52 protein-coding genes and 1 riboswitch (1 of these 53 running past the window's edge) are annotated in these 57,671 nt (G+C 67.6%); of the genes, 23 read left to right on the forward strand and 29 right to left on the reverse strand.

What is annotated here, in order from left to right; translation table 11 throughout:
* Positions 1-77: 77 nt before the first annotated feature.
* Positions 78-1,277 (reverse strand): acyl-CoA dehydrogenase family protein, encoded by a 1,200-nt coding sequence (locus OK17_RS07025; RefSeq protein ID WP_461417025.1) that lies wholly within the window; start codon positions 1,275-1,277, stop codon positions 78-80.
* Positions 1,274-2,656: an LLM class flavin-dependent oxidoreductase gene (locus OK17_RS07030; RefSeq protein WP_461417026.1), complete on the reverse strand. Its 1,383-nt coding sequence runs from the start codon at positions 2,654-2,656 to the stop codon at positions 1,274-1,276. The genes OK17_RS07025 and OK17_RS07030 overlap by 4 nt, the downstream gene beginning before the upstream one ends.
* Positions 2,657-2,888: 232 nt before the next feature.
* On the opposite strand from OK17_RS07030, the gene OK17_RS07035 reads away from it, so the two are divergent.
* The 4 genes from OK17_RS07035 to OK17_RS07050 are packed head-to-tail and all read left to right on the forward strand — an operon-like array spanning position 2,889 to position 8,231.
* Positions 2,889-4,556, forward strand: coding sequence for an ABC transporter substrate-binding protein (locus OK17_RS07035; protein ID WP_461417027.1), 1,668 nt, complete (start codon positions 2,889-2,891; stop codon positions 4,554-4,556).
* A complete protein-coding gene (locus OK17_RS07040; RefSeq protein ID WP_461417028.1) occupies positions 4,553-5,575 on the forward strand; it encodes an ABC transporter permease in 1,023 nt (340 codons plus the stop codon). The genes OK17_RS07035 and OK17_RS07040 overlap by 4 nt, the downstream gene beginning before the upstream one ends.
* Entirely contained in the window at positions 5,572-6,513 is a 942-nt protein-coding gene (locus tag OK17_RS07045) for an ABC transporter permease (RefSeq protein WP_461417029.1), read from the forward strand. The genes OK17_RS07040 and OK17_RS07045 overlap by 4 nt, the downstream gene beginning before the upstream one ends.
* Positions 6,510-8,231 (forward strand): dipeptide ABC transporter ATP-binding protein, encoded by a 1,722-nt coding sequence (locus OK17_RS07050; RefSeq protein WP_461417030.1) that lies wholly within the window; start codon positions 6,510-6,512, stop codon positions 8,229-8,231. Before OK17_RS07045 ends, OK17_RS07050 begins: the two co-directional genes overlap by 4 nt.
* Positions 8,232-8,240: 9 nt before the next feature.
* Here the strand turns inward: OK17_RS07050 and OK17_RS07055 are convergent, their stop codons facing one another.
* From OK17_RS07055 to OK17_RS07065, 3 genes are all read right to left on the reverse strand, one after another.
* Complete coding sequence (locus OK17_RS07055; RefSeq protein WP_461417031.1) at positions 8,241-8,798, reverse strand: LppP/LprE family lipoprotein; 558 nt, start codon at positions 8,796-8,798, stop codon at positions 8,241-8,243.
* A gap of 73 nt (positions 8,799-8,871) precedes the next feature.
* Positions 8,872-9,396, reverse strand: a complete 525-nt coding sequence (locus OK17_RS07060; RefSeq protein WP_461417032.1) for a methylated-DNA--[protein]-cysteine S-methyltransferase — start codon at positions 9,394-9,396, stop codon at positions 8,872-8,874.
* 100 nt (positions 9,397-9,496) lie between these two features.
* Positions 9,497-10,534 carry an aldo/keto reductase gene (locus tag OK17_RS07065; protein WP_461417033.1) on the reverse strand — a complete coding sequence of 346 codons (1,038 nt, stop codon included), beginning with the start codon at positions 10,532-10,534 and terminating at the stop codon, positions 9,497-9,499.
* Between the two features lie 150 nt (positions 10,535-10,684).
* Between OK17_RS07065 and OK17_RS07070 the strand changes: the two genes are divergently transcribed.
* From OK17_RS07070 to OK17_RS07080, 3 genes are all read left to right on the forward strand, one after another.
* Positions 10,685-11,299, forward strand: a complete 615-nt coding sequence (locus OK17_RS07070) for a TetR/AcrR family transcriptional regulator (RefSeq protein ID WP_461417034.1) — start codon at positions 10,685-10,687, stop codon at positions 11,297-11,299.
* 28 nt (positions 11,300-11,327) lie between these two features.
* Positions 11,328-11,750, forward strand: a complete 423-nt coding sequence (locus OK17_RS07075) for a nitroreductase family deazaflavin-dependent oxidoreductase (protein ID WP_232716421.1) — start codon at positions 11,328-11,330, stop codon at positions 11,748-11,750.
* Between the two features lie 95 nt (positions 11,751-11,845).
* The gene (locus OK17_RS07080) at positions 11,846-12,310 is read left to right on the forward strand and encodes a phage tail protein (protein WP_461417035.1); all 465 of its coding nucleotides are present in this window, start codon (positions 11,846-11,848) and stop codon (positions 12,308-12,310) included.
* Between the two features lie 61 nt (positions 12,311-12,371).
* Here the strand turns inward: OK17_RS07080 and OK17_RS07085 are convergent, their stop codons facing one another.
* Both OK17_RS07085 and OK17_RS07090 read right to left on the reverse strand, forming a co-directional pair.
* Positions 12,372-13,424 carry a fused (3R)-hydroxyacyl-ACP dehydratase subunits HadA/HadB gene (locus tag OK17_RS07085; protein ID WP_461417036.1) on the reverse strand — a complete coding sequence of 351 codons (1,053 nt, stop codon included), beginning with the start codon at positions 13,422-13,424 and terminating at the stop codon, positions 12,372-12,374.
* Positions 13,425-13,506: 82 nt separating this feature from the next.
* Positions 13,507-14,778, reverse strand: coding sequence for an oxygenase MpaB family protein (locus tag OK17_RS07090; protein ID WP_461417037.1), 1,272 nt, complete (start codon positions 14,776-14,778; stop codon positions 13,507-13,509).
* Positions 14,779-14,919: 141 nt separating this feature from the next.
* Between OK17_RS07090 and OK17_RS07095 the strand changes: the two genes are divergently transcribed.
* Positions 14,920-15,564 carry an MBL fold metallo-hydrolase gene (locus tag OK17_RS07095; RefSeq protein ID WP_461417038.1) on the forward strand — a complete coding sequence of 215 codons (645 nt, stop codon included), beginning with the start codon at positions 14,920-14,922 and terminating at the stop codon, positions 15,562-15,564.
* 99 nt (positions 15,565-15,663) lie between these two features.
* Positions 15,664-17,262, forward strand: a complete 1,599-nt coding sequence (locus OK17_RS07100; protein WP_461417039.1) for an HNH endonuclease signature motif containing protein — start codon at positions 15,664-15,666, stop codon at positions 17,260-17,262.
* A gap of 13 nt (positions 17,263-17,275) precedes the next feature.
* On the opposite strand, the gene poxB is transcribed toward OK17_RS07100, so the two are convergent.
* Entirely contained in the window at positions 17,276-19,012 is a 1,737-nt protein-coding gene (gene poxB / locus OK17_RS07105) for a ubiquinone-dependent pyruvate dehydrogenase (protein WP_005199415.1), read from the reverse strand.
* Positions 19,013-19,142: 130 nt separating this feature from the next.
* Here poxB and OK17_RS07110 point away from each other — a divergent pair, with 130 nt between their 5' ends.
* Positions 19,143-20,165, forward strand: a complete 1,023-nt coding sequence (locus tag OK17_RS07110; RefSeq protein WP_461417040.1) for an LLM class flavin-dependent oxidoreductase — start codon at positions 19,143-19,145, stop codon at positions 20,163-20,165.
* Between the two features lie 85 nt (positions 20,166-20,250).
* Here the strand turns inward: OK17_RS07110 and OK17_RS07115 are convergent, their stop codons facing one another.
* Positions 20,251-21,105, reverse strand: coding sequence for an SDR family NAD(P)-dependent oxidoreductase (locus tag OK17_RS07115; protein ID WP_461417041.1), 855 nt, complete (start codon positions 21,103-21,105; stop codon positions 20,251-20,253).
* Positions 21,106-21,327: 222 nt separating this feature from the next.
* Between OK17_RS07115 and OK17_RS07120 the strand changes: the two genes are divergently transcribed.
* Positions 21,328-22,209: a helix-turn-helix transcriptional regulator gene (locus OK17_RS07120; protein WP_232716411.1), complete on the forward strand. Its 882-nt coding sequence runs from the start codon at positions 21,328-21,330 to the stop codon at positions 22,207-22,209.
* Here the strand turns inward: OK17_RS07120 and OK17_RS07125 are convergent.
* Entirely contained in the window at positions 22,167-22,790 is a 624-nt protein-coding gene (locus OK17_RS07125) for a maleylpyruvate isomerase family mycothiol-dependent enzyme (protein ID WP_461417042.1), read from the reverse strand. The two genes, OK17_RS07120 and OK17_RS07125, sit on opposite strands and share 43 nt — an antisense overlap.
* 71 nt (positions 22,791-22,861) lie before the next feature.
* Here OK17_RS07125 and OK17_RS07130 point away from each other — a divergent pair, with 71 nt between their 5' ends.
* Positions 22,862-23,299, forward strand: coding sequence for a MarR family winged helix-turn-helix transcriptional regulator (locus OK17_RS07130; protein ID WP_461417043.1), 438 nt, complete (start codon positions 22,862-22,864; stop codon positions 23,297-23,299).
* On the opposite strand, the gene OK17_RS07135 is transcribed toward OK17_RS07130, so the two are convergent.
* The 11 genes from OK17_RS07135 to OK17_RS07185 form a co-directional block, all read right to left on the reverse strand.
* Positions 23,290-23,916, reverse strand: coding sequence for a GyrI-like domain-containing protein (locus tag OK17_RS07135; RefSeq protein WP_461417044.1), 627 nt, complete (start codon positions 23,914-23,916; stop codon positions 23,290-23,292). The genes OK17_RS07130 and OK17_RS07135 overlap by 10 nt on opposite strands.
* A 22-nt stretch (positions 23,917-23,938) precedes the next feature.
* Positions 23,939-24,742 carry an ABC transporter permease gene (locus tag OK17_RS07140; RefSeq protein WP_154881824.1) on the reverse strand — a complete coding sequence of 268 codons (804 nt, stop codon included), beginning with the start codon at positions 24,740-24,742 and terminating at the stop codon, positions 23,939-23,941.
* A complete protein-coding gene (locus OK17_RS07145) occupies positions 24,742-25,725 on the reverse strand; it encodes an ATP-binding cassette domain-containing protein (RefSeq protein ID WP_461417045.1) in 984 nt (327 codons plus the stop codon). The genes OK17_RS07140 and OK17_RS07145 overlap by 1 nt, the downstream gene beginning before the upstream one ends.
* On the reverse strand, positions 25,722-26,234 hold the full coding sequence (locus OK17_RS07150; RefSeq protein WP_232716400.1) for a GbsR/MarR family transcriptional regulator: 513 nt from the start codon (positions 26,232-26,234) through the stop codon (positions 25,722-25,724). The genes OK17_RS07145 and OK17_RS07150 overlap by 4 nt, the downstream gene beginning before the upstream one ends.
* Positions 26,235-26,303: 69 nt before the next feature.
* Positions 26,304-26,789, reverse strand: a complete 486-nt coding sequence (locus OK17_RS07155) for a PPOX class F420-dependent oxidoreductase (RefSeq protein WP_232716398.1) — start codon at positions 26,787-26,789, stop codon at positions 26,304-26,306.
* A 25-nt stretch (positions 26,790-26,814) separates the two neighbouring features.
* Positions 26,815-27,990 carry a serine hydrolase domain-containing protein gene (locus OK17_RS07160; protein ID WP_232716396.1) on the reverse strand — a complete coding sequence of 392 codons (1,176 nt, stop codon included), beginning with the start codon at positions 27,988-27,990 and terminating at the stop codon, positions 26,815-26,817.
* A gap of 76 nt (positions 27,991-28,066) precedes the next feature.
* A complete protein-coding gene (locus OK17_RS07165) occupies positions 28,067-29,371 on the reverse strand; it encodes a polysaccharide pyruvyl transferase family protein (protein ID WP_461417046.1) in 1,305 nt (434 codons plus the stop codon).
* Positions 29,372-29,457: 86 nt separating this feature from the next.
* Complete coding sequence (locus tag OK17_RS07170) at positions 29,458-31,083, reverse strand: FAD-dependent monooxygenase (protein ID WP_461417047.1); 1,626 nt, start codon at positions 31,081-31,083, stop codon at positions 29,458-29,460.
* A gap of 110 nt (positions 31,084-31,193) precedes the next feature.
* Positions 31,194-31,589, reverse strand: coding sequence for a PIN domain-containing protein (locus tag OK17_RS07175; RefSeq protein WP_232716389.1), 396 nt, complete (start codon positions 31,587-31,589; stop codon positions 31,194-31,196).
* A 75-nt stretch (positions 31,590-31,664) separates the two neighbouring features.
* Positions 31,665-33,092 (reverse strand): FAD-binding oxidoreductase, encoded by a 1,428-nt coding sequence (locus OK17_RS07180; protein WP_461417048.1) that lies wholly within the window; start codon positions 33,090-33,092, stop codon positions 31,665-31,667.
* A gap of 119 nt (positions 33,093-33,211) precedes the next feature.
* Positions 33,212-36,424 (reverse strand): BTAD domain-containing putative transcriptional regulator, encoded by a 3,213-nt coding sequence (locus tag OK17_RS07185; protein ID WP_232716385.1) that lies wholly within the window; start codon positions 36,422-36,424, stop codon positions 33,212-33,214.
* A gap of 114 nt (positions 36,425-36,538) precedes the next feature.
* On the opposite strand from OK17_RS07185, the gene OK17_RS07190 reads away from it, so the two are divergent.
* Together OK17_RS07190 and OK17_RS07195 are read left to right on the forward strand one after the other, a co-directional pair.
* Complete coding sequence (locus OK17_RS07190) at positions 36,539-36,895, forward strand: VOC family protein (RefSeq protein ID WP_232716382.1); 357 nt, start codon at positions 36,539-36,541, stop codon at positions 36,893-36,895.
* A 30-nt stretch (positions 36,896-36,925) separates the two neighbouring features.
* Positions 36,926-37,489, forward strand: a complete 564-nt coding sequence (locus tag OK17_RS07195) for a mismatch-specific DNA-glycosylase (RefSeq protein ID WP_006865040.1) — start codon at positions 36,926-36,928, stop codon at positions 37,487-37,489.
* Between the two features lie 197 nt (positions 37,490-37,686).
* On the opposite strand, the gene OK17_RS07200 is transcribed toward OK17_RS07195, so the two are convergent.
* The 4 genes from OK17_RS07200 to OK17_RS07215 are packed head-to-tail and all read right to left on the reverse strand — an operon-like array spanning position 37,687 to position 40,320.
* Positions 37,687-37,983, reverse strand: coding sequence for a DUF503 domain-containing protein (locus tag OK17_RS07200; protein WP_232716380.1), 297 nt, complete (start codon positions 37,981-37,983; stop codon positions 37,687-37,689).
* A 10-nt stretch (positions 37,984-37,993) separates the two neighbouring features.
* Positions 37,994-38,824: a polyphosphate kinase 2 gene (gene ppk2, locus OK17_RS07205; protein WP_232716378.1), complete on the reverse strand. Its 831-nt coding sequence runs from the start codon at positions 38,822-38,824 to the stop codon at positions 37,994-37,996.
* Positions 38,825-38,851: 27 nt separating this feature from the next.
* Entirely contained in the window at positions 38,852-39,835 is a 984-nt protein-coding gene (locus OK17_RS07210) for a malate dehydrogenase (protein WP_232716377.1), read from the reverse strand.
* The gene (locus OK17_RS07215) at positions 39,832-40,320 is read right to left on the reverse strand and encodes an META domain-containing protein (protein ID WP_406566974.1); all 489 of its coding nucleotides are present in this window, start codon (positions 40,318-40,320) and stop codon (positions 39,832-39,834) included. Before OK17_RS07215 ends, OK17_RS07210 begins: the two co-directional genes overlap by 4 nt.
* A 56-nt stretch (positions 40,321-40,376) precedes the next feature.
* Here OK17_RS07215 and OK17_RS07220 point away from each other — a divergent pair, with 56 nt between their 5' ends.
* Positions 40,377-41,591: a hypothetical protein gene (locus tag OK17_RS07220; protein WP_461417049.1), complete on the forward strand. Its 1,215-nt coding sequence runs from the start codon at positions 40,377-40,379 to the stop codon at positions 41,589-41,591.
* Between the two features lie 3 nt (positions 41,592-41,594).
* Here OK17_RS07220 and OK17_RS07225 read toward each other — a convergent pair whose 3' ends face one another.
* Positions 41,595-43,136, reverse strand: a complete 1,542-nt coding sequence (locus OK17_RS07225) for a hypothetical protein (protein WP_232716375.1) — start codon at positions 43,134-43,136, stop codon at positions 41,595-41,597.
* 181 nt (positions 43,137-43,317) lie between these two features.
* On the opposite strand from OK17_RS07225, the gene secA2 reads away from it, so the two are divergent.
* The 8 genes from secA2 (at position 43,318) to gcvP (ending at position 53,073) form a co-directional block, all read left to right on the forward strand.
* Complete coding sequence (gene secA2, locus OK17_RS07230) at positions 43,318-45,690, forward strand: accessory Sec system translocase SecA2 (RefSeq protein ID WP_461417050.1); 2,373 nt, start codon at positions 43,318-43,320, stop codon at positions 45,688-45,690.
* Positions 45,687-46,313, forward strand: a complete 627-nt coding sequence (locus OK17_RS07235) for a CDP-alcohol phosphatidyltransferase family protein (RefSeq protein WP_232716373.1) — start codon at positions 45,687-45,689, stop codon at positions 46,311-46,313. Before secA2 ends, OK17_RS07235 begins: the two co-directional genes overlap by 4 nt.
* 20 nt (positions 46,314-46,333) lie before the next feature.
* Positions 46,334-46,738, forward strand: a complete 405-nt coding sequence (gcvH, locus tag OK17_RS07240; protein WP_232716372.1) for a glycine cleavage system protein GcvH — start codon at positions 46,334-46,336, stop codon at positions 46,736-46,738.
* Positions 46,739-47,087: 349 nt separating this feature from the next.
* A complete protein-coding gene (gene garA, locus OK17_RS07245; protein ID WP_005199386.1) occupies positions 47,088-47,540 on the forward strand; it encodes a glycogen accumulation regulator GarA in 453 nt (150 codons plus the stop codon).
* Between the two features lie 42 nt (positions 47,541-47,582).
* Entirely contained in the window at positions 47,583-48,269 is a 687-nt protein-coding gene (gene ftsR / locus OK17_RS07250; protein ID WP_006865029.1) for a transcriptional regulator FtsR, read from the forward strand.
* Between the two features lie 157 nt (positions 48,270-48,426).
* Positions 48,427-48,939, forward strand: coding sequence for a bifunctional nuclease family protein (locus tag OK17_RS07255; RefSeq protein ID WP_461417051.1), 513 nt, complete (start codon positions 48,427-48,429; stop codon positions 48,937-48,939).
* A 254-nt stretch (positions 48,940-49,193) separates the two neighbouring features.
* Positions 49,194-49,835 carry a MerR family transcriptional regulator gene (locus OK17_RS07260; protein WP_232716370.1) on the forward strand — a complete coding sequence of 214 codons (642 nt, stop codon included), beginning with the start codon at positions 49,194-49,196 and terminating at the stop codon, positions 49,833-49,835.
* 95 nt (positions 49,836-49,930) lie between these two features.
* Positions 49,931-50,030: riboswitch (glycine riboswitch) on the forward strand.
* A gap of 172 nt (positions 50,031-50,202) precedes the next feature.
* The gene (gene gcvP / locus OK17_RS07265) at positions 50,203-53,073 is read left to right on the forward strand and encodes an aminomethyl-transferring glycine dehydrogenase (RefSeq protein WP_461417052.1); all 2,871 of its coding nucleotides are present in this window, start codon (positions 50,203-50,205) and stop codon (positions 53,071-53,073) included.
* A 132-nt stretch (positions 53,074-53,205) separates the two neighbouring features.
* Here the strand turns inward: gcvP and OK17_RS07270 are convergent, their stop codons facing one another.
* The 3 genes from OK17_RS07270 to OK17_RS07280 all read right to left on the reverse strand — a co-directional run.
* Entirely contained in the window at positions 53,206-54,438 is a 1,233-nt protein-coding gene (locus OK17_RS07270) for a hypothetical protein (RefSeq protein ID WP_461417053.1), read from the reverse strand.
* Between the two features lie 135 nt (positions 54,439-54,573).
* The gene (locus OK17_RS07275) at positions 54,574-56,766 is read right to left on the reverse strand and encodes a malate synthase G (protein WP_232716364.1); all 2,193 of its coding nucleotides are present in this window, start codon (positions 56,764-56,766) and stop codon (positions 54,574-54,576) included.
* Positions 56,767-56,841: 75 nt separating this feature from the next.
* A protein-coding gene (locus tag OK17_RS07280; protein WP_269784758.1) for a 3-methyladenine DNA glycosylase crosses the window boundary here: on the reverse strand, positions 56,842-57,671 show its 3' portion. 52 nt of this gene lie beyond the right edge of the window; the window shows 830 of its 882 coding nt (coding positions 53-882); its start codon lies off the right edge, out of view — the gene reads right to left on this strand; its stop codon occupies positions 56,842-56,844.

A 57,671-nucleotide genomic window follows, 5' to 3' on the forward strand; every position in this document is an offset into this window, starting at 1 on the left:
TCGTCGCTATCGCTCCTCACACCTCAGGGAGCGAGGGGAGCGTCGCTGTCGCTCCTCACACCTCAGGGAGCGAGGGGTCAGAAGTAACCGTTCGCCGGGAGGGGAGTGTCGTTGACGAGCAGGTCGCCGAGGGCGATCGCCTTGTACGACGTCGGGTTGTGGAGCGTGACGGTGCGGATGTTGCGCCAGTGGCGGTCCAGGTTCTTGGCCCGGCTGGCCGACGACGCGCCGCCGACGTCGAACAGGTCGGCGGCGGCACGCAGTCCGACGCGGTCGACGTGGACCTTCACCCGTGCTGCTGCGATGGACGCCTTGACGAACAGATCCGTCTCGATGACGCCGCTGCGTGCCGGCGCGAACGCCTCCTCGATGGTCCGTGCGGCGTCGAGGACTGCCGCTCGCGCGACGTGGGCGGCAGCGTCGATCTCACCGACGGTGCCGAGCAGCACGGGGTCGTGACGCGGTGACTCGGCGGGAGCGTGGTCGAAGGTCCGTGTCCGTGACCGCAGGAGTGCGGTCGCATCATCGCCGACCGACAAGAGGATTCCGGTGATCAGCGCCTGTAGGTAGAGCTGCAGGAACGGTCCGTCGTTGGCAACCGCGGCGGTCGACGCGGGGTCGGTGAAGGCCAGGACGTCGTCGGCGGTCACCCGGACACTGTCCAGGGTGGTGGTTCCGGTACCGGTGCGGTTCTGGCCGATCCCGTCCCAGTCGTCGACGATGGTGACCCCGTCGCGGCCGACGGGCAGGACGATTCGAGCGACCCGGCCGTCGAACCGGCCTCCGCGTACCGTCGCGGTCACCGACACGTAGTCCGAGAATGCGGTGCCGGTGCTGTAGAACTTGGCCCCGGTCAGCACCCATCCGCCGTCGACGGCACGCAGTTCGGTCCGGAAGGAGAGCGAGCCGGCGTTTCCGGTGCGTTCACTGGTCGCGTTGCCGAACACTTTTCCCGCCGCGATCTCGGCGACCCAGCGGTCGCGGACGGGTCCTCGGGGGAGTCGGCGGATCTGTTCGACGAACCAGAAGTGTGCCCGCAGGATGTGGGCGACGATCGGATCGGCGCGGGCGAGGTCGATGAGGAACTCAAACAGCTCGGGCGCACCGGCACCGGGGCCAGATGCGTCGTCGAGAGTCAGCGCGGTGTAACCGGATTCACTCAGCAGACGTACCTGGGCGTGCGGGTCGACGCCGGTCAGTTCGCGCGCGGCGGCCTCGGCGGCGATCTCGGCCAGGATCGTGGAACGATCGGAGACCACACGGGTCAGGACGCTCATGCCGGTACCTCGACCTTCTCCGCGAACGCGCCCCGGTAGGCCGCGGCGGGATGTGAATCCGGAAGGGTGTCCCGGCCGGTCAGCTTGCGCCGGCTGGTGCCCGGCGCGTACTCGTGCTGCGCCAGTCCGCGCTCACGCAATACCGGCAGGACGTGCTCGGCGAACTCGATGTAGCTGTTCGGGATCGTCGCGTTGATGACGTTGATGCCACCGACACCCGCGTCGCGCCACTCGGCGAGGCGATCGGCGATCTGCTCCGGCGTGCCGACGACGCGTCCACTGCGGCTGCGCAGTTCGGCCAGGTCACGGACGGTCGGCTCACGGTCGGGCACGGCCTCGCGCAGCCACAGCAGGGTGCTCTGCGTGCCTTCGGTCTTGATCTCGCCGATCGGGGTGTCGAGGTCGTAGAACCCGAGATCGAACCCCAGACCACCGGCCGAGTGGGCGATGATCGTGCTCGGATCGATGTACTCGTCGAGCTCGGCAGCCTTCCGCCGCGCCTCCTCCTCGGTGCTGCCGATGACGAAGGAGAGTCCCTGGAAGAACTGGATGTCCTGCGGATCGCGGCCGGCCGCGGTGGCCAGACGGCGGGTGTCGTCGACGAGGCCCTTCGCCGCCTGCGGCGTGGGCGACACGATGAACTGCGCCTCGGCATTGCGGGCGGCGAACCGTCGGCCCGTGGGCGAGGAACCGGCCTGGAACAGCACCGGTGTGCGCTGCGGCGAGGGGGCCACCAGGTGCGGACCCTCGACGCGGTACCGGTCGCCGACGTGATGGATCTTGTGCACCTTGTCGAAATCGGCGTGGATGCCGCGGACCTTGTCCTGGATCAGGGCGCCGTCATCCCAGCTGCCCTCCCAGAGTTTGTAGACGACGTCGACGTACTCCTCGGCCCACGCGTAGCGATCGTCGTGGGCAGTGATGCCGTCGTATCCGAAGTTGCGCCAAGCATTCTGGGACAGGCTGGTGACGATGTTCCACGCGATGCGCCCGTTGGAGGCGTGATCGAGTGTGGAGATCTTGCGGGCGAAGTCGAAGGGATGTTCCTGCAGAATCGAGCTGGTGATCGCGATGCCCAGGTTCTCGGTGTGCGATGCGAGCGCGGAGGCGAGAACCAGCGGATCGTTGCTCGGGATCTGCAGGCCGGTGTCGACGAACTTCTTCCAGTCGCCCTGGTAGTCGTCGTAGAGTCCGACGACGTCGGCGAAGAAGATGAAGTCGAATCTGGCTCCTTCCAACGTCTTTGCGAGGTCGATCCAGTGCTGGAGGGAGTTGAAGTCCGTCTGTCGCGCATCGGGAGCACGCCATGCCCCGTGCAGGATGTGGGACGTCGTGTTCATCACGAATGCTGCGAAACGCAAGGGTTTTGGCTCTGACACCCGGACGACGGTACTTTCGCCCCTCGTCCCGTGCGTCGTTGTGCTCAGGGTGAATCCAAAGACTGACGCCGACGCCGCCGATCATTACCGTACGAGCTGACCGAGGGTCACCGCTGCCGTTTCAGTGTGTCGCGACATCGGCGCCGACCCGCCGATCCCCGCGGTCCGAACTTGTTCAATCGGCTTTCCACCACTGTCGATTCACGACTCTCGATATCGAGGAGTACCTGGCGTGTTCAGATCTGTCCGTTCCAGACGGACTCGAGCCCTACTGGCAGTCGGCCTGTCGGCCGCTGCGCTGCTGTCGGCGTGCGGCGAACGCCCGGCCACCGGAGACGGTACGTCGACGGGTGTTCCCGCAGCGGCCGGCGAGTACCTCGACGGCGGCGTCATCGAGTACGGACACGAGCAGGAACCGCCGTGCATCCACGGCGGCTGGGTGCAGAATGCCTACCTCGCACGGCAATATCTCGACAACCTCGTCTCGCTCGACGACGACGGGACGCCGGTGCCGTGGCTGGCGACGAGTTGGGAGATCTCCCCGGATCGCAAGACCTACACCTTCCATCTCAAGCCCGATGTGAAGTTCAGCGACGGAACCGATCTCGACGCGGCCGCGGTGAAGACCAACTTCGACAAGTATCTCGACCCGGACGCCCCCAACGGAACGGTGATGGCCTACATCGGGCAGTACTACGCCGGCGGCGAGGTTGTCGATCGCAACACCTACGCCCTGCACCTGAAGCAGCCGTACAGCCCGCTTCTGACGGTTCTGACCCAGGGCTACTTCGGGATTCAGTCGCCGACCGCTCTCGCGCGGGGGAAGAAGGAGAACTGCTCGAAACCGGTCGGGTCCGGACCGTTCATCATCGAGCGCTGGGATCGCAACCGCAGCATCACCTTCGTGCGGAACCCGGACTACAATTCGGCGCCGGCCAACGCGAAACACCAGGGTCCCGCCTATGTCGACAAGGTGATCTGGAAGTTCCTCAAGGACCCGGTGCTGCGGTATGGCTCGCTGACCAGCGGATCATCCGACGTCATCTACAACGTTCCGGCCATCAACTGGGCCGACGCGACGACACGGTTCCAGACCAGGCAGTACGTGACGCCGGGACGACCCAACGCGATCACTCTCAACGTCGACCACGCACCATTCGACGACGTCCGGGTGCGTCAGGCGTTCGCCTACTCGGCCGACCGCGAGAAGGCGGTCGAGACAGCATTTCTCGGCGTCGTGCCGTTCAACTCGAACGGCGCGCTGAGTCAGAGCACTCCTGACTACGACCCGGCCGCCGGGGCCTACGTCCGGAATCCGGACAAGGCGAATGCACTGCTAGACGAGGCCGGCTGGACTGCCCGCGACTCCGACGGCATCCGCACCAAGGACGGTCGGCGTCTCACCGCCCGCGTGGTGTACGCCGCCGACGCCATCGTCGGACCCGAGGGGGCGGCGATCCTGCAGAACATCGCCTACCAGGCGCGCGACGTCGGTTTCGACATCGAACTCGTCCCGGCGACGCAGAGCGAGTACTTCGGCGGCAACTACGCCAAAGCGCCCACCTACGACGCCTACGTCGGCTACTGGACGAGTCCGACCCCGGGGCTACTCCACATCAACTGGCGTCAGCGGCTGGAGGACTCGCCGAACCCGCACAACACGGCGTACTACAACGACCCGGTCCTGCAGGGATTCATCGAGAAGGCCAACAGTTCCGCGGACCCGGCAGAGCAGCGCGAGTTCTACAGCAAGGCCCAGAAACTGATCGGCGACCAGGCTCTGTCGATCGGCCTCTACACACAGACGACCTCGATCGCGGCCAACCCCAGGCTGCACGACGTGTGGGTCGAGAAATCCCAAGGTGAACCGGTGTTCGCGGATGCGAGGTTTGTGCGATGACGATCCAGGTCGACAAGACGACGATCATCGGCCCGGAGTCGGCGACCGAGCCGACCCGGAGTCGACGCCGCGGGGGTTCCGCGGTCTGGCTGCGATGGCTCGGCAAACTCGGCTCGGCCGTGTTCGTACTGTGGGCCGCTGCGACGATCACGTTCCTCCTGCAGGTGCTCGCGCCCGGTGACCGCGCGACGCTGCTGCTGAACCTGTCGTCGGGAGAGAGTCGTGAACGCACTCCTGACGAACTGGGCCCGGTCAACGACCAATTCGGGTTCACCGATTCGATCTGGCAGCAGTACCTGAACTACCTGCAGGGTCTGCTGCGCGGCGACCTCGGGACGTCGTACCAGTTGAGTGAACCGGTCACCGAGGTGATCGCCGCCCAGCTCGGACCCACACTGGTGCTGACCATCAGCGCGCTGATCGTGGCCTGGCTGCTGGTCCTGGTGACCACGACGCTGACCGCCGGCCGACGCGGTCCGGGCGGAGCGCTCGGCGCCCTGCTCGAGACCGTGAGCGCCGGGCTCCCGCAGTACTGGTTGGGGTCGATCCTGCTGGTGGTCTTCGCCATCAATCTCGCCTGGTTCCCGGTGGAGAGCGGTGACTCGCTGCGCGGACTGGTCTTGCCGGTGCTCACGCTCGCGATTCCGTTGGCCGGATTCCTCGGCAGCATCGCGCGCGACGAGTTCGCCCGCGCACTCGACCAGCCGTTCGTTCTCACCGCTCGGAGCCGTGGCCTCGGTGACCTCTCGGTGCGTGCTCGACATGTGCTGCGGCACTCGGTCATTCCCGCCGTCACGGTCTCCGGCTGGGCCATGGGTGCGCTGCTCTCGGGTGCGGTGATCGCCGAGACCGTGTTCGCCCGTGCGGGTATCGGACAGACCCTCGTCGCAGCGGCCAGCTCCCGTGACGTCCCACTGGTCAGCGGCATCGTCGTGCTCGTCGCCGCGATCTACACCGTCGCCAACCTGCTGGTCGACTTCCTCTACACCGTCATCGACCCCCGGATCGAGGTCCCGTGACCATCCAGAAACCGTCCACCGGGACGGCACCCGACACGACGTCGTCCGACACGTCGTCTTCCGAGAAACACCGATCCATCAAGACGTCGCGGAGCACGGTCACCGCGCTCCCGGAGACCTCCCGCCGGCCGTGGGCGCTGCCACCCACCCTCATCGCTGCGCTCGGCGTGCTCGTCCTGCTGCTCCTGGCGGCCGTCGTGCCCGGGCTGATCGCGCCGTACGACCCGCTCGCCATCGACCTCGACGCAACGCTGTCGCCCCCGACGTGGGCACATCCGTTCGGAACCGACCTGTCCGGTCGAGACCTGCTGAGTCGCATCATCTTCGGCACCAAACAGTCCCTCGCCATCGGGCTCGGCGCGGTGGCGGTGGCACTGGTCCTCGCCGTGGCGCTGGGAATCACGGCCGGCCTGTCGGGACGGATCGCGCAGGCCCTGGCCAATCGCTGGATCGATGTCCTGTTCGCCTTCCCGACGATCCTGCTCGGGCTCCTTCTGACCTCGGTGTTCGGGCCCGGCCCGTACACGCTGATCTTCGCGATCGGGATCGGTATCGCCCCGGGCTATGCACGCATCATCCGCGGCCAGGTCCTGACCGTCCGCAATGCCGCCTACATCGAGGCGGCGACGGCGCTCGGGCATTCGCGGACGCGAATCCTCGTGCAGCACATCGCTCCCAATGCGCTACGACCGATGATCGTCACCGCGACATTGGGTGTCGGTCAGGCGATCATCTGGGCCTCGGGGTTGGCCTATCTCGGTCTCGGCGTCGCACCTCCGTCACCCGAGTGGGGTGCCCTGCTCGACGCCGGACGCACCTACATCACCGTGGCCTGGTGGCTCGAGATCTTCCCGGGCCTCGTCATCGTGATCACCGCCCTGGCATTCACCACCGTGGGACGCCACCTCGGCGCCCGTCTGGAAGGAACCACCCGATGACCGTAGTCGCGACTCCCCTCGAGGACCGGAGCGTCGACTCCGCCGGCACCGACGACTCCACAACCCCGCTTGCCGAGATCCGCGACCTGCACGTGGCCTTCGGCGGCCGCGAGGTGGTCAAAGGCGTCTCCTTCTCGGTGAACGCGGGCGAATGCCTCGCGATCGTCGGCGAATCCGGGTCAGGGAAGTCGGTCACCGCCCGCACGCTCATCGGACTCACCGGTGAGGGGGCCCGGATCAGCGCCGAGACCATCGCTTTCGACGGTCGGTCACTCCTCGGGTACAAAGACCGCGACTGGCGGCGGCTACGCGGCCGGGACATCGGATTCGTCCTCCAGGACGCACTGGTCTCGCTGGACCAACTGCGCACCGTCGGAAGCGAGATCGGGGAGGCCCTGACCGCCCACCCTGATAGTCGTGGCGGCGGGGTCATCCGGCGCCGATCACCACTCCGGCGTGCCGAACGTGACGAGAAGATCGTTGAACTGCTGACACTGGTCGGGGTCCCCGAGCCCGGTGTCCGCGCGGCGCAGCGCCCGCACGAACTCTCCGGGGGTCTTCGCCAGCGGGCACTGATCGCCTCGGCTCTCGCCCAGGACCCGAAGCTGCTCATCGCCGACGAACCGACCACGGCCCTCGACGCCACCGTCCAGGCCCAGATCCTCGACGTCCTCGGCGAGGCCAAGGACCGCGGCAACGGGGTCATCCTGATCTCCCACGACCTCGCGGTCGTCGCGCGTCTCGCCGACCGCGTCGCGGTGATGCGGCACGGGGAGATCGTCGAGTACGGGTCCACCGACGACGTGCTGCGCAACCCGACGCACGACTACACGAAGAGCCTGCTGGCGTCGGTGCCGTCGCGAACCTCCAAGGGCACGCTCCTGACCAGTGGCGAGACGCTCCCGGAAACCCTGGTGCCGTCGAGTGCCGAGGCGCCCCCCGCGTTGCGTGTCCAGGATCTCCGGAAGTCGTTCCACGGCAAGGACAAGACGGCGCGGCCGGCAGTGCGCGGCGTCAGTTTCGACGTCCTACCCGGCAAGACACTCGGCATCGTCGGCGAATCCGGGTCGGGTAAGACGACGACGGCCCGCATGGTCCTCGGGCTCACCGACCCGGATTCGGGGACCGTCGAGTTGAACGGGCGCCCGTGGAGCGAACTGTCCGATGTCGAACGACGCGCGAACCGTCACCAGATCTCCGTCATCTACCAGGACCCGCTCAGCTCCTTCGATCCCCGGTGGAACGTCGAACGCATCCTGCGCGACAGTCTGCGTTCGAGGAACCTGCACGGCACAGCGGTCGACGACCGCATCTCCGAGCTGCTCGACAGCGTCGGACTGTCGGATGCGTTCCGCCGGCGTCACCCGCTGCACCTGTCCGGCGGACAGCGCCAGCGAGTCGCCATCGCCCGCGCGCTGGCGCCGGAACCGTCGGTGATCGTGTGCGACGAGCCCGTGTCGGCTCTCGACGTCTCCATCCAGGCCCGCATCCTCGACCTGCTCGCAATGCTGCAGGTGGAAACCGGTGTCTCGCTGGTCTTCATCTCGCACGATCTCGGCGTCATCCACCACGTCGCCGACGACATCCTGGTCATGCGCGGGGGAGAGGTCGTCGAGTACGGCGAGGCCGACCGCGTTTTCGGTGACCCGGAGCATCCCTACACGCGTGAACTGCTTGCCGCGGTCCCGACGATCGGGGCCGGGGAGCGCATCTTGTGAGCCTCCCGGTCAGTGCACTCCGGGCGGAAGGTCCCCGAACCGGTAGACGCGGTCGAAGATCGGCACGAAGATCGACGACACCGGGCCACCCGACGGGTTCGCGTTCGCATCGGTGCCGCGCGGCCACCGGTAGGCGACGGTGACGCTCACCGGCGTCGAACCGGTGACCCGGGTGTATCCGGTGGGCTTGGTCGTCAGGCCCAGGAACTTGCCAGGCCGGAACAGCAGAACGGCGACCGGGGAGGACACGGTTCCGCGTGAGGTGTCGAAGACGGCCCACAGCAGGGGCGGGCAGTTGGGCGTGCGGTCGAGCGATCGGCTCAACGGCCCCTTCCGCGCGACCCACGTCGCATCGCTACCGCGGAAAGGCGGGCCGATCACCCGGAGTGCGCGTTTGGCCTCCGGTGAGCCGAGGTCCAGACAGAGCCCGTTGCCCGAAGTGGTGGCCGCCTGATGCGGCGTGCTCGGGGAGGCGGTTGCCGTGGGTGTGGCGACGCCTAGTGCGGTGACGACAGCGCACGCGGTGGCGATGAGAGAAGTGGCGACGCGTGATCGTCTGGTCCGCATGAGTCTCCTCGGTTCGTCCCTGAAGGTGCCCCTGCGGGGACGCTAACAAGATCGAGAGGGCTCTGCCCCCAGATCAGAACAACGTCGGCGGGAGCGCACCTTCGAACTCGAGGAGCCACCGTTTGGTCGCCAGACCTTCACCGGGGAGGCCGCCGGAGAATCCGCCCAGGCCGTCACCTGCGACGACGCGGTGGCAGGGGATCAGCAGGGGAGTCGGGTTGACGCCCATGATCGAGCCGACACTGCGGGCGGGGATGCCGGTGCCACTCATCGTCGCGAGCTGCCCGTAGGTGACGGTTGTGCCGGACGGGACGTCGCGGTGCAGGGCGGTCAGGACTGCGCGGGCCGACGCGGACACCCCGGAGAGTTCGATCGGGAGATCGAACGTCGTCAACGAACCGTCGAAGTAGGCGTGGAGCTGACGTACCGCTTCTGCGACAATCGGTTTCGCGGACGAGAGATCGGACTGTGCGGACTCGTCAGTCCAGGCGACACGGACGATCGAGGCGTCATCTCCGGTGATCAGTAGCCGACCGACCGGTGTCGAGATGGCAACGGTGCTCGTCGTCTCGGCATCTGGATCGTGTGCTGCGGTCATCGGCGTCTCTGTCGCTCGTGCGGGGGTCCGGTGTCCCCACGGTAGCGGCACGGTCTGACACCCTGGTGGTGGAGACACCGGGCCGCGAGACCGGTTCGGATCAGGCGGCAGTGCGACCGGCACGAGCGTGGACAGGACGACGTCTCAGGGCTGGGTCGAGGATGGCCGGGGGTAGGTAGGTCTGATCGAGTCGGCCGATGTCCGTTCCGGGCGGGACGATCTCGTCGATGCGGTCGAGGACATCGTCGGGCAGCGCGGCGTCGAGCCCTTTGAGAAGGTCTTCGAGCTGCGGGATCGTGCGCGGCCCGATCAGGGCGCTGGTGATACCGGGGTGGGTGATGGCGAATGACATCGCCATGTGCGTCATCGGAATACCCGATTCGGCCGCCAGCGCGGCGAGTTCCTCGACTGCGTCGAGCCGGTTCTCGTCGTCCAGGGCCTTGATCATGCCGGAGCGGACCAGGTCGCTCGTCTGCCCGCGGCGGACCCGGCCGGTGAGCATCCCCTGGCCGAGCGGGCCCCAAGCGATGACTCCCATCCCGAAACGCTGCGCGGTCGGCAGTACTTCGGCCTCGATGCCCCGGTTGAGGAGTGAATACGGTGCTTGCTCGGTGCGGAACCGGCGCAGGCCGTGTCGATCGGCGATCCACTGCTGGTCGACGATGTCCGAGACCGGCGTGTTGGAGGAACCGATGGCGCGGATCTTGCCGCTGCTCATCAGGTCGGTGAGGGTCTCCTCCGGATCGGTGTCGGGGTCGGGGAGGTGGACCTGGTACAGGTCGATGTAGTCGGTCTGGAGGCGACGCAGGGACTCTTCCACCGCGGTCACGATCCATCGACGTGAGGCGCCCCGACGGTTCGGGTCGTCACCCATCGGGCGACTGAATTTCGTTGCCAGCACCACGTTGTCACGGCGACCGCGGAGCGCCTTGCCGACGACGACCTCAGACGCACCATGCGGCGGCAGCGAGTAGGCGTCCGCGGTGTCGACGAAGTTGATGCCGGCGTCCAGGGCGGTGTGGACGAGGCGGACCGACTCGTCGTGGTCGGGGTTTCCCATCGACGCGCCGAGTAACAACGTGCCGAGCGCGTAGGGGCTGACCTTGATCCCGGTCCGGCCGAGTGGGCGGTATTGCATGAGATTCTCCCTGAAAGGTGGGTTCGGAGTCGGCCGACGGCCGTTACCCCTAAGCGGAATGTTATTCCGCTAATATACGGAACGGTGTTCCGGTACACAAGGTTTTCCGGAATGCTTTTCCGGAACGTCGGATCGTGAAAGGGTGGTGGCGTGGACTTGAACGAGGCCGACACGGCGGCGGTGGCGGAAGGCGGACTGCGGCCGCGCCCGAAGCGGGCAGATGCGCAACGCAACGTCGTCGCGCTGGTCGATGCGGCGAAATCGGTCTTCGCGAAGGTGGGGGTGGACGCGCCGGCCAAGGAGATCACCGATCTCGCCGGAGTCGGCGTGGGCACCTTGTATCGCCACTTTCCGAAGCGTTCTGATCTCGTGGCCGCCGTACTCGAGAAGGAGATCGACGCCTGCGTGGATCTGGCCGACGAGTTACGGAATTCTCATCATCCGGCCGCGGCGCTGAGGGAATGGGTACAGCGGTACACCGAGTTCGTCGGCACCAAGAGAGGACTCGCCTCGGCGCTGCACTCGGGGGATCCGGCGTTCGATGCTCTGGCGGATCACTTCGCGAATCGGCTCGAGCCGGCAGTTGCCTCACTGCTGGCGGCCGGTGCCGACGACCTCCGTGCGGACGTCGGCGCGACCGAGCTCTTGCACGCGGTCGCGCTGCTGTGCCAGCGCGTGCCCGGGCGAGAACTCGACTACAACCAACGGCTGGCGGGTGTGTTCGTCGACGGTTTGTACCGTCGGCCCGAGGGTGTCGCGGAATAAAGACGCGTGGCGAGGTGTTATCGCCACCATGAGTGCCAACGCAGAATTGAGTCCTGAAGGCTGGGTCCGCGAGCAGACCCAGAAGATCCTCGAGCAGGGCACCACCGAGGGTGTCCAGGTCATGGACCGCCCGATCGTCCTGTTCACCACCACCGGCGCGAAGTCCGGCAAGAAGCGGTACGTCCCGCTGATGCGGGTGGAGGAGAACGGCAAGTACGCGATGGTGGCGTCCAAGGGCGGTGCTCCCGAGCATCCGGCCTGGTACTTCAACGTCAAGGCCAACCCGCAGGTGACCGTGCAGGACGGCACCGAGGTCAAGGAACTCACCGCGCGTGAGATCAGCGGCGACGAGCGCGCCCACTGGTGGGAGATCGCGGTCGCGGCCTACCCGCCCTACGCGGAGTACCAGACCAAGACCGACAGAGAGATCCCGGTCTTCATCCTGGAGTGATCCTTCTGCAGCCCGCAGGCACCAGAGCCCCCGACACCCGTCGGGGGCTCTAGTGTTGTGGCCACCGGGTGTGCGACAGCGAAGCGGGAGTAGACATGGGACACGTCGTCGATTTCAAGCACGTCTCTACACAAGGCCTCGAGTCCTCACCGGTGACGGACGCCCTCGCCGGCCTGAGAGCCAACGAATCCCGGTATTACAAAACGAAATACGCACACGACTTCACCGTGGTCCCTGCCGTCGAGGCGCCTGAGGTTCTCCAGCGGGTCACCCGCATCCTCGCCGAGGAACGCGACATCGCGATCGCCTCACGCCCGCTCGAGGTCAGCGACTTCGAGGTCGATGGCCTCCACATGTCGTACGTGTTCTACGAGTCGGGGCTCGCGGTCAACGTCATGTACAGCATCGATCCGGCAGGCAAACGCGCCGTCGGCTTCAAACTGTCCGACGGCATGGACGTGCCCGAGGAACTCGAGTCGAAGTTCAAGTTCGCGCGGCAGAAGTCGAAACTCGCCGGCACGATTCGCGGCTCGTACTTCGTCATCAAGGGTGAGTACTGACAGGCCTGCGCCGACCCCACGACGACGCGATCTGGCGCGTCGTCGTGGACGAGTCGGAGGGTCAGGCGAAGCGGATGTTCATGGTCGCGAGACCGAACACCTTCCGGCCGCCCGATTTCGCGACGATGATGACGACGCCGGTCCGGGTCTCCGGGTCGAGAGACTTGATGCGCCCGCTGAACTCGATCTCGCCACCGTCGACGGCCGACACGGGAACCGTCTGCGACAGGCGGACCGAATAGCGGGTGACGGCGCCCGGGTCGCCGGACCACGAGGCGACGAACGCCGCACCGAGGCCCATGGTGAACATCCCGTGCGCGATCACGTCGGGCAGACCGGCGAGCTTGGCCACCGCCTCGTCCCAGTGGATGGGGTTGGCGTCGCCGGCGACACCGCCGTAGTTGACGAGATCACCGCGGGAGATCCGGGCAGTGTGGACCGGCAGTTCGTCGCCGACCGACAGCTCGTCGAAGGACCGGGCGCCGGACGGGCGCGTCGAGCCGTCGGCGACGCGGATCTCGCCCTCGGGCCGGACGGTCTTCTCGTACAGGTGGTGGGTGTCCTCGTGGCTGAAGATGTTGACGTCGTGCATCATCACCTTGCGCACCGCGGCGCTGAGGCCCGGATCGACCTCTTCGGCGGTCACGCCAACGACGGTGGTGTGCATCGTGTGCACCTTTTCGCCCGCGGCGTCGGTCATGGTGTTGGTCACCGTGATCAGTTCTCGGCCCGCGACCTTGCGCACGCCCGACAGTTCGACGTCGGTCACGAGTTCGTCACCGGCGACGATCGGCCGGTGCTGTTCGAAGACCTGCTCGGTCTGCACGTAGGTGTCGTAGCCGACGATCACGGACTCGAACAGCTCGCGGTTCGCCGCCATCGCCGGGATGGACGTGAACGTCAGCGGTGCGACGAGTCCCGAATACCCGAGTGCGGCAGCGGCTTCGGGCTCCCAGTGCGTGGGGTGGTAGTCCTGCACCGCGCGGGCGTATTCGCGGACCTTCTCGCGTCCGACCTCGTAGGAGCCGTCGAGGACGTAGTAGTGACCGACGCGCGTCTCGAGGTCGGGCGCCTCGCCGGCTGCCGTCGGTTCCGTGATCGGGGGTTGGGTCATTTCGACAACGCTAATCGCGCGGGTTCCGCTGGCAAAACCGTGGTGGGTGTCCTGTCACGTACTCGACCCTGTCGGGTGGGCGTCAGCGTCGCAGCCCCTTGCCGTGCGCGAACTCCGCAGGACGTCCCGAGGACTGCCAGTCGTGCCAGTTCTCCCGGTGTCGGCACATCGCCTTCTCGTGCAGACGACGGAACGTCGGGGAGATCCGACGCAGCGTCTCGACGAGTGTCACGGCCGGCAACCGCAGCAGGAGCAGCGCGAGCCCCGGGACCGGGTTGGGCATGTCATAGCGAAAGCGTGTCGTCGGCATCATGTAGATCGTCGAGTAGGCGGCGTACATCATGGCGTTGTACCTCCCGCGGATCCGCTCGAGGCCGGTCGCGTTCTCGTTGGCGAACGCGGCCGGGAACGACTCGATGAGTTCGGCGCCGTCGGCGCCCGCGTCGTAGCTGCGGGTGGTGTTGACGAAGGCCAGGAGTCGCAGTGAGTCGGCGATCGTCTCCGGGAACCACTGGGTTCGCACGCCGAGGAGGTGCCCGAGGTAGCGCTGATAGTGCAGCAGCACCCGGATCTCCCTGGGCGTGGTCTGGACCCCGGTCAGCCACAGCGCCGACGCCGGCACGACGCTGCCGCCGAGCAGGGTGAGCAGCTGATAGGACTGGCTGATCGGCTCACCCCACCGTTCGACGTCCCACTCGGGGTGCTTCGCGACCGTACGTCGAACCCACACGTGCATCACGCGGACACGCATCGCCGTGGCCCGGCCGGCTGATCCCGGGGTCAGCAGCGCGCCGGGCTGGGAGACGTCGATCCAGAACCGGGCCGTCTCCAGGAAGCGGCGCAGCGCGTTGTCGCCTGCGTACCCGCCTGCCAGCGACAGCGGTTTGGCGACCGCGGCCTCTGTGTACATCTCGAGCGTTATCCCGCCGGCGACACTGAACAGGCCGGTGCCCCATCGGCGCCAGATCGCCTCGCCCTCGGCGATGAGCTGCGGGTCGACCCAGTCGGGAACCGTCTCGAACTCCTCGAACAGCTCGACGAGCGCGGGCGGAGGGTTCTCGACGCTGTCGAGTCCGTCGGTCAGGGCCTTGTCCAGCAGTGCGCGCGCGGCCTCGGGGCCGAGCGTGCCGTAGACCTCGTCGACGAACCGTTCGGCCACCGGATCGGTGCGGAACATGTCCTCGGCGAAGGTGCGCAGGTGTTCGGGCTCGGGGTAGAGGTCCTTGCCGGTGACCCTGCGGACGAGGGCGCGCGCACGGCGAAGCTTCCGGTTCGACATCGCAGCGTCGTAGGTGACCGCACTCGGGAAGCCGGGAACGTCGTCGCTCGAGCGACTCGGCAGCACTGCGGACACGGGAACCCCCAACCGTTTGAGACGAATTGATTCATGTGTATCACTCCGGCGTCACGCTTCGCACGTCCCGCCCCTTGACCTGAAGTTCACTTGAAGTTGCACGGTGGGGACGTAATCATCACCGCTCGATGAGGAGATCTGATGCGCCAGGTGCTGCCCGACCTCTGGGAGACTTCCACCGACAACCCGTTCCCCGGCCTCACCACCCATGGCTATCTGTGGACGTCCGACCGCAACGTGCTGTTCTACTCGATGGCATCGGACGCCGAGTTCGACGATCTGGAGAAGCTGGGCGGCGTCGACGACCAGTACCTGTCCCATCAGGATGAGGCCGGCCCGATTCTCGGCCGGATAGAAGACCGGTTCGGGGCGACGCTTCACGCGCCGGCACCCGAGATCGAGCGGATCGGTCGGTTCGCACGTGTGGACATCGCGATCGCCGAACGGTACGTCGACGACAACGGGGTCGAGGTGATCCCGACGCCGGGGCACACGCCCGGCAGCACCTGCTACTTGGTACTCGGTGATGACGGGCTGCGGTATCTGTTCACCGGGGACACGTTGTACGTCAATGCGTCCGGGGGGTGGACAGCCGGCTACCTACCGTTCAGTGATGCGTCGACTCTCGCGGAGAGTCTGCATCTGTTGGCGCACGTCGACCCTGATGTGGTGATCTCGAGTGCGTTCGCCGGGGAGTCGGCGGTGCATCAGGTCACCGAAGGGGAGTGGTCGAGTCATCTGGAGGAAGCGCTGGAGGGATTGGCGATCGCGTCCGAAACGCGTTGATGTGCATGCGATCGGTGAGGCGACCCCTGTGGAGTTCCCAGGTGCGACGCCAGATCCGCGTGTACGATCGAACACATATTCGATCCACGGAATCTCGGGGTGATCATCGTGGCCGCTACTGCAACCGTCGACGCCGAAGGCTCGGCACCCTCAGACGCGGTCGCGATCATCGAGCAGATGCACGCCCTCACCAACCGGTTGCAGAATACTGACCTCTCTCGATTGTCAGATGCCGAGATCGCCCAGGTGGCCGCCGAGAACGAGCGTCTGATCGCCCGCCTCACCTACGCCGGCAACCAGCAGATCGTCGAGGCCGAGAACCGCAACCTGGCCCGAAAGACCGGTCATCGCAGCATCATCCAGTACATGCAACACCGCCTGCGGATCACCTTCCCCGGTAGGCGCCATGCCGAGGTGAAAGCCACCGCCACCTACGCCGACCTCACCACCGGACAACCACTCGAACCCGAACTCCCCACGCTCGCCCGGGAAATGGCCGACGGCCGGGTGGGGTCTGCCCATGTTCATGCGGTGATGGACGTGATGGACCAGATTCCGCATGCCATCCCACACGACGTGCGGGCCGCCGCCGAACAGACCCTGGCCGAATACGCCGCCACCCTCACAGTTGCCGAGATCGGTCAGGTCGGTGCCCGCCTGCTGGCCCATCTCGATCCCGACGGCACCCTCACCGACCATGACGACCGCGCACGCCGCCGCAACCTGCAGGTGAACCGGCAACGCGCGGACGGGACCTCCAAACTCATCGCCAACCTCACACCTCTCGCGCGGGCGCGGATCATGACCTTCCTGGCCGTCTGGGCCCGGCCCGGCATGAACAACCCCACCGATCCCGAATCGCCGAGCGGATCGATCGAGGACGCCGACCCCGAGGTGATCGCGGCAGCAGCCGACCGCGACCACCGCACCCCCGCCCAGCGCAATCACGACGCCCTGAACGCACTGCTGGAAGCGGTGTTCGACGACGGAATGCTCGGCAAGACCCACCGAGGCCTGCCGGTCCAGCTGATCGCCAAAGCCGAGCTCGACGACCTCATCCGCGAAACCGGGTTCGCCACCAGCGCCGACGGCACCCTCGTCCCCATCGCAGACCTCATCGCCATCGGCGCCGACGTGCAGCCCTGGTTGGCGGTCTTCGAAGACGCCACGGCGGTCCCGCTGTACTTCGGACGCGGCAAACGACTCGCCACCATGGAACAGCGGCTCGTCTCGTTCGCCCGACCTGACGGCGAGATGTGCTCCAGCCCGGACTGCGACATACCCACCACACACGTGGAAATGCATCACGCCCATACCGATTGGGGAGATGGCGGATTCACCGACATCGACAACCTCACTCCCGCCTGCACCCGCCACCACCACATGGTCGGTGACCAGCCCGGTCAATACTCGACCAGGATGATCGCCGACGGGTCCGACGAAGGCAGATGTGCCTGGCAGTTGAACGCCGAACCAGGGGCGCCACCCAACCCCGAACGCATCAACCGACGACCCGACATAGCCCGACGGTTCAACGAAGTCCTCACCGTCATTCGTGACGAAGTCCACGGACAACCCGAACCGTTGTCCGTCGATGCAACACGCCCACAACTGCGGCAGGTCATCGACCTGCGCGATGCCACTCCTGCCGAACTTGTCGTGGCCTCGGCGCTACTCGATGCCGCCTACCGGAACTGAGAACCGGTGGCCGTCAGTCGAACAGCCGCCGGAACACGTTGGTCTCGGCGAGATCGACCAGCTCGTCGCCGCGGCCGGACAACACAGTGCGCAGGGCGTAGAGGGTGAATCCCTTGGCCTGCGCGGCGGTGATGGTCGGCGGGATCGACAATTCCTGTCGGGCCGTCGTCACGTCGAGCAGCGCCGGGCCGTCGTGAGCCAGGAACTCGTCGATGGCACCGGCGAGATCGTCGGGCTGCTCGACCTTGCGTCCACGGATTCCGACGGCCTCGGCGAGTTTCGCGAAATCGGGGTTCTCCAGATCTGTCCCGTAGTTGACGAACCCGGCCGCCTTCATCTCCACCTCGACGAAGTTCAGCGAGGAGTTGTTGTAGACGACGATCTTCACCGGCAGTTTGTTCTGGGTGATGGTCAGAAGCTCGCCCAGAAGCATCGCGAGTCCGCCGTCGCCAGCGAGTGCGATGATCTGGCGCCCCGGAAAGGCGGTTTGCGCGCCGATGGCCTGCGAGACCGCATTCGCCATCGACCCATGGGTGAACGAACCGATCAGGCGGCGGGCGCCGTTCATCACCAGATACCGCGCCGCCCACACGACCGGAGAGCCGACGTCGGGGATGAACACGGCGTCTGCACTGGCTTTCTCGCTGATCAGCCGGGTGAGGTACTGGGGGTGGATGGGTGCCCGGTTACGGTCGTTGTCGGCCAGTTCGTCCAGACGCCGACGTGCCTTGGTGTAGTGGGCGAGCGACGTCGTCAGGTGTTCTGGGTCGCGGCCGGTCGAGATCAGCGGAAGCAGCGCGCGCACGGTGTCGCCGACGTCGCCGACCAGCGGTACGTCGACCGGGCAGCGACGTCCGATCTGTTCGCCGCGGATGTCGACCTGGATGATGGTCGCCTTGGACGGGTAGAACTGCTGATACGGGAAGTCGGTGCCCAGCATCAGCAGGGTGTCGCACTTCTCGATCGCGCGATAGCCCGACGAAAAGCCCAGCAGCCCGGTCATTCCCACGTCGTACGGGTTGTCGTACTCGATGAATTCCTTGCCCCGCAACGCATGCACGATCGGGGCCTGTAGCGCGCGGGCCAGCCCGACGACCTCATTGTGGGCGCCCTGCACGCCGGCACCGGCAAGGATGGTGACGCGCTGGGCAGCGTTGAGCGTGTCCGCGGTGCGGGCCAGGTCGGCATCGGTGGGCCGCACGACGCGCGGCACGTGCCGGATCGGGGCTCCCGCACGGCGTTTGGGGCACGGTTTGAGGAACAGCTCGCCGGGGATCACGAGCACTGCCACGTCGCGTCGCTCCACCGCGGTCCGCAACGCCACGTCGAGCAGTCGCGGCATCTGGTCGGGGGTGCTCACCATCTCGCAGAAGGCACTGCATTCACGGAATAGCTGTTCGGGGTGGGTCTCCTGGAAGTAACCGCTGCCGATCTCGGGTCCGGGGATGTGGGCCGCGATCGCGAGCACCGGGACGCGGCTGCGATGGGCGTCGAAAAGCCCGTTGATCAGGTGGAGATTGCCGGGACCGCAACTGCCCACGCAGACCGCGAGCTCGCCGGTGAGAGCAGCCTCGGCGGAGGCAGCGAAAGCAGCGGCTTCCTCGTGCCGGACGTGCTGCCAGGTGATGGCCTCGGTGGTGCGCAGAGCGTCGGTGAGCCCATTGAGGGAATCGCCCGGAAGCCCGTACACACGCTGCACTCCGGAACGTTCGAGCTCTTCGACGATCCGTTCGGCGACTGTTGTCGACATGGTGATCCATTCGGTCGAGTCCGTGTCCACCCGACTATAGACGCGACGCTTGCGGTGCCGACCTGCTTCAACTTCCGCGCGCGATGATTCCAGGCGTGGCGTTCGGTTTCGCCGATGACACAATCTGTCCATGCCACAGCGCGGTGAACCACTGCAGAAACTCGGTTTTCTGACGATCGGCCGGTTTGACGAGAACGACCCACGGGCAGGTCATCTCGAGACCCTGCGGATGATCGAACTCGCCGAGGAACTCGGGTTCGACAGTGTGTGGTTGCGCAATCGGCACCTCCAGTACGGGATCTCGTCACCGGTCGCGGTGCTGGCGGCTGCGTCGATGCGGACCAGCCGCATCGAACTGGGTACCGCCGTCATCCCACTGGGTCTGGAGAATCCGTTGCGGTTGGCCGAAGATCTCGCGACCGTCGACCTCCTCAGCGACGGACGGCTCAATCCCGGCGTCTCCGTAGGCGTCCCGATGCGCTACGACGACTTCAAGACCTCGCTCTACCCGGAAACCCACGACATGGAGAACTTCTCCAAGGATCGCGTCATCCGTCTCCTCGACAATCTGCGTGGCGAACCGGTCAGTGACTTCGAGGGCACCGTCGGTATCGAACAGTTCTCTCGTAGGGTGCAACCGCATTCACCGGGCCTTGCCGACCGGGTGTGGTACGGCGGCGGCAGGTCGTCGGCGATCTGGGCCGGCGAGCAGGGCATCAACTACCTGACGTCGTCAGTGGTCACGATCGAGGGCACCGACTCCCGGGACTTCGCAACGATCCAGGCCGAGAACATCGACGCTTACCGGGCGCACCACGTCGATCCCGCCCGTGCCCGGGTGTCGCAGGGCCTCGTCGTCATCCCCACCGATTCGGCGACCCCGGAACAGATCCGCAAGTACGAGGACTACGCCGCAGCAAGATTCGAGCGCACCCTCACGCCGCAGGGGCCGCGCGGAATGCTGTTCGCACCTGACTACGTGGGACCGTCCGACGAGCTCGCCGAGCGGCTCTGGGACCACGCCGGCTTCCAGCGGGCCACCGAAGTGGCCATCGCTCTGCCGTTCTCGTTCGACGAGCCGGACTACCTGCAGATCGTCGGCGACCTCGCCGGACGACTCGGCCCTGCGCTGGGATGGTCGCCTGCTGGCTGAGCGGCACCAGCCTGCCCACGGCAGGCGTCATTTCGGTGATGCGACCGCGATCGAAGTCGCATCACCGAAATGAGGTCGCATGGACTCAGCCCTGGTGATCCGAGGTCACCGCGAGTTCTTTCGCGGCGTCGAACTCTGCCCGGAGGGTGTTCAGCCGGGCGTCGGCGAACTCGAGCGAGTCCGAACCCAGGAGCTGATGCAGCGGCGCGTCGCCCTCCTCGGCGACGGTGATGATGGCCGCCGCGGCGCGGACCGGGTCGCCGAGCTGGGTACCGGGCATGGCCAGGTGCGCCCGGGTCATCTCACGGATGGCGGGGTAGGCGTCGACCGTGGACTCGGGCAGACCCAGCGAGGTGGGACGCAGGAAGTCGGTCCGCAGGTAACCGGGTTCGATCAGGTTGACGGCGATGTCGAAGTCGGCGACCTCGGCGGCCAGCGACTCGGTGAGGCCCTCCAGGGCGAACTTGCCTGCGCTGTACAGGCCCCAGCCAGGAAACGTGGTCAGGCCGAGGATCGACGACACGTTGATGATGTGGCCACTGCGGCGTGCCCGCATCTGGGGGAGCGCTGCCCGCAACACGTTCCAGACCCCGAAGATCTGGACGTCGAACATGTCGCGGGCCTCGGCGTCGGTGACCTCCTCGATTGCGGCGAGGAAGCCGTAGCCCGCGTTGTTGACGACCACGTCGATGCCGCCGAAGCGATCCTGCGTGGCCGTGACGGCAGCGGTGACCTCGGCTTCGTCTGCGAGCGACACCTGCAGAAGGAGAAGGCGACTCGTGTCGACACCGGGGAGGGCCTCGATCAGTCGATCCTTCGAGCGGGTGGTGGCGGCGACGTTGTCACCGCGCTGCAGCAGTTGTGTGACCAGCTCCAGGCCGAGGCCGCGCTCACCGCCGGTGACGAACCAGGTGGCCGGACGGTCGGTGGGGTAGTTCATGATTGCCTCCTGTGGGTAGGGCTGATTTCGATACGGTTCCTCGCAAGCTCGTCGCCTACTCGATCAGCGGTATCGCGGTTCTCCTGTCGAACCGGTGACAGCAGAATCGCGTTCCGAAAGGCGCTGTGGGACGCCATAACTGACCACCTCGAACCCAGGACCCGGCAACCTGGGACCGACAGACCCAGGCACGGTCCGCACCGGGCGCGCATGATGGTGGGCATGGCCGATCTGAATCGAGAACTCGCGGACTTCCTCCGCCGTGCTCGGGCCGCGCGCGACCCGCAGGAGGCCGGCCTCCCCGACGACGGGCGGGTTCGCCGCGTCAAGGGACTGCGGCGCGAAGAGGTGGCAGTGCTGGCCGGAGTGTCCACCGACTACTACACGCGCCTGGAGCAGGGCCGGCGCATCATCCCGTCGACGCAGGTCATCGACGCGATCGGGCGTGCCCTCGGACTCGACGACGTAGGCCGCACCCATCTGCACGACCTGGTTTCGGCGACTCGAACTCCGCGCACCGCCGCACGCTCGCGCTCTGCGGTACAGCGGGTGCGACCGGGACTGCGCCAGCTGCTCGATTCACTCGACGCGCACCCCGCGCTGGTCCTCGGCCCTCGGACCGAGGTGCTGGCGGCCAACCGGATGGCGTGCGCATTGTTCGCCGACTTCGAGCGCATGCCCGGACGCGAACGGAACTACGCTCGCTGGATGCTGCTCTCCGACGACGCGCGCAACCTATTTCTCGACTGGGAGGTGCAGGCCCGCAACGCCGTCGAGGCACTCCGGCTCGAGGCCGGACGAGCACCGGAGGACCGCGACCTCATCGAACTGGTGGGGGAGCTGTCGGTGTCGAGCCCGGAGTTCCGGCAGTGGTGGTCGGAGCATCAGGTACACCAGCGCACCTTCGGTTCGAAGCGGCTCGTCCACCCGGTCGTCGGCGAGGTCACCGTCGACTTCGAGACCTTTGTGCTGCCCGGAGACAACGAGCAGGCTCTCTACCTCTACACCACCGAGCCGGGATCGGCGTCCCGGCAGGCGATCTCGATCCTGGCCAGCTGGAGTCAGCCCGTGCGTGAACCCGAGTCCGAACCGTCAGACGGCTGAAGCGCGCTCGCCGGTACACGCCCGCCGAAGACCATCAGGATGTCGCGAATCGGGGCCTCGACGACCCGGCCCGACCCGGCTGCGAAGTCGACGTCGGTGGCCACGAACCGGAGGCCGCGGTTATGGCGTCGGGCGAAGAACGGGAAGGCGACATCCCAGATCTCCTGCGCTGCGGCCGCGGCGGCGTCGACCGGCATCGGACGATCGATACCGAGTGGCACGGCGATGTCCTGGCCGTGCAGGAGGGAGTCGAGGAGGGGCGCACGTTCATTGGTCGCGAACGGGTGGCGCCGTGAGCCGACCATCGCGCGAAGTTTCTCTGCCGCCTCGGGCGGCGTCGTCGGATCGCGGAGGGCCATCTCACGGATCATGGTGTTGAAGCGGAAGCCGTACCGGAGGGCCGAGGTGATCACCTGTCGTGCGTCCGCGTGGCTTTGTGTGAGGTGGACGGCGACGTCGCGGACCGTCCATCCGGCGCACAGCGAAGGTGTCGCGAGCTGTTCGTCGGAGAGGGATTCGATCAGCGCGGCCAGGTCGATCCGCTGCTCGTCGACGTGGTTCCACAGGGTGTCGCTGTCCATGACGGGCTCCCGTTCCGAATGGTCAGGATGCCTGACAATATTAGTCAGGATTCCGTACTAAAGTCAACGGTATGACCGACGAACGACCCGCCCTCGGTGTCCTGATGTTCGTGGCCCACCGGTCCATCGAACGGCGGGTCATGGCCCGGCTCGCCGCCGTCGGGGCCGACGACATCACCCTCGCGCAGAGTCGCGTGGTGCAGCGGCTCGCGCCCGAGCCGATGCGGCTGACCGACCTCGCCGAGCAGGCGGGGGTCACCAAGCAGACCGCCGGCGGTATCGTCGATCAGCTCGAGGCCGCGGGATACCTGGTACGCGTTCCCGATCCGTCGGACCGTCGGGCCCGACTGGTGACCCTCAGCGACCGTGGCGTCGAACTGTGTGAGATCGCGGCGCAGGAGGTCGAGGCCATCGAACAGGAATGGCGTGATCATCTGGGCGCAGACGACTTCGCGGCTCTGGAGAAGTCGTTGATCCGTTTGCGTGAGATCACCGATCCCTACCGCTGAGTCCTCTCGACGGGTTGGCGCAGGATCGTGCGGAGTTTCTCCGGCGGGGTCTTGCGGAAGTCGCTGAAGTAGATCTCGTGGTGTCGCCCGGTCATCCTTAGGTCGTGATCCGGGATGAACTCGTCGTGCATCCGCGCGAGAACGGGTGCCTCATCGTCGAAGGAACCGAGGTGCAGGGTCTGGACACAGAGTCCCTCGTCGAGCGTTGCGGTCCGGAGGTCGTCGAGCCGGGGCGGTGGCTTCTTCACGCCGACGGTCCCGATCACCGCGGCAATCATGTCGTCGGGCAACCACCCTGGGACCATGACCATCAGTGTCCAGTTCCATTGCGTCTTGTCGCGGGCGCCGGTGAACACGGTCATGTCCTCAGCCCACCACTGGCCCTCAAGCGGTGGGACCACGTAGTCGCGTGCGAGTCCGCGGCTGCTCGCGAACTTGAGCTTGTAGGCGACCGGGTACAGGGTTTTGATCGCGGCAGTGAAGTTCGGGGAGTCGTTGGGATCGCCCTTGCCGTCGATCATCAGGTACCGCATGGGCGGGACCTCGAGGATGAGGAACTCGCCCCGTCCGGCCTGGTAGGAGTCGAGTGTCTTCTTGAAGTCGACCTTGTCGCTCAACGGGTTTCGCTCCGGTCCTCGGTCACGAGGTGATGGCCCGGCGTTCGTAGGTGCGCAGGGCGAGTCCGTACGACACCGCGCCGATCCCCAGACTCCAGGCGATCGCGGCGATCACACTGCCAGTGGACACCGTTGCAGCGGTGAGGGCTCCGCGGAGAACCTCGGTCACCGGGGTGAACGGTTGGTACTCCGCGAACTGTTTGACCCCGACGGGCAACGAGTCGGCGGGAACGAAACCGGTGCTGAGGAACGGCATGATCGTCAGGAACATCGGCGAGTTGCTGGCGGTCTCGACGGTGTCCGCGGCGAGGCCCAGGTAGATCGCGAGCCAGATCAGGGCGATCGAGAACAACACGGTGATGCCCAGTGCGCCGAGCCATCCGAGCGGGTCGACGGTGGGGCGGAAGCCGAGGGCGATCGCCACCGCGAGAACAATCGCAATGCTGAACAGCGCCTGGATGAGGCTGGCCAGGACGTGGCCGACGAGGACCGATGACCGTCCGATGTCCATGGTGCGGAAACGGTTGATGATTCCTGAGGTCATGTCCATCGCGACGACGATCGCCGAGCCCTGCACGGCTGACGCGATGGTCACCAGGATGATCCCGGGGACGACGTAGTCGAGGTAGGCGGCACGCCCGGTGGCCCCGCCGGACGTGGTCATCCCGGCACCGAGCTGCCCGCCGAAGACGAAGACGAACAGCAGCAGGAACACTACCGGTAAGCCGACGAGCATGATGGTCAGCGACGGGTACTTGACGAGGCGTCGGAGGTTGCGGCGCAACATGACCCGGGAGTCGGACACGGCGTAGGTGAGGGTGCTCATCACGCGGCTCCAGATGTGTCGGCATCGGTCTCGGTGGAGTCCTCGGCCGGGGATCCGGTCAGGGCGAAGAAGACGTCGTCGAGGGTGGGGGTGTGGACGTGGACGTCGGCAACCTCGACGCCTGCGGCGTCGAACACATTGAGTGTGGTGCGGATGGTGGAAACCGTGTCGTCGGTGGCGATGTCGAGCCGCCGTGACTCGTGGACCGGCCGCGCGGACGGGAGAAGTCGCCGGGCCGAGTCGAAGGCGGCGTCGTCACCGAACGCCAGCCGCACCTCGGAATCGTGAACTCGCTTCTTCAACTCGGCGGCGGTGCCCTCGGCGACGATGTGGCCGTGATCGAGCACGGCGATGCGGTCGGCGAGCTGGTCGGCTTCCTCCAGGTACTGGGTGGTGAGGAAGATCGTGACCCCGTTCCCGGCGAGGCCGGTGATGATGTCCCACAGCACGCGTCGGCTGCGCGGGTCGAGCCCGGTCGTCGGCTCGTCCAGGAAAATGACGTGCGGGGTGGAGACGAGGGTCATCGCGAGATCGAGGCGGCGTCGCATGCCGCCCGAATAGGTCGACACCGCCCGATCCGCGGCGCCGGCGAGGTCGAACTGTTCGAGGAGTTCCTCGGCGCGCCGCCGGCCCGCCGTGCGTCCGAGGTGACGGAGATCTGCCATGAGGGTCAGGTTCTCGCGTCCGGTGAACAGGTCGTCGATGGCGACGTACTGGCCGGTGACGCCGATGATCGATCGCACCGCCCTGGCTGCGGTCACCGTGTCGTGACCGTCGATGGTCACACTTCCGGAGTCGGCGGTGAACAGGGTCGAGGCGATGGACACGGTGGTGGTCTTGCCCGAGCCGTTGGGGCCCAGCAGTGCGGTCACCGATCCGGGCGGGACGGTCAGATCAATGCCGTCCAGAACTTGGTGCTCGCCATAGCTTTTCGTGAGTCCTCGGATGCGGATCTCGGCGCCGCCGGCGTTGCTGCGGGTCATGCGCGATCCCCTTCCGTTGTGGCCGCAGGGATCTCGCCGGCCGCGATCAGTACCTGGCGTTCTTTCTGCCACTCGGCGTACAGGGCGGGGATCCGGGTGGTGAGGAACTCGGTGAACGCCGCGATCTCGCTCAGCACTGCCCGACGTTCCGGCGTCGCGTCGCGGAGGACCTCGAGTCCTTCGCGTGCGAGTGCTCCCAGTTCCTCGTACTCCGCGTTGTCCATGCCGAGGCCGCGTGCCGAGGTGATGTCGATCGAGATGCGGTCCATCCGCTCGCCGGCGGTGCGGGTCCGCTTGACCTGACCCACGGACTCCAGCGTCGTGATGGCGTTGGTGATCGCCGACCGGCTCGCCAGTAGCGCGTCGCTCAGCTCGGCGATGGTCGGTGCCGGCGGATCGCACACCGCCAGGTAGCCGAGGACACGACCGACCATCGGCGGATAGCTGTACCGGCGCGCGCAGAACCGCGCCATGTGATCGGCGAACGTCAGCTGAGCATCGAGTGCCATGCGTCACAGTGTGCGCGCATGACTGAGATAACACAAATATGTGTCATCTGAAGCAACTACCCGGCTGGGTCAGCCGTCCTGCGCGTCCAACTTCGCGGCGACGTCGGCGGGGAAGCCGCCGGTGGCGATCGGACCCCAGTGAGTCGGGGTGATGCGGATCAGCGACTTGCCCTGTAGGCGCATCGCGGCGCGGTACTCGTCCCAGTCGGGGTGCTCGCCGGAGATGCTCCGGAAGTAGTCCACGAGGGCGTCCTCGGCGTCCGGCATGTCGAGCACCTCGGCGTCTCCGTCGACCTGGACCCAGGCGCCGTTGAACTCGTCGGACAGTACGACGACGCTCGCGACGGGGGTGTTGCGGAGGTTCGTGGCCTTCGCGCGGCCGGGGTAGGTGGAGATCACGATCCGACCTTCGCCGTCGACTCCGCCCGTGACCGGGGAGAGTTGCGGTCCGCCGTTGGACCGGACGGTGGCGAGGATCATCTGGTGCCGCGGCCGGATGAACTCCAGCAGCGCTTCGCGGTCGACGGCATCGGCTTTCGCAACGGTTCTGGCCATGCCGACGACCCTACGCCGCAACGCTTCAGGGCAGTGCGGAGATCAGACCGGCGAGGATCGCCGACACCGGCGACTCCTGCTTCCCGTCGACGGTGATGTCGTCGTCACTGTTGACCAGGATGATGATCGTCGTATCGGAGTCGTAGTCGTGGAACAACGATGAGTTGAAGCCGGGGAAATCGCCGTCGTGGCCCCACCAGCCGTCCCGGTTGCCGATACCGATGCCGTAGCCGGCGCTGGCGGTGTTGGGCGGGGGAGACGTCAGGATCGAATCGCGCCGTAGTTGCTGTGTTGCAGGATCGAGCACGCCCCGACCGGTGAACAGGGCGTCGCCCCAGCGCTGCAGATCGTCGAGGGTCGAGATCACCGCGCCGGCGGTGAAGGCGAAGGACGGGTTCCAGTTCGTGGAGTCGACCGTCTGGCCGGCCGGTTGCCCCTGGCTGGTCACTCCGTCGAGATGCGGGTCCGGGATCTCGACGGACCCGCCCGGCCACGACGAAGCTGCCATGCCCAGCGGTCGGAAGATCCGTTCGTCGAAGGCGTCGCGAATCGGTTGTCGCAGCACCCTTTCGATGAGGAGTCCCAGCAGCACGTAGTTGGTGTTCGAATACTGCCAGCCCGCCCCGGGTACGAAGGCGGGCGGCAACGACTTCGCGGCGTCGACGAGTTCTCGTGGCGCCCAGTCGTATCCGGGATCGGCGAAGAACCTCTGCGTGAAGGTGTCGGACAGGGTGTACGACGGGATGCCGCTGGTCATGTCCGCGACTTGACGGACGGTGGCATTTCCGTTGGGAGCCTCGGGGACGTACTCGCTGATCGGATCGTCCAGCGAGACGCGTCCGTCCTGGACGAGTTGCAGCAGGATCGTCGCGGTCATCGTCTTGGTGAGCGACCCGATGCGGGTGTGATCGGATGCGGTGATCTGCCGGTCCTGACCCTCGACCGCGGTGCCGGCCGTGCCCGTCCAGATGCCGGCCGGCGAGATGACGCGAGCGATGACGCCCGGGAAGCCGCCGGACGATCGGAGGTCGTCGAGCACCTGCTGGAAGGCCGCGCCGCTCTCGGCAGACACCGATGTCGGGGTGAGGCTCGACCCTGGTGAGGACGACTGGGATGGCGAACAGGCGGCGATGCCCAGCACCGCGGCCACGCCGCACACCAGAACTCGCAGGACAGAGGGGCGCGCAGGCCGACGGGTCATCCTGCGATCCTCCCGTGCGGCGACCGGAACAGCCAGTTCCTCGGACAATCCGGCGCAGAATTCGCGCCGGCGGGTGTCAGGCGCGGTGCGCCAGGAACGGGGCCACCGGGTAGATGTCGAGTGCGGTGGCGACCTTGGCCTCGATGGCGCGTTCACGATCTCCCGCGCCGAATCCGACGGCGGTGGGGCGATCGGGGATCGTGTCTCCCGAATCGACGATGCTCCAGGCCGATCCGGCCTCGAGGAGGGATCGGTGCTTGGTCGAGTAGTAGACCGGCATCGGCACGATCGCCACACCCGGGTCTCCCGCCGCAGCCGCGATGAGATGCGGGTGGAAACGGGTGCTGATCCAGGTGTTGCCCTGCCCAGCGGGCAGGCCCCCGAACCAGACATCGCGGAAGTTGAGAACACGCGCGCCGTCCAGACGCGAGCCGAGACGGAACGGCACCTCGTAGTCGTGACCCGGGATTCCCTCGACGACGGTGACCGCCGATCCCGGGACCTCCCAGGCGTCGAGGGTGTCGTGGACGAACGCAGCGAGCGCTTCGACCCCGGAACCATTTGGCCCGGTGAACTTCTCGGTGAGGTCCGACTGCAGGCAGAGCACTACGCCGCGACCTTTCCCGGGTGTGTCGGCGGGTCTTTCGTCGCGGTAGACCGCCGGCTGTGGCCGGTGTAGCGCGAGCCAGGCGTCGTCCCCGGAATGCCGCACACCGACCGCGCCCTCGAGCGCCTGCGCCGACGCGGTGTCGCGCACGTCGACGATGTCGAACGCGCCCAACGCCGTGACCAGGGCCGTCCATGCCGGTTCCTCGACCGTCGGCACGAGGCCCTGACCGGTGGCCACGAGCTTCGCGCCCGATCGGCCCGACACCGCGGCGGCTGCCACGAGCAGCGAGACATGGTGCGGCCACACACTGTTCACGTACCCGCCGCCGAGTAGGTGGATGGTGGTCGCCGAGTGCAGCAGATCGATGCCGGCCGTGAGACGCGGCGCCAGGCCGGCATCGAGGACCGCGCGTCCGACCCACGACCACGGGGCGGCGGGTTCGGTGTCGGAGGCGTAGTTCGAGAGTTGCCACAGCGTGTCGACGACACGCAGATTCGGGTGTGCGTCGCCCATAAGAGCGCTCGCCGATCCGGGGCTGTGGCAGTCCAGGATCACGGTCGCCTGGGGGCGGATGCGTGCAAGGCGGCGCAACCATGTGCGCGCGATGAGTTCGTCGCCGTAGTTGGGATAGCCGGTCGGTGCGATCAGGTAGATGACCTCGCCGGAACCCAGGGCGCGACCGACAGAGGAGTCACTCGCCCGGCGTCGCGCCGATGCCTCCACACGGTTCGCCAGCGCGCGAACACGCTCCACCTGCCCCCATTTCGTCATGGTGAGAGATTACGGTGGCGACCAAGCGGTGCCACTCGGCGGTCGGGAGACCGGTGCCACTCGGCGGTCGAAAGACCAGGGTCACGTCACGCGAACGTCGCGCGGAGGTAGGCGAGTACTGCGGCGGTGTCGTCCAGTGGGCCGCGGTACCCGAGATGGCCATCGGGGCGGATGACGAAGGCCGTCGATCCATCCGGAAGGTACCCGGCGGCGAAGCGACTCTCGGTGTCGCGGAGCAGTGGCAGGTCGGTGCTGCCGACCTGCGCGGTCGGCGCCGCCACCACGTGGGCGCTCATGTGCCCGCGCGCCGCCTCGGTCACCTCGGCGGCGAGGTTCTCGAGTACGGCCACGTCCTCGGCTCCCGCGGTGGCGTCGGCGTACAGCACCAGAGCGTGGTCGACGCCGCTCAGCAACGAGTACAACCGGAGCGGATGATTCACCGAGTCACGACCGAGCCCGGCGGCATCCGGGGCCCGTTCACCCGCCCGCGGTGCGGCGGGCGCGGAGGGGATCGTCGAACCTGCGGTGATCGGGATGTCTGCGTAGGAGATCAGCAGTTGGGCTTCGCGCCGAGTCACGAACTCCACGTCGGCGGAGCCGATGCCCTCCCGCGCGTCGCGGACCGTTCGGCCGACGACCTCTTCGCCGACCGGGCGTCGTTCCAGGTCGTAGGTGTCGAGCAGGCCGGGAGCCGCGTCACCGGAGACGGCCAGGGCCAGCTTCCACGCGAGGTTGTGAGCGTCTTGCACGCCGGTGTTCATGCCCTGGGCCCCGGTCGGCGGATGGATGTGCGCGGCGTCCCCGGCCACGAACACCCTTCCGCGACCGTAGGAGTCGACGATCCGGTGGCTGATGCGGAACACCGACGACCACCGCAGGTCCGACACGGTGGCGGGTTCGGGTGACAACCGGTCGACGACGGCCTGGATGTGCGACAGCTCCGGTGTGCGAGTGCCCTCGAAACCGTGGGCGACGCCGTCACCGCCGGAGGCCGGGCCGATCGCGAGTTCGTCGGGCACGAGCATCGACATGCGATACCGACCCCGCCCCGGCAGGGGGATGCACACCAGCAGATCGTCGGTGGTGCCGTCGGCGGCCTGGTGCATGGCGCGGATCGCGTACCCGCGGGGCATCGACCAGTCCACGGCGACGTCGCCCAGCATGTACTGCTCGGCGAAGGCGCCACCCTCGAAGCTCAGGCCCAGACCCTTACGGACCGTGCTGTGCGCACCGTCGGCTCCGATCAGATAGCCCGCGCGGACGGAGGTCTCGACGCCGGCCGCGTCGGTCAGGGTGACCGTGACCCCGTCGTCGTCCTGGGTGAACGCCGAGACGCGCACGCCGCGCTCGACCTCGGCATCGAGGTCGGTCAGACGGTCTCGCAGGACGCGCTCGGTGGCGTATTGCGGCAGCAGGTGAAAGCGGAAGGGCACGTCGGCCGGCGTGACCAGGTCGATCCGTGACACCTGGGCGCCGTTGACGAACACGAACTGTCCGCGCATCTCCATGCCCGCGTCCAGGATCGGTTCGATCACCCCCATGCCCTCGAAGACCTCGAGGGTGCGAGGTTGGATGCCAACGGCTTTCGCGTACTGGGGAGGCTCGAGGAGCGGGTCGACGATCCGGACCCGGACACCTCGTCGGCGGAGTTCGATGGCGGCGGTCAGCCCGATCGGACCGGCGCCCGCGACCAGTACATCGACGTCGTGCATACAGAGACCCTTCGTCGTCCGGCGTCTGAGGTGTTCCCGGACCGGATTATTCGCCGAACGACCGGTACCGGTGCGGTACTCGGGAAATGTGGCACGGCATCGTCGCGGACTCAGCGCGGGATCGACGACGGTCCGAGGATCTCGGCGCCCAGTGCGGTGACCCGGGCGCGCAGCTCGCGATCGGCGGTGACGACCACGCGACGACGATCAGGGTGGTCGCCGACGACGTCGACGATCGTGTCGTCCCCCGACGCCGCGGCCTCGACGACCGTCACGTCGGGAACCGACGCGACCCCGCGCGCTCTGCCCTCCACGACGAGCACGACCTCGATCGGTCCGGTCAACGCTTCGAGACCCGGCTCGGCGAGTAGCGCGAGGCGGTCTCTCAGCTGCTGCGCTGCACCCCTCCGATCCCGCCACCAGCCGTCCGGTACCGAACCGACGACGTTCGCGCCGTCGACGACGAGCAGCGGGACGTCGAGGTGGGACGGGTTCGGATCGGTCATGTCACCCATCAGCCCACACGTAGGCGTTGTCGCGCAAGCCCTCTCGCGGCTACTCGGTGTGCACCGGCTCGGGTGTCAGGCGATGTCGCCGTGACAGAAGCGGTCGTGCGGGTCGAGCGTCGCCTTGATGTCCAGGAGCCGACGGCGGTGCTCGGCGCTGTATGCGTCGGCGGCGCGGCCGGCACGTTCGGCACCGGAGGTGAAGTTCAGGTAGGTGGCACCGGTGACGTAGGGCGCGAGCTCGGTGCGGGTCACGCGCAGCGTCGATTCGACGGCGAGCGCCACATGCGGGTCGGGAACCATCGAGATCAGTTCGAGGAGGAATTGCCCGGAGCGTGCCCGGTCGTTCGCCGCGCCGGCCGCACCACGTGCGATCGCGCCGCCGGCGTGGCGGATCTCGGCGGAGACGATGAGCGGTGCCGAGCCCGGCTCCGGGCGAGCGCGACCGGCGACCACATCGATGGCCTCGTCGTGCAGCTCGTCGAACCACTCGGTGGTGACCATGACCGGCATCGGTTCGGTTGGGTCCATGCTGATCGCGTCCACTGCGTCGAACGGCATCTCGTCCCACAGGTCGACCAGGGGTGTCCGCCAGTTCCGCCACTCGTCGACGATCACCCGGCCGGTGGCGATGTCGCCGGACCAGCATCCGCGCACCACCGCGAAACTCCCGCCGCGCAACGGCTCCGGGACGTCGTCGGTGGGCGGCAGGTTCAGGATGGTGACCGCAGAGGTCAGGGCCTCCGGCTGGGCCGGTGCCCAGTCGCGGAACCGGCGCATGATCTCCTCGGCGTCGTCGGCCGGGTAGAAGAGGTTGCCCGCGTACACCGTGGTCACGTCGACGAGGGCGATCTCCATCGAGGTGACCACGCCGAGGCTGCCCGCGCCACCACCCCTCAGCGCCCAGAAGATGTGCGGGAAACTCGCCTCGCTGACGCGGATCGGCCTGCCGTCGGGAGTCACGAGATCGAAGGCCAGCACGGCATCCGAACCCAGCCCGAAGCGGCGCCCGAGCCAACCGAAACCGCCGCCGAGGGTGAAGCCGACCGCGCCGACGATGCTCGCCGAACCCATCAGCGGCGCGAGGCCGTACGGAACCGCGGCGTCGAGCACCGCCTTCCAGGTGGCACCGGCGGCGACCCGGGCGGTCCTCGTGACCGGGTCGACGGTCACCGCGGTGAGACGGGACGTGTTGATGAGCAGGCCGCCGTCGGCCGGCACCCCGGTCCCGTGACCGGTGGCCTGGACCGTGATCCGCAGATCCTCCTCGGCGGCGAACCGCACGGCCTCGACGACGTCGAAGTGATTCTCGGGGATGGCGATCACCGACGGCCGATGGATGACGAGCCGGTTGAAGCCGGCCCGTGCCTCGCGGAAACCGGCATCCCCGGGGCCGAGGACCTCGCCGGCCATCCGGTCGCGCAGCTGCGCGAGCACCGAGGTGCGGGTGCGTACGATCAGCCGTTCGGGGCGGCCGGTCGGTGAGGTGGGGGTCGCGGTCATACGGTGGGTCCTCGGATGTGGCCGGCGTCGCCGGGCGGTCGGTCAGGTGTCCGGGCGGGCCGGGTTCGGACACCAGATTCACCGACGGTTCTTGAGGGCGACTTGAGGCGGACTTGGGACTACGCCGTCGGCGAGACGCCCCATGCCGCGGCGAATCCGTCGACCCGTTCTACCAGCGCTTTTGCCTCCTGCGCCACGGCGATGGCGCGGGCGCGGGCGAGCGTCGTCCCGAATTTCGACGCCGGACGTCCGTTGGCGTACTCGTATCGGGCGCGGACGAGCAGACGGTGAGCGTCCCCGTAGTGTTCCCCGGTCCGTTCGGCGAACTCGTCGGCTCGATCCAGGAGGGCGGCCGCATCGGTCAGCTTTCCGGCGGTGACCAGTATCTCGGCATGTAGTCCGAGCCAGAATCCGTCGCCGGTGCGCGCCTGGTCGGTGTTGCCGGGCCGGTCGGGGCGGGGGTCAGCGGTCTCCAACCGGTCGATACGGACCAGGGCGTCGTCGATGTCGCCGGCCATGGCACGAGCCCACCAATACATGCGTTCGCCGCCACGACGCAGATAGGCGAGCGGGCCCGCACTCTCGGAGTCGATGATCTGTCCGGCGTCGAGTGCCCACTCCGCATCGCCGATCGTCGCCGCGGCGCCGACTGCGAAGATGGCGGTGCCCAACCGGGACCTGGGGTCCGGACGCGCGTCGGTGATGGCGGCGAACAGCGCGCGACCGGCATCCCGGCCGAGGTGGACCGTGGCCGCCCAGGCCCGGAAACCGCGCGCCATCGTCAGTTGGTCGTCACGGAGTCCTTCGACGTCCTCGAGCGGTCCGTATGTGTCCAGGATGCGATGCGCCGCACCGTAGTTGCCGCGGGTGAACTCGTCGATGCCGGCGGCCTGCATGCCGAGGTGGACGACGACGGGATCGTCGGACCGTTCGGCGCGGGCGCGGAGATCATTCGCGAGCCGGTGTCCGGTGTGCGCGTCGGCGACCTGGATGTGCGCGGCGCAGCGCGCGTAGTCGAGGGAGGCCAGCAGCCGCCGGTCACCGAGCGTGGTGGCCAGTGTGCGGGCGCGTTCCTGGAGATCGGGATCGGCGGCGAAGTAGCCGTGTACGGAGACCTCACCGGCGAGTTGTGTGGCGATCGCCCGCAGTTCGGCCTCCTGGTCCCCGGTGGCCCGTGCGAGTGTCGACGCGTCACCGAAATGCCGTTTCGCACCGTCGAAGTCGTAGGTACGGAGGGCGATGTCGCCCGCGGTCAGCAGGGCGCTGGTCGTGCGCGCCCGGTCGGCGAGCGGCCCCGCCGACCACAGGTGGCGGGCGACCCGGCTGACCGCATGCGGTGAGGAGTTCCCGGCGAGTGCGTCGGCGATGGCGAGGTGGATACGCCGCGCGCGCCTCGACGGGATACCGTCGGCGATCGCCTCGCGGATGATGTCGTGGCTGAAACCGAATCCGAACGGGTCGTCGGGACCGAGGTCGACGACCCCGGCGGCGGAGGCGGGTTCGAGGGTGTCGAGCGCCTCGTCCACGGGTCGTCCGGCCGCGGTTGCGAGCAACACCAGGTCCACCCGGGTGCCGATGAGGGCGGCGATGTCGAGGAGTTCGGTTGTCTCCCGCGACAGTCCGAGGAGCCGTTGACGCACGACGTCGCGTACTCCGGACGGCACGGCGTTGCCCGCGATCGAACCCTGATCGGCGAGAATGCGTGCCAGTTCGCGGACGAAGAAGGCGTTGCCGCCGGTGCGGCGCTCGATCGAACTGACCGTCGCGACCTCGGGCCACTGTTGTGTCTCGCGGCGGATCAGCTCGGAGATGTCGTCCCCGCGGAGGGAACCGACGTGGAGACGGCGGTGTTCGGGGAGTCGTGCCAGCGTGGCGAGGGTCGACGCGACGACGGGTCGGTGGGTCGGTGACCGCAGCGAGGCGAAGAACGTGACGCCCGGCGTCCGTCGAGAGGCCATGTGCGCGAACAGTTCCAACGAGGCGCCGTCCGCCCACTGGAGGTCGTCGAGGACGATGATCAGTTTCGAGGTCTCGGCGACGCCGTCGAGGAGGTCGGCGGCTTGGTCATAGAACTGGAAACGCGCTGCGGCGTCGGGCATCTGACGCGGCGGCGGGATGACGTTGACGCCTTCGGTGACCATGCGGCCCAGAGCGCTGTCGAGGAGTCGTTCCCGGTCGGCCGGATCGAGCTGGGGGAGTACCGTGCCGAGGATCTGGACCCACGGCCACATCGACGGTGCCGCGGGATCGTCGACGCACCGCCCCCATAACACCCGCAGGTCGGCCGCGCCGGCCGCGCGTCGTCCCGCCTCGTCGATGAGGGCGGTCTTACCCGCTCCCGGTTCACCTTCCACCACGACGACCCCACCGTGCCCGGTCATAGAGGCGAGAACCGCGCGATGCAGCGCGGCCAGTTCGTCGGTTCGCCCGACGAGCGTCGGCGCGTCGTCGAGGGCTTCCCGATCCGGTGGTGTCTCGGTGGCTTCGACGCGACCGGTACTCGGGGGAATGGTTGCCACCGTGAGGGATTCGCGTGTGAGGGATTCGCGCGGAGTGAGTGGAGCATCGAGGTGCGGTGCGTGATCGAGGATGTCGCGTTCGAGTTCTCGGAGCCGTGGGCCCGGGTCGACGCCGATCTCGTCGGCGAGGATGCGTCGGGCATTGGCGATCGCGCCGAGTGCATCGGACTGCCGGCCGAGCCGGTACAGCGCGGTGGCGAGCAGAACCCAGAGTCCTTCGTCGAGTGGTGATCTCTCGACGGCACTGTCGAGTTCGGTGACCAGCAGATGATGGTCACCAGCGGCCATGCGTGCCTCGAAGGACATCTCGCGCGCCGCGCCGAGCATACGGTCGAGATGGTCGGCGGCCTCGTCGCGGAACGCCAGTCCCTCGAACTCCGGGAGGATCGGCCGGTAGGCGTCGAGGACCTTCTGCAGGAGCGGGGCCGCGGCGGCGGTGTCGCCCTGCTGCATCAGGGTTCGTGCCGAGGTCAGATCCGCGGTCAGCCGGCGCAGGTCGACCTGATCCGGCGTCGTCGGCAGGCTGTAGCCGGTTCCGTGTGTGAGCAGCACGGTCGACGGACTGCGCGGTTTGCGGTCGGGTTCGAGGGCCTTGCGCAGGCCCGAGATGTAGGACTGCAACGACACCTCGGCGCGATCGGGTGGTGAGTCGCCCCAGATGCCCTCGATCAGCCGGTCGGCACGAAGCGGCGCACCCTCGGCGAGGACGAGCTGCGCGAGTGTGGCCCGCTGCTTGCGGGTGCCGAGTTCGACGGGATCGGAACCGATCTGGGCGCCGAGCCCGCCCAAGACCGTGTAAGAGAGTCCGAGCATCAACGTGAGTGTAGTGCTCCGGACCCCACCGGGGAGGGGTTGTGGGCGAGGTCCGGTCCTTCATCCGACAGACGCCGGCGCCGGATGTCGGTGGCCGGCGATAGGTTGGTGCGCATGAGTCTCGCAGTGGGCATGATCACCGTCGACACCCTCCAGCCGATGCCGCTCGCCACGTGGTGGGCCGAGGCGCTCGGTGGCCGGATCGTCCAGGAGAACGACGGCTTCTTCGTCGTCCTCTCGCTGGCAGAGGGTGCACCCCTCCTTGCGTTCCAGCAGGTAGACGACCCGACGCCGGGGAAGAACCGCATCCATCTCGACCTCACGACCGACGACCGCGAAGCCGAGGTCGAACGACTCATCGCCGCCGGCGCGACGAAGATCGCCGACCGCGAGATGCCCGGCTTCGGCTGGGTGACGCTGGCCGATCCCGACGGCAACCAGTTCTGTGTCGCCGGGCAGCACGAGGCCTAGGTGCCCCCGACCGACGTCTAGCCTCGGGGGATGGGATTCACCAGGGCCGAACTCCTCGAATACCGGGACCGCACCGTCGACGACCTCGTCGGTGACGACTGCCGATTGCTGTTCGTCGGGATCAACCCCGGCCTGTGGACCGCCGCCACCGGCGCCCATTTCGCGCGGCCCGGCAACCGCTTCTACCCGGCGCTGGCACGCGCGGGGATCGTCGACCGGGTGATCGACGCATCACGGGGCATGTCCGAGGCCGACGCCGAGTTGCTGACCGGACGCGGGATCGGCATCACGAACGTCGTCGCCCGCGCCACCGCGACCGCCGCGGAACTAACGGTCGAGGAGTTCCGGGACGGCGGTCGTCGGCTGCGGGAACGCGTGCGGGAGATCCGTCCGCGAGTGGTGGCGGTCGCCGGGATCACCGCCTACCGCAGCGCCTTCGGGCGACGCGACGCGGTGTCCGGTCGCCAGGAGGAGACCTGGGATGGTGCCCAGCTCTGGGTGGTCCCGAACCCCAGCGGACTCAACGCGCACGAGACCGTCGACTCGCTGGCCGCCGCATACCGGGAGGCCGCGGTCGCGGCGGGTGTGGTGTGAGCGGGTTTCGCTGACCCCCGCCCTTGCTGAAAACCGCCCTGAGGTCCGCCCGCAGCAAACCGCCCCCGAGATCCGCCCGCAGCAAACCGCCCCCGATTTGCACCCTGGACAGCTCCGCCGGCGACATAGTGTCAACGGTCGCCCTCTGGGGGGTGCACTTCAGGGGTGGTTTTCAGTCGGACGACGCGGGTCGGGTCTCAGAGGTCCTCGGAGGTGATGATCCGGCGTCGCACCGACAGCAGTTCCACCTCGGGATGGTTGGCGGCGGATCGTTCGACGGCGTCGAGCACGTCGACGACGTGGCTCCGGTCGGCCGCCACCACGCTCGTGCCGATCACCGCGCGCCGATGCATCTCGAGGTGACCGACCTCGGCCGCAGACACCGAGAACCGTCGACGGAGTTCGGCGACGATCGGCCGGACAACCGACCGTTTCTGTTTCAGCGAGTGCACATCGCCCAGGCGATAATCGAACTCGGCGAACCCGATCCACATCAGAACGCGATCAGTGGTCGGTGCGGATCAGCGTCGCCACATGGTCGGGAACGTACTTGGACAGCGATCGAGGCGGCCGGCGATAGTTGCCCGACTCGATCGGCCGATTCGGCAGAGTCACCTCCGGGCGGGGCACCTCGTCGTAGTCGATGCTGTTGAGCAGGTGCGAGATCATGTTGAGCCGCGCATGCTTCTTGATATCGGATTCGACGACGTACCAGGGGCTCAGAGCGGTGTCGGTGTGGACCATCATCTCGTCCTTGGCGCGCGAGTAGTCCTCCCACCGGTACACCGACTCGAGATCCATCGGGCTCAGCTTCCACTGTCGCACAGGGTCTTTCATCCGCTGGCGGAAACGCTTGAGCTGCTCGTCGTCGGAGACGGAGAACCAGTACTTGCGCAGGATGATGCCGTCGTCGATGAGCATCTGCTCGAAGATCGGTGTCTGCCGCAGGAATCGGGTGTGTTCCTCGGGTGTGCAGAACCCCATGACCTTCTCCACTCCGGCACGGTTGTACCAGGACCGGTCGAACAGCACGATCTCGCCCGGCGCCGGTAGGTGCGCGACGTAGCGCTGGTAGTACCACTGGCCGCGTTCACGGTCGGTCGGCGCGGGCAGCGCGGCGACACGTGCGACGCGAGGACTGAGGTACTGGGTGATCCGCTTGATGGTGCCGCCCTTGCCTGCGGCGTCGCGGCCCTCGAAGACCACCACCACGCGAGCGCCGGTCTCGCGCACCCATTCCTGGAGTTTGACCAGCTCGGTCTGTAGCCGGAAGAGCTCGGCCTCGTAGACCTTGTTCGAGATCTTCTGAGGCTTCTTCTTGTCCTTCTTGGCCATGGGAAGAGCCTACGGGCTGACGACCGTTCAGGAGGTCAGAGCGGCGTCGCGTTCGGCTTCGAGTTCCGCGACCGAGGCGTCGATCCGTTCCCGAGAGAAGTCGTTGATCTCGAGTCCCTCGACGATCTCCCACTGACCGTCGACCGAGCGCACCGGGAACGAGCAGACGATGCCCTCGGGCACGCCGTACGCGCCCGGTGACGGCAGCGCGGTGGAGGTCCAGTCGTCGGCGGCGGTTCCGTGGACCCAGTCGTGCACGTGGTCGATGGTCGCGTTGGCCGCCGATGCCGCCGAGGAGGTGCCACGCGCCTCGATGATCGCGGTGCCGCGGCGCGCGACGGTGGGGATGAAGTCGTCGACGAGCCATTCGCGGTCCGCGGCGAGGTCGGCGCCGGTGCGGCCGCCGACGCGCGCGTGGAAGATGTCGGGGTACTGCGTCGCCGAGTGGTTGCCCCAGATGGTGACCCGGCTGATCTCGCCGACCTCGACCCCGGCGCGGTGGGACAGTTGGGCGATCGCGCGGTTGTGGTCGAGGCGGGTGAGCGCGGTGAATCGCTGCGGCGGGACCTCGGGTGCATGAGCGGCGGCCACCGCGGTGTTGGTGTTGGCGGGGTTACCCACCACGATCACCCGGATGTCGTCGGCGGCAACGTCGTTGAGGACCGCTCCCTGTGCCGCGAAGATGTCGGAATTGGCCGCGAGCAGATCGGCGCGTTCCATGCCCTTCGATCGCGGACGCGCACCGATGAGCAGGGCGAAACTCGCACCGTCGAAGGCCTTGCGCGGGTCGTCGAAGACGTCCACGGACTTCAACAGGCCGAAGGCGCCGTCGTCGAGTTCCATCGCGGTACCCACGGCGGCCGGGACCGCCTGGGACAGCTCTAGGAGTCGGAGGGCGATGGGCTGGTCGTGACCGAGCATCGCGCCCGCGGCGATGCGGAAGACGCTGGCGTATCCGATGCTCCCGGCCGCACCGGTCACGGTGACGACGGCCGGTGCGGGACGATTCACGAGTACTTTTCGGTCAGCAGGACCTGGACTCCCGGCCCGGAGAGCACGAGTGCGTGACCCACCGAGTACCAGGTGATGGGCTCCCTGGTGAGTGTGGTGATCCACTCGTCGGCGCCCGCTCGGGGACCGGGGCAGGCCATCATCGTCGAGGCGAGCGAGCCGACGCGCAGCACCGAGCCCTCGACCGTCATCTCGCCCACGTGCCGGTTGCAGCCGGCGAACAGCGAGATGCGGTTGGCGGCGGTGAAGGTCAGCTGAAGGGGGCCACCACCGGGGATCTGGGGGCCGGTCACCGCCGTCGACGAGTAGGACTTGCCGACGAAGGGCGGAACCGCCGGCGCGGCGACACCCGGACCGGCCGCGAACGCACCGAGACCCGACACGAACAACACCGCGCTGACCAGAGCAACAATGCGTAAGCTGATGCGATGTTCGCGGGCTGGGTGGAGTACGCGTGCCGTCTGACGGCGATCCCCGAGGCTCACGTTCACTACGGTAGCCGACCGGGTGGGGAATGCGATATGGCCATCGGAGGTGAGATGTGGTTTCGGTGACCTGCCGGACCGAATACCTGACGGGACGCCACCACGCTTCCGCAGGTGCCGCGTGGATCGTCATGATGGTCGCGCTCGTCGCACTCGTCGGGCTCAACATCGCCGGCGTCGATGGTCTGCTTATCGCGGCGGTGGTTGCCGGACTCCTCGCCTTGTCGCTGTTCGCGGCGGCATACGGCCGACTGGGCGAGCGGGGAGCGGTGTTGCTCACCGTCGACGACGACACCGTCTACTTCGGCGACGAGGACCACACTTTGGTGTCCTACCCGCTGAGCGCGCTGCGGTCGTTCGCGATCGGTGGTCCGGCCTACGAAACCTCGGCGATGACCGGCAGGCAGGCCCAGCACCTCACCGTCCTCGGGCAGAAGTACCTGAAGCTGACCTTCGCGCGTCCACAACCAGGCTCCGGCGCCGGGTCTGATGAGGACCGCGACCCCGACCTCTGGCAGGTTGCGATCGTCGAGGGCGATCCGGCCGCGACCGCGGTGATCGACCGGCTGCGAGCGCATGCGCCGCAACGTGTTTCGACGACCAAGGACGCGGGACGCAAGTCCGGTCAGGAGCAGGCTGCCGACCGGCCGGCGACGGTGTCGGTGGGGCAGATGCACCTCGACCACGACTCCTCGGATCGCGAGCACACACCGGTCGATCTACGCCGGCCCCGCATCGCCGACGCGGGCTCGGACGAGGCCGCGCAACGGTTGTGGGAAGAGGCGACCCGCCGCCACGACGAGGTGCTCAGCGCCTACGGCACCTACGAACTCGACCCGGCGCTGCTGCTGAAGTACCCGGCGGTCACCGACGTCACGGTCGAACAGACCCAGACCTTCCACCTCGCGCTCGATGAGGCCACCGCCCTGCGTACCGACGCCTACCCGGGTAACCGCGGTCGCGCCGACGCCTACCAACAGTCCGTGGCCGCACTCCGGCGAGCCTGGATCGCGTGTGAGAAGCACGGACGACGCATCGGCGCGGGCTACCTCGAACCCGCTGACCAGAACGCCCTCGACACCGCACTCAAGCTGTACAACCACGCCGAGGCGAGCAACACCCCGGCCGAGCAGGCCACGTACTACGGGCGCGTTCGCGACATCGTCACCACGATGACCGATCGCGGCGTCCTGCATCCGCCGGAGGCGGCGGTCGCGGAACTGAACGCGGTCACGCGTCGCGCGCTGGAGGCCGGGACCTCCAATGCGTGACGATCAGTAGTGCGCCGCTTTGATGAACTGTCCGTCGAGGGTGTACATGCCTTTCGACGCGTCGACCCTGGCCATCTCGACGCGGATCACGAAATCGGTGTCGTCGTGGAGGTGTGGCTCGGTGACGTCGATGGCGACCGCGCTGCGGTCGTATTCGGGGATCGAGCCGCGCCTCATCGCGTCGTCGCGGACGCGATCGAACAACTGCGGTGAGATCGCGTCGAAGGCGAAGCCGTCCGGGCGGTGGCGTCCCTCCCTGCCGGAGACGTCCGGGAACGTGCCCGGCGCGATGACGATCTGCCCGCTGCGGGCCGGGGTCGTATACCGGACGAGGACACCGCCGCTGTTCTGGATGCTGCTGGCGCTGATGATGGGGGTGTTGTCGGCGATGCCGCGGATCACGAAGTCGTCGAGTACCGGTGCGTTCGGGGCGATCCCGGCGAGCGGCAGTGCGGAGCGGGCGATCGTGAAGGCGGTGTCGAAATCCGCTGGGTCGAAGTACTTCGCGACGGTGCCGTCGGTCCGGGCCTCGATCTCGATGTCGCGGATGAAGGCGTCCCCGGGATCGAACGAGCCGGTGAGGACGACGGGTTCGTTCGCCGTCGGGCGTCGGATCTCGAACCTGTCGAGTCGGGCGTCCGAGACGATGGGGGTGACCTCGGCCTGCATGGAGCCGGCGATGTCGCCCAGCGAACCCGGGTTGATCGTGGCCGCGTCGAAGGTCTTGTCCGCCCGGTCCATGGTGGGCGTCGCGGATGCGTTGGAACCGCCGTCCCAGACACTGATGCTCGTTGCGCGCCCGTTGGAGGGATCGAACACGATGGCCTGGTCGGAGGTCGAGTCGAGGTTGTAGCCCAGGCGCAACACATTTCGGGTTGCGCCGGGTCCGAGGTGGTCGACGATCTCGTCGAGGAGCCGTTGGTGGCGTTCGGCGAGTGAGGCCTCCGCGTCGTCGCGGCCGGGGATGTCGACGGCCGAACCGAAGGACGGCAACGACGGGACCGAGATCGTCCAGCTCTCGGCGACACCGAACAGCAGGGCGGCGGCCGTCACCAGCGTCACCGCCGGGTAGATGACCGCCAACCGGCCGGGATGGTCGTCGAACTCGGGGGTGTCGGTCTGATCGCGCGGCGGCAATTGATCGGGTGGGAGCGTAGTGAACGGGTTCGACGCCAGTGCCTGGAAATGCCCCTTGCTCATCGAGGTGATCCACCGCGCCTCGTAGGCGGTGTCATTCGGCGGGTTGACGGTCGCGGTCACCATCGTGGGCTGCATGTCCTCGGCGGTGAGGGTGCTGCGCGTGAGCGCCCCGACCTCGATCTGCGGGGCGTCCCGGGTGACGCCGCGCCGGAACTCCGGCAGTTCCGAGACCCGCGACGCGCGCGGACTGATCGCGATCCCCAGGACGACCAGCGGAACGCCGAAGAACAGGGCGACCCACCAGGCGTTGAACGCGCCGAGCCCGACGCCGGTCGCCACCAGCAACCCGGCCACGGCGGCGCGGATCAGTCGTCGGCGTGTCCTGCTCGGGAAGGTCGCGCTCATCGGCCGTCCTAGGGTGAGGGGAGCAAGGGCGAAATGCGCCGTCGGCGAAATAGGTGGACTGATCATAATGTCGCCGACCCCGCTCTACCAGGTGCCGCGTACCGTTGTTGCTGACCTGACGGCGCCGCGAGGCCCGACGGGTCTTGTAGTTGGCCGGGAAACGATCAGGAGAAGTGTTTCGGTGGGAAAGCTGACCAACAGCATGTGGCGACTTCTGGGCGCCCAGTCGACTCGCAATCAGTCGAAGTCGCTGAGTGTGATCAAGGAGGCCGAAGCCCACACCGATTGGGCCGCCGAACTCGCCGACGACGCCTTCGTCGGTGAGGCCGAGAAGCTCGACATCGGGTCCAAGCCCGGCGACCGGGCGAAGTTCCTGGCGCTCGTCCGTGAGGCCGCGGACCGCTCGATCAACCTGCGCCCCTTCGACGTCCAGCTGCAGGGCGCGTTGCGTCTTCTCGAGGGCGACATCGTCGAGATGGCCACCGGTGAGGGCAAGACGCTTGCCGGCGCGATCGCCGCGATCGGGCACGTCCTCGAAGGACACCAGGTCCACGTCATCTCCGTCAACGATTACCTCGCCACCCGCGATGCCGAGTGGATGAAGCCTCTCTTCGACGTCTTCGGCATTGCGGTGCATGCCATCTCGGAGAGCTCCAGCCGCGAGGAGCGTCGACGCGCCTACGCCGGCGACGTCACCTACGGTTCGGTCAACGAGATCGGATTCGACGTCCTCCGCGACCAGTTGGCCCTGTCCGAGGCCGACCTCGTCTCACCGAAGCCCGACGTCGCGATCATCGACGAGGCCGACTCGGTACTCGTCGACGAGGCACTGGTTCCGCTGGTGCTGGCCGGATCGACCGAGACCGAGGTTCCCGACCAGGCCATCCACGATGTCGTGTCGCGGATGAAGAAGAAGCACTACGAGGTCGACGCCGAGGGTCGCAACGTGACGCTCACCGACGAGGGTGCGGCCTTCGTCGAGGAGGAGCTCGGCGGCATCAACCTCTACAGCGAGGAGCACGTCGGTTCGACGCTCGTGCACGTCAGTATCGCGATGCACGCCCACTACCTGCTCGAACGCGACATCCACTACATCGTCCGCGACGGTGGGGTCCACCTGATCAACGCCTCGCGCGGCCGGGTGGCCCAGCTGCAGCGCTGGCCGGACGGCGTCCAGGCGGCCGTCGAGCTCAAGGAGGGTCTCGCCCAGACCGACTCGGGCGAGGTCATCGACACCATCACGGTGCAGGCGCTCATCGGCCGCTACCCGAAGGTGTGCGGCATGACGGGTACGGCCCTTGCCGCCGGTGAACAGTTCCGGCAGTTCTACGACCTCCGGGTGTCGCAGATCCCGCCGAACACCGAGAACATCCGCACCGACCTGCCCGATCGCGTGTACGACACCAAGGCCAACAAGGTCGAGGCGATCGTGGCCTACGTCAAGGAGATCCACGAGACCGGCCAGCCGGTCCTCATCGGCACCCACGACGTCGCCGAATCCGAGGAACTCGCGTACTTCTTGGAGAAGGCGGGTGTCCCGTCGGTGGTCCTCAACGCCAAGAACGACGCGCAGGAGGCGAAGATCATCGCCGAGGCCGGTGCACGCAACGCGGTGACGGTCTCGACGCAGATGGCCGGCCGCGGTACCGACATCCGGCTGGGCGGCTCGGCCGATGACGCCGCCGCCCGCGACGCGGTCGTCGAACTGGGCGGATTGTGCGTCGTCGGCACCGGACGGCACGACACCGAGCGTCTCGACAGCCAGCTACGGGGTCGCGCCGGACGCCAGGGCGACCCCGGCACGTCGGTCTTCTTCTCCAGCCTCGAGGACCCGGTCGTCACCAAGAACCTCGCGTTCAAGCGTGATCCGGTGTCGCCCAATGAGGACGGCTCGATGGGCAGCAAGGGCATCGACCTCATCGAGCAGGCACAGCGGATCGCCGAGGGCGTCCGCCTGGAGTTGCACGCCAACACCTGGCGCTACAACAAGCTGGTCAACCAGCAGCGGGACATCATCGTCGACCGGCGGATGAAGATCCTCACCACCGACACCGCCCTCGACGAGCTGGCCGAACTCGAACCGGAGCGCTACGCCGAACTGGCGGGGGAGAAGCCCGCGGAGTCGGGCGACGCGAAGAAGTCGGACGAACCGGCGAAGGCCGACAGCGAGGTCGCCGTCGACGCCGTCCCGCGCGAGGTGCTGAGCCAGGCGGCCCGCGAGATCGTGCTCTACCACCTCGACCGTGCGTGGGCCGACCATCTCGCGTTCGTCTCCGATGTCCGGGCCAGCATCCATCTGCGGTCGCTGGGCAAGGAGAGCCCGCTCGACGAGTTCCACCGGATGATCCTCGCGGAGTTCTCCGATCTGCCCGCCCAGGCGCTCGAGAAGGCCCGGGAGACGTTCCGGGAGGCGAAGATCACCGCGGACGGAGTCGACCTCGGTTCCTCGGATCTGCACCGCTCGACGACGACGTGGACCTACATGGTCCACGACAACCTCTTCTCCTCGGGCGGGGCGAAGACGCTGCAGGGCATCATCGGGATCTTCCGGTGACCGAACCGGAGGCGGCACCCACGCCGGCTCCGGACCGGATCGTGACGGTGCCGAACGCGCTGAGCGTGCTCCGGCTCGTCCTCATCCCGGTCTTCCTCTGGCTGCTGCTCGTCGAGAAGGCCGACGGGTGGGCGTTCGCGGTGTTGATCTTCTCGGGGGTCTCCGACTGGCTCGACGGGAAACTCGCCCGCCTGCTCGATCAGTCCTCGCGGATCGGGGCGCTGCTCGACCCGGCGGCGGACCGGCTGTACATCGTGATCATCCCGCTGGCCTTCGGCGTGCGGGAGTTCATCCCGTGGTGGCTCATCGGCATCATCATCGGGCGCGACGTGCTGCTGTTCGCGACGGCGCCGCTGCTGCGTTCGCGCGGTGTGTTCGCCCTGCCGGTGCTCTACATCGGCAAGGCGGCGACCTTCGCGCTGATGAGCGCGTTCCCCTGGCTGCTCGCCGGACAACTCGAACCGGTGAGCGGCTTCGCCTACCCGATCGGGTGGGCGTTCATGATCTGGGGTGTGGGGCTCTACCTGTGGTCCTTCGTCCTGTACTGGTATCAGACGATCCTGGTGATGCGACACATGCCGTCGCGCCGTCAGGCCGACACCTCGCCAGACAGTAGAGTCTGACGGGAACGAAAGGGGCCCTTGTGACCGACAGCAAAGTGCCAGAAGACCTGCGCTATACCGCAGAACATGAGTGGATCGAGAAGATCGGACCGACGACCGTGCGCGTCGGTATCACCGACTTCGCCCAGGATGCACTCGGCGACGTGGTGTTCGTGCAGCTGCCGGACTCCGGTGCAGAGGTCGCGGTCGGCGAATCCTTCGCCGAGGTGGAATCGACCAAGAGTGTCTCCGACATCTTCGGGCCGTTGGCCGGTACCGTCAGCGCGGTCAACGACGCACTGGACGCCTCGCCGGAACTGGTCAATTCGGATCCGTACGGTGAGGGCTGGCTGGTGGAGATCGAGGCCGCCGACGAGGCGACCCTCGAAGAGCAACTGGGTGATGTTCTCGACGCCGCGGGCTACCGCGCCGTCATCGAAGGGTGAGAGTTCCCGCCGATCCGCCCCGGTGGCTCTGATCGACCTGGCTGATCGCCCCGGTGACGATATGATCGACCGTGCCGGAGTCGACTCGCTCGCCGGTGCGATCGACATGACCGGTACGGTTACGGCAGTGGGAAAGAGGCGTGACGTGAACCAACTTCGCGATCACGCTCCGAGATCTACCCGTCCGCACATGTCATGTAGATTCAACCGGCCATCGTGGCGAGAGCCGATTCCGAACCGACGCGAGACCGCGATCGGGTCCGGAGACGTGGACGGCCGGACAGTGCGGTTGGCCGAACAGTGCGGTGTGCACTGACAGTGCGATTGCACTGACGACGACGAAGGAGAAGTGGTGAGCGAAAACGACAGGGACTTCGAGGCGCCGGTGGAGACCACCTCGGTGTTCCGGGAGGAGTTCATCAATGAACTCGATGCCGGAACCAGCACCTCGAGTGAGCCGGCCGAGACGGGAGTCGAGCGACTCGCTCCCGGGACCGCGCTGCTTGTCGTGAAGCGGGGACCCAACGCGGGATCGCGGTTCCTCCTCGACCAGCCGACGACCTCCGCGGGTCGGCACCCCGACAGCGACATCTTCCTCGACGATGTGACGGTCAGCCGTCGTCACGCCGAATTCCGACTCGGCGACAACGAGTTTCAGGTGGTCGATGTGGGCAGCCTCAACGGCACCTACGTCAACCGGGAGCCCGTCGACACCGCATCGCTGAGCAACGGCGACGAAGTCCAGATCGGCAAGTTCCGTCTGGTCTTTCTGAGTGGCCCGCGCGACGAAGCCGACGCCTGATAAGTCGTGACGGCGTCCACGGCCCCTCGCGGCGAGGGATCGATGTCCATCGGCACGGTCCTCGCCCAGTTGCGTGATGACTTCCCGGACATCACGATCTCGAAGATCCGGTTCCTGGAATCGGAGGGTCTGGTGACCCCGGAGCGGGCGCCGTCCGGCTATCGGCGATTCAGCGAAGCCGACTGTGAACGGTTGCGCTTCGTCCTGACTGCGCAGCGGGACCGTTATCTCCCGCTGAAGGTCATCAAGGAACAACTCGACGCGATCGACAACGGGAACGGTGGCTTCGGTTCCGGCGGGACCGTGGCTCTGTCCACGGCCCGCGGCACCGTCGCACCCGCCACCGATTTCGGCGCGCGCGCCGGTCGCGTGTCCCGGGAGACGCTCATCGAGCGGACGGGCGTCGACTCGGCGTTCGTCACCGAACTGCAGCGCAACGGGCTGCTGACCCCGGGGCCGGCCGGTTTCTTCGACGAAGACGCGGTGCGCCTCGTCGAGGCCGCCGCGGCGCTCGCCAGCTACGGCCTCGAGACACGCCATCTGCGTGCCTTCAAGGTGTCCGCGGACCGGGAGGCCGGCCTGGTCGCCCAGATCGCCAACCCCATCGCCAAGGGCAAGGGGACCGGCGCGCGGGACCGTGCCGAAGAACTCGTCCGCGAGATCGCCGCGCTGTCGGTGACCCTGCACACGCAGTTGGTCAAGGCGGCCGTTCGCGACGTGCTCGACTGAACTCCTTCTCGACCAGCGCACTCCAGGCCCTCGGGTGTTCCCGGCGGCCTGGAGTTGTCGTATCAACCAGCAGCGAGTCGGCCGTCGTCCGTCGTCCGAGCGGTGTAGCGTCGAGGACATCAATCGATCGCCCTACGAGGCGTCTGGGAGGTGCGAGATGAGCGAGATGCGTGTGGTGGGCATCAGGGTCGAGCCCCCGCAGAGTCAGCCCGTGCTCCTGCTCCGTGAGGTGGACGGCGAGCGCTACCTGCCGATCTGGATCGGGCAGAGCGAGGCGGCGTCGATTGCCTTGCGGCAGAAGGGGATCGAACCGCCGCGCCCGCTGACCCACGATCTGATCGTGAATCTCATCCGGGAGTTCGGCCAGACGCTCCTCGAGGTGCGCATCGTCGACATGCAAGAGGGCACCTTCTACGCCGAGATGATCTTCTCCGGTGATCTCCGCGTGTCCGCGCGGCCGTCGGATTCCATCGCCGTCGCGATGCGTGCCGAGGTGCCGATCATCGCCGACGAAGAGGTCCTCGCCGAGGCCGGTCTGCTGATCCCGGAAGAAGAGCCCGAAGACGCCACCGTCGAGTCGGTCGACGAGACCAAAGAAGACGAGGTCGAGAAGTTCAAGGAATTCCTCGACAACGTCTCGCCCGACGACTTCAAGGCCAGCGGCGCCTGACGCGGTTCCGGTCACGGAACGGCAACCGGATGGTCACCGTTTGTCTCAATCTCAACTTGAGGTTGAGCCTCATGGCGCGTCGCATTGATCCGGTGTCCCGCTCGGCATAGCGTCGAACTCGACATCGAGCACCACTCAGGGGCCGATGAAGATGTGATCGGCTGACCCGAGCAGGGCCTGGACCGCGTACTGTGGACGTGGATGTCAGGCATCTGATGCGGCATCCGGTCCGAGCTTTGCGAGGGAGACATCAAGTGGGCGATCGTCCGGTCGACAGTGAAGTGACGTCGAGCGACCCGTCACCCGACCACGCTGTGACCGATCGCCCTGCGGGCCCCACCCAGGGCAGCCTCGAGGAGATCGCACCGGGTCTATTCCCCGACGACACCGTGCCCGACGAACTCGTCGGCTACCGCGTGCCGAGTGCCTGCCAGATCGCCGGCATCACCTACCGCCAGCTCGACTACTGGGCACGCACCTCGCTGGTCGTCCCGTCGATCCGCGGCGCCGCGGGCTCGGGCAGCCAGCGTCTGTACTCGTTCAAGGACATCCTCGTCCTCAAGATCGTCAAGCGTCTCCTCGACACCGGCATCTCGCTGCAGAACATCCGTGTCGCGGTCGACCACCTCCGCCAGCGCGGCGTCGAGGACCTCGCCAAGATCACGCTCTTCTCCGACGGCACCACCGTCTACGAGTGCACCTCCGCCGAAGAGGTCGTCGACCTCCTCCAGGGCGGACAGGGCGTCTTCGGTATCGCCGTCAGCGGTGCCATGCGCGAACTCACCGGCACCATCGCGGACTTCCCGGGTGAACGGGCCGACGGCGGCGTCAGCGAGGCGGCGCCCGAGGACGAACTCGCGGCACGCCGCAAGAACCGCACCCGCCGCACCGGTTAGACCGCATCCTCACGGCACCGGCACGTGATCCTCACGACTCTCCCGATGTCGTCTGGACCAACGCGATGTCGACCTGCGTACACTGGTGCGCGCGTCGCTACGCCGCGGGAGAGCGTCACCGAGCAGTCCAAGGTGACCGCCGAAGGAGCAACACCTCTCCGTCAAACTCTCAGGCACCCGGACCGTGGTGGTGACGGCGTCTCTGGAAAGTGACGACTCGTCGTCCGCCCACGGTGAAAGGTCGTCACGCAGCGCCGCGTGACACCGAATCTCTCAGGCGTCTCCCGGCCACCGGTCGGTGACATGACAGAGGGGGAGGGCGAACCAGCCGGCACCGCGCCGGCGCCTGCGAGAGGTTGCCCTCACCATGCCCTCAGCCGACACGTCGTCAGCGCCAGTCACCTTCGTGGACCGCCACGTCGGACCCGACCCCGACGAGACGCAGCGCATGCTCTCGGTGATCGGTGTGTCGTCCCTCGACGAGCTGGCCCATCGCGTCATCCCTGCGGTCATCGCGGACGAACTCGACTCGAACGTCCTGGGTGCACTGCCGCAGCCGCAGGGTGAGAGCGAGGTGCTCGCCGAACTCAGCGGACTCGCAGCCCGCAACACCGTTGCCCGTTCCATGATCGGTCTCGGCTACTACGGCACCCACACGCCCGGCGTCATCCTGCGCAACGTCCTGGAGAACCCGGCCTGGTACACCGCGTACACGCCTTACCAGCCGGAGATCAGCCAGGGACGCCTCGAAGCGCTGCTGAACTTCCAGACCATGGTCGCCGACCTCACCGGCATGGAGGTGGCGAACGCGTCGATGCTCGACGAGGCCACCGCGGCCGCGGAGGCGATGACGCTGCTGCGGCGCGCGGGCAAGTCGAAGTCGCCGCGTGTCGTCGTCGACGCCGACCTCTTCCCGCAGACCCGCGCGGTGATCGAGACCCGCGCCGAGCCGCTCGGCATCGAGGTCGTCGAAGCGTCCCTCAACCCGGAGCTGCCCGACCGCGGTCTGCCCGACGGTGACTTCTTCGGCGTCGTCCTGCAGGTGCCCGGCGCGTCCGGCCGCATCGTCGACGCCGCCCCGATCATCGACGCCGCCCACGAGCGCGGCGCATTGGTCGCCGTCGGTGGCGACCTCCTCGCGCTGACGCTGATCACGCCGCCGGGGGAGCAGGGCGCCGACGCGTGCTTCGGCACCACCCAGCGTTTCGGCGTGCCGATGGGCTTCGGCGGTCCGCATGCCGGGTACCTCGCCGTCGGTTCGAAGCATGCGCGTCAGCTGCCGGGTCGCCTGGTCGGCATCTCCAAGGACGCCGACGGCAACCTCGCCTACCGCCTGGCGCTGCAGACCCGAGAGCAGCACATCCGCCGCGAGAAGGCCACCAGCAACATCTGTACGGCACAGGTCCTGCTCGCCGTGATGGCCGCCATGTACGCGTCGTACCACGGACCGGAGGGTCTCCGGGCCATCGCGCGCCGCACCCACGACGCCGCGGTCCGCCTGGCGAATTCGCTGGCGGCGGCCGGCTTCTCGGTCGCGCACGCCTCGTTCTTCGACACCGTCGAGGTCCACACCCCCGGCCAGGCCGACGTGATCGTCGCCCAGGCTCGTCGCGAGGGCATCAACCTTCGCCGCGTCGATGCCGACACCGTCTCGATCGCCTGCGACGAAACCACCACCGAGGCCGACCTCGACGGCGTGCTGCGGGCGTTCGGCGCCGGCGGCGTGGAGCCGCTCGGCTTCGCCCAGCCCATCGAGAACCGCACCAGCGAGTACCTGACGCACCCCGCGTTCAACCGGTACCGCACCGAGACGGCGATGCTGCGTTACCTGCGGGCCCTGTCCGACAAGGACATCGCGCTCGACCGCAGCATGATCCCGCTCGGGTCCTGCACCATGAAGCTCAACGCGACCACGGAGATGGAACCCATCACGTGGCCCGGGTTCGCGGGCCTCCACCCGTTCGCGCCCGTCGAGGACACCGTCGGCATCCGCGAGCTCATCTCCACCCTCGAGAACTGGCTCGTCGCCGTCACCGGCTACGACCGCGTGAGCCTGCAGCCGAACGCGGGTTCCCAGGGCGAGTTCGCCGGCCTGCTCGCGATCCGCGGCTACCACCGCAGCCGGGGCGACCTCGACCGCGACATCTGCCTGATCCCGTCGAGTGCCCACGGCACCAACGCCGCGTCGGCGGTCATGGCGGGCATGCGCGTCGTCGTGGTCGGTTGCCGGGAGAACGGCGACGTCGACCTCGAGGACCTGCGGGCGAAGATCGCCGCGAACGAGGGCCGGATCGCGGCCATCATGATCACCTACCCGTCCACCCACGGCGTGTTCGAGCACGACATCCGCGAGATCTGCGGTGCCGTCCACGATGCCGGCGGGCAGGTCTACGTCGACGGCGCGAACCTCAACGCCCTGGTGGGCGTGGCGCGTCCGGGGCACTTCGGCGGCGACGTCAGCCACCTGAATCTGCACAAGACCTTCTGCATCCCGCACGGCGGCGGCGGGCCCGGCGTCGGACCCGTGGCGGTGCGCGAACATCTCGCGCCGTTCCTGCCCGGACACCCCCTCGCCGACGAGCTGCCCGGCACGGCGACCATCGCCGCGGCCCCGTACGGTTCGGCGACGATCCTGCCGATCACCTACGCCTACATCGCGATGATGGGTGCGGCCGGACTGCGTCGGGCGACGCTCACGGCGATCACCGCGGCGAACTACGTCGCCAAGCGTCTCGGCGACCACTACCCGGTGCTCTACACCGGCGAGGGCGGCTTCGTCGCCCACGAGTGCATCCTCGACCTGCGGGCGCTCACCAAGGAGACCGGCGTGACGGTCGATGACGTGGCAAAGCGCCTGGCCGACTACGGTTTCCACGCGCCGACCATGAGCTTCCCGGTGGCCGGCACGCTGATGGTCGAGCCCACCGAGAGCGAGAACCTCGACGAGATCGACGCGTTCTGTGACGCCATGATCGCGATCCGCGAGGAGATCGATCGCGTCGGCAGCGGTGAGTGGCCGGTCGACGACAACCCGCTGCGCGGGGCACCACACACCGCGGAGGCGCTGGTGGGCGAATGGGACCACCCGTATTCGCGCGAGGTCGCGGTCTACCCGCAGGGACTCCCGTCGGCCGGCGCCCGGGCCAAGGTGTGGCCCTCGGTGCGTCGTATCGACGGCGTGTACGGCGACCGGAACCTGGTGTGCAGCTGCGCGCCGATCGAGGCCTACAGCAGCTGACCTGAGTGCACGTGGCTCCGCTCCTCATCTGCTCGTCGAGTAGGTGAGGAGCGCAGCGTCGGGTCATCCACCTGCTCGTTGAGTAGGTGAGGAGCGCAGCGACGAGCCGTATCGAAACGACTCGGGCGTCTGCTATCCGCCCGCGGTTCCCGAAGGTGCCGGCGAGGCCGCAGAGCTCGCCGGCACACTCGTCGGTCCGTAGACGACGCGGTTGATCGCGACGATCGCGCCGTCCTCCGGCGTGGGCATCGGGTCGGGGGTACGCGGGAAGGTGACCGTGGCGGTGGCGGCCGGCATCGGGGCGTCGCCGCGGAAGCCGAGCTCGGTGAGCAGCTGCAGCTGTTCGGGCTGCGAGGCGTAGGAGATGAACTCCGCGACCGCGTCGGCCGCGACGTCGCCGACCTCTGGTCCGGAGAGACGGACGATCGGGTAATCCGCGATCGGCGTCGGCCCGGACGGGATCACCTCGGCCAACTTCGCGGGCTGGTCGGTCCTGGTCATCTGGTACAGCCGCTGCTCGGTGATCGGCACGGCGTGGATTCCGGCCTTCGCCGGGTCGGCGGCATTGGCGATGGCGGTGGCCGCGCCCTGCGGGGTTCCGTCGGGCGAGAGCGGGGCGCCGCCGAGCATCGCCTTGACGCTCGAGGTCACGCGCGGTGACTCGGCGTCGGCGGTGGTCAGCGGGCCGGTCGTCCGCGTCACGCGGGTGGCGACCGCCTGTGCCGCCAGTGCACTCGCGTCGGACTGGGCGCCGATCGGCATCGCCATACGCAACGAGCCCCAGCCCTGCAGGCCGAACTCGGTGAGCGAGGCGTCCCGTTGTTGCAGGAGCGGGACCTGCGACCAGTCGAGCTGGTCGCCGGCGGCCTTGGCCAGTTCGGGCGAGACCGCGAGAACGACAGGCGTCGAGACGAGTGAACGGGAGTTGCCCTCGATCAGATCGGGTTTGGCCGAGGCGAGATCCGCCGACCACACCGACGATTGCGGCACCCAGGCGGCGGGGTAGGCGCCCATGGAGTCGGCTTCCCACTCTCCGGTCAGACCGTCGAGGGTGATCTTCGCGTCGCCGGGCCGGACGGCGATGGTGATGCAATGGTCGCGGACCACCGGCTTCGTGTTCGCGAACGAGGTCGCGATAGCGGCGAGACCGGGTGCGATGTCCGGGTCGGCGATGATCGGTACCGATGTGGCACCTTCGACGCATTGGGCGGCGGCGTCGTCGGCCTGCCGGTTGATGCGATCACCGAGGTCGCGCCAGGTGACGACGATGGCGGCGACGAGCAGGATCGACAGCATTGCGAAGACGACACCTCGGCTGACGCCACGGTTGCGGATGCTCTCCCCGCGGTTCCGATGATGTGCCAACGCCGATGCCCTCCCTGCTCTGAGCGTGCTGTCCCCAGGCTCCACCCGGTCGATGTGCAGCGCAGGGTACGACGATACGCCGTGCCGGTCCATCAGGGACCGGCACGGTCGTATCAGTGCGTCGTGGCCGAGGTGTCAGCCGGCCGCGTTGGCGGCCTTGTACTCGCGGCGACGGCGATGCAGGATCGGCTCGGTGTAACCGCTGGGCTGCGTGGTGCCCTCGAGGATCAGCTCCTTGGCCGCCTGGAAGGCGATGTTGGAGTCGAAATCCGGGGCCATCGGCTTGTAGGCCTTGTCGCCGGCGTTCTGACGGTCGACGACCGGGGCCATCCGCTCGAGCGAGGCGACGATGTCGGCCTCGGAGACGATGCCGTGACGCAGCCAGTTCGCCAGGAGTTGGCTGGAGATACGCAGGGTGGCGCGGTCCTCCATCAGCGCGACATCGTGGATGTCGGGCACCTTCGAGCAGCCGACGCCCGCATCGATCCAGCGGACCACGTAGCCGAGGATCGACTGGCAGTTGTTGTCGAGCTCCTGCTGCTTCTCCTCGTCGGACCAGTCGGTCTTCGCGGCCAGCGGCACGGTGAGGATGTCGTCGACCGAGGCCGGGTCGCGCTTGGCGATCTCGTCCTGACGCTCGAAGACGTCGATCTGGTGGTAGTGCAGTGCGTGCAGGGTCGCGGCGGTCGGGGACGGCACCCAGGCGGTGGTGGCACCGGCCTTGGGGTGACCGATCTTCTGCTCGAGCATGTCGGCCATCAGATCCGGCATGGCCCACATGCCCTTACCGATCTGCGCCTTGTGCTGCAGTCCCGCGTGCAGACCGGTGTCGACGTTGAAGTCCTCGTACGCCGCGATCCACTTCTGCTTCTTCATCTCGGCCTTGCGCACCATGGCGCCGGCCTCCATGGAGGTGTGGATCTCGTCGCCGGTGCGGTCGAGGAAGCCGGTGTTGATGAACACCACGCGCTCCGAGGCGGCCTTGATGCAGGCCTTGAGGTTGACCGTGGTCCGGCGTTCCTCGTCCATGATGCCGACCTTGAGGGTGTTCTTCGGCAGACCGAGGACCTGCTCGACGCGACCGAACAGCTCGACGGTGAAGGCGACCTCGTCGGGGCCGTGCATCTTCGGCTTCACGATGTACACCGAACCGGTCCGCGAGTTCTGCAGACCCTCGCTGCTCAGGCCATGGATGCCGATCAGCGAGGTGACCAGGCCGTCGAGGATGCCCTCGGGGACCTCGTTGCCGTCGGCGTCGAGGATCGCGTCGTTGGTCATCAGGTGACCGACGTTGCGCACGAACAGCAGCGAACGACCGTGGAGGTCGAAGGCGGTGCCGTCGGGAGCGGTGTACTCGCGGTTGCCGTTGAGCACACGGGTGAAGGTCTTGCCGCCCTTGGTGACCTCTTCGGACAGATCGCCCTTGTTCAGGCCCAGCCAGTTGCGGTAGCCGGTGACCTTGTCCTCGGCGTCGACCGCGGCGACCGAGTCCTCGAAGTCCATGATCGTGGTGATCGCGGACTCGACGACGACGTCCTTGATGCCGGCCGGGTCGGTGGAACCGATCGGCGAGGACGGATCGATCTCGATGTCGAGATGAAGTCCGTTGTTGCGCAGCAGGATCGAGGTCGGCGAACCGGCCTCACCGCGGTAGCCGACGAACGCGGCCGGATCGGCCAGCGTCGAGGTTGCGTCACCGTCGAGGGTGACCTGCAGGGCGCCGTCGACCACGGCGAAGGACCGCACGTCGGTGTAGCTGCACTGCTCGAGCGGGACGGCCTTGTCCAGGAAGTCCTTGGCGTAGGCGATGACCTTGTCGCCGCGGACCTTGTTGTACGACGAACCCTTCTCGGCGCCGTCGGTCTCCGGAATCGCGTCGGTGCCGTAGAGCGCGTCGTACAGCGAACCCCAGCGGGCGTTGGAGGCGTTCAGCGCGAAGCGGGCGTTGAGGACCGGCACGACCAGCTGCGGGCCGGCGGTCTCGGCGATCTCGCGGTCCACGTTGTCGGTGGTGATCTGGAAATCGGCGGGCACCTCGGCGAGGTAGCCGATCTCGGTCAGGAAGCTCTTGTAGGCGTCGAAGTCGGCGGAGCCGGGGGTGAGGTCGGCGCCCTTGTGGTCGCGGTGCCAGGCATCGATCTTGGTCTGCAGATCGTCGCGGACGGCGAGCAGCTCGCGGTTGCGCGGGGCGAGATCGGCGATCACCGATGCCGCGCCCGACCAGAAGGCGTCGGCCTCTACACCGGTACCGGGCAACGCCTCGTTGTTGATGAAGTCGTACAGGACGGAAGCGACCTGCAACCCGTTGACGGTGATCCGGTCCGACATGATTGCCTTTCTCGAGCGAATGAAGACGACATCCATGCTACTAGCCGGTAAGGCCGAACCGTACAGGCGTCCTGTTTAGGCGTGGCGGGCGATCTCGGCCAGGTGCGTACACCGCCCCAACACCTCCGCGCGGAGTCGTGTTCCCGTGTCGGCGATCGCCGATTGTTCGCGGACGTACTCGGCTCGTCCGGCGGGGGTCTCGATCGGGACCGGCTCGTATCCCAGGTGGCGTAGGTCGTACGGACTCGCCCGCATGTCGAGGTCACGGGCGCGCAGGGCCAGCTCGAAGCAGTCGACGGTGAGGTCGGCGGGCAGCAGCGGCGCCAGGGTGAAGCAGTGCCGGTAGAGGTCCATGGTGGCGTGCAGGCAGCCCGGTTGTTCGTGGTCGATCTGCGACGCGCGGCTCAATTCGTGCTCGTTGCGCGGCCGGGCCGGCTCGGTGAAGAAGCGGTACGCGTCGAAGTGGGTACAGCGCAACGGCATCTGTTCGACGACCCGGTCGGTACCGGCAGCACCCAGACGCAGGGGGATGTCGTGCCGGGTCTCGTCGGTGCGGTAGACCATGGCCCACTCGTGGAGTCCGAAGCAGCCCAGCCGGGCCGGTCGCGCGGCGGTCGCTCCCAAGAGATCCACGGTTGCCTGCAAGGCGTCGCGTCGTCGCAGGACGTAGTCGAGGCCCACGTGGACGCCGGAGTCGGCTCGTTCGTAACCGCGCAGGGGCAGGAATTCGTCGGCGTCCTCGAGTTGCACGCCGAAACCCGGATGCCAGCGCAGCACGTGGGACGGCCGCGACGAGTAGTAGGTGAACAGGAAGTCGATGACGGGGTGCTTGCCGCCGTTGCGGCGCGCCTCGAGGTACGGGCCGATGAGCGCGTCGACGCGACGCTGGTGGGCGTCACGGCTGG

It is taken from the genome of Gordonia sp. GN26 (assembly GCF_054823965.1).

Excerpts from the sequence above, each read along its gene's own strand:
- OK17_RS07065 (WP_461417033.1), bottom strand. The coding sequence starts at position 10,534 with ATGCAATACCGCCCACTCGGCCGGACCGGGATCAAGGTCAGCCCCTAC.
- OK17_RS07200 (WP_232716380.1), bottom strand. The coding sequence starts at position 37,983 with ATGTGGATCGGGTTCGCCGAGTTCGATTATCGCCTGGGCGATGTGCAC.
- OK17_RS07145 (WP_461417045.1), bottom strand. The coding sequence starts at position 25,725 with ATGACCCGCAGCAACGCCGGCGGCGCCGAGATCCGCATCCGAGGACTC.
- ppk2 (WP_232716378.1), bottom strand. The coding sequence starts at position 38,824 with ATGGCCAAGAAGGACAAGAAGAAGCCTCAGAAGATCTCGAACAAGGTC.
- OK17_RS07180 (WP_461417048.1), bottom strand. The coding sequence starts at position 33,092 with ATGACCGCGACCCCCACCTCACCGACCGGCCGCCCCGAACGGCTGATC.
- OK17_RS07255 (WP_461417051.1), top strand. The coding sequence starts at position 48,427 with ATGAGCGAGATGCGTGTGGTGGGCATCAGGGTCGAGCCCCCGCAGAGT.
- OK17_RS07225 (WP_232716375.1), bottom strand. The coding sequence starts at position 43,136 with ATGAGCGCGACCTTCCCGAGCAGGACACGCCGACGACTGATCCGCGCC.
- OK17_RS07025 (WP_461417025.1), bottom strand. The coding sequence starts at position 1,277 with ATGAGCGTCCTGACCCGTGTGGTCTCCGATCGTTCCACGATCCTGGCC.
- OK17_RS07160 (WP_232716396.1), bottom strand. The coding sequence starts at position 27,990 with ATGACCCGTCGGCCTGCGCGCCCCTCTGTCCTGCGAGTTCTGGTGTGC.
- poxB (WP_005199415.1), bottom strand. The coding sequence starts at position 19,012 with ATGTCGACAACAGTCGCCGAACGGATCGTCGAAGAGCTCGAACGTTCC.
- OK17_RS07165 (WP_461417046.1), bottom strand. The coding sequence starts at position 29,371 with ATGACGAAATGGGGGCAGGTGGAGCGTGTTCGCGCGCTGGCGAACCGT.
- OK17_RS07040 (WP_461417028.1), top strand. The coding sequence starts at position 4,553 with ATGACGATCCAGGTCGACAAGACGACGATCATCGGCCCGGAGTCGGCG.
- OK17_RS07125 (WP_461417042.1), bottom strand. The coding sequence starts at position 22,790 with ATGGACAGCGACACCCTGTGGAACCACGTCGACGAGCAGCGGATCGAC.
- OK17_RS07190 (WP_232716382.1), top strand. The coding sequence starts at position 36,539 with ATGAGTCTCGCAGTGGGCATGATCACCGTCGACACCCTCCAGCCGATG.
- OK17_RS07110 (WP_461417040.1), top strand. The coding sequence starts at position 19,143 with ATGCCACAGCGCGGTGAACCACTGCAGAAACTCGGTTTTCTGACGATC.
- OK17_RS07150 (WP_232716400.1), bottom strand. The coding sequence starts at position 26,234 with ATGGCACTCGATGCTCAGCTGACGTTCGCCGATCACATGGCGCGGTTC.
- OK17_RS07170 (WP_461417047.1), bottom strand. The coding sequence starts at position 31,083 with ATGCACGACGTCGATGTACTGGTCGCGGGCGCCGGTCCGATCGGGCTG.
- OK17_RS07115 (WP_461417041.1), bottom strand. The coding sequence starts at position 21,105 with ATGAACTACCCCACCGACCGTCCGGCCACCTGGTTCGTCACCGGCGGT.
- OK17_RS07085 (WP_461417036.1), bottom strand. The coding sequence starts at position 13,424 with ATGACCCAACCCCCGATCACGGAACCGACGGCAGCCGGCGAGGCGCCC.
- ftsR (WP_006865029.1), top strand. The coding sequence starts at position 47,583 with ATGTCCATCGGCACGGTCCTCGCCCAGTTGCGTGATGACTTCCCGGAC.
- OK17_RS07075 (WP_232716421.1), top strand. The coding sequence starts at position 11,328 with ATGAGTGCCAACGCAGAATTGAGTCCTGAAGGCTGGGTCCGCGAGCAG.
- OK17_RS07195 (WP_006865040.1), top strand. The coding sequence starts at position 36,926 with ATGGGATTCACCAGGGCCGAACTCCTCGAATACCGGGACCGCACCGTC.
- OK17_RS07155 (WP_232716398.1), bottom strand. The coding sequence starts at position 26,789 with ATGGCCAGAACCGTTGCGAAAGCCGATGCCGTCGACCGCGAAGCGCTG.
- OK17_RS07120 (WP_232716411.1), top strand. The coding sequence starts at position 21,328 with ATGGCCGATCTGAATCGAGAACTCGCGGACTTCCTCCGCCGTGCTCGG.
- OK17_RS07175 (WP_232716389.1), bottom strand. The coding sequence starts at position 31,589 with ATGACCGATCCGAACCCGTCCCACCTCGACGTCCCGCTGCTCGTCGTC.
- OK17_RS07275 (WP_232716364.1), bottom strand. The coding sequence starts at position 56,766 with ATGTCGGACCGGATCACCGTCAACGGGTTGCAGGTCGCTTCCGTCCTG.
- OK17_RS07185 (WP_232716385.1), bottom strand. The coding sequence starts at position 36,424 with ATGCTCGGACTCTCTTACACGGTCTTGGGCGGGCTCGGCGCCCAGATC.
- OK17_RS07095 (WP_461417038.1), top strand. The coding sequence starts at position 14,920 with ATGCGCCAGGTGCTGCCCGACCTCTGGGAGACTTCCACCGACAACCCG.
- OK17_RS07050 (WP_461417030.1), top strand. The coding sequence starts at position 6,510 with ATGACCGTAGTCGCGACTCCCCTCGAGGACCGGAGCGTCGACTCCGCC.
- OK17_RS07060 (WP_461417032.1), bottom strand. The coding sequence starts at position 9,396 with ATGACCGCAGCACACGATCCAGATGCCGAGACGACGAGCACCGTTGCC.
- OK17_RS07140 (WP_154881824.1), bottom strand. The coding sequence starts at position 24,742 with ATGAGCACCCTCACCTACGCCGTGTCCGACTCCCGGGTCATGTTGCGC.
- OK17_RS07055 (WP_461417031.1), bottom strand. The coding sequence starts at position 8,798 with ATGCGGACCAGACGATCACGCGTCGCCACTTCTCTCATCGCCACCGCG.
- OK17_RS07130 (WP_461417043.1), top strand. The coding sequence starts at position 22,862 with ATGACCGACGAACGACCCGCCCTCGGTGTCCTGATGTTCGTGGCCCAC.
- gcvP (WP_461417052.1), top strand. The coding sequence starts at position 50,203 with ATGCCCTCAGCCGACACGTCGTCAGCGCCAGTCACCTTCGTGGACCGC.
- OK17_RS07080 (WP_461417035.1), top strand. The coding sequence starts at position 11,846 with ATGGGACACGTCGTCGATTTCAAGCACGTCTCTACACAAGGCCTCGAG.